Source organism: Brevundimonas sp. SH203, assembly GCF_002157625.1.
GTDB lineage: Bacteria > Pseudomonadota > Alphaproteobacteria > Caulobacterales > Caulobacteraceae > Brevundimonas.
On the sequence record NZ_BDMM01000003.1, the window covers coordinates 1 to 57,671 of the forward strand.

The following is a 57,671-nucleotide window of genomic DNA, read 5'->3' on the forward strand; positions in this document are numbered from 1 at the left end:
CCCCTTCACCAAACCGGCGATTCGATTGAAGCGCGGAAACTAATCAAACCAACCCAGGAAAGCAAGAAGTTTCTCAACCCCCGCTCCCCTCAAAACCCCGGAGAACCAGCCCCCAAGGCCCCGAAAGGCCAGCCCGTTCCCGAGCGAGGCAGCCCTATACGGGGACACATTTTCCGCAGCAAGTAGAATCTCGGGATTTTCGAAAAAACTGGCAATACAACGGTCGCCAAACCGTCACATGCCAGCCCCTGCCCGACCTCAGCCGGCGATATAGGACCGCAGACTGTCAGCCTCCTGGGCCTGTTCCGCGATCTGGCATTTCACGACGTCGCCGATAGAAATGACGCCCACCAGCCGTTCGGCCTCCAGCACCGGAAGGTGACGGATGCGCCGGTCGGTCATCCGGCTCATCAGAGCGGACATCTCTTCCCTGGGTTCGGCGAAGATCACAGTAGTGGTCATATAGTCGGCGACCTGCCGATCCAGAGCCGCCGCCCCGTCCGCCGCCAGGGCCCGCACCACGTCACGTTCGGAAAACACGCCCGCGACACGGTCGCCATCACAGACGACCAGGGCGCCGACCCGTTTCTGCTCCAGCGCCGCGCAGGCTTCGGCCACCGTCCGCTCCGGCGCGATGGCGAAGACGGTGTTTCCCTTGGTCTTGAGGATTTCGGCGACGAACATCGCGGCCCCTTCTCTGTCTATAGAGAAGCGACCACGGGGCCGGGATGGCGACAGGGCCGCATCTGAGCGCGATGATCGCTCAACCCGGCCGGCGAGGCAAACCGGCGTTCAGCCCCTCGCCGGCGCACGCTCGACCCGGCGGCCGAACGCCCGCGCCAGGGGGCCGATGGCCAGAAGCCCGACGACGAAACCGACCGCGTGGGCCTCCGAGGCGATACCCGCCCCATCCGCGCCGGGGGCAAAGCCGATCAGGCCGGTCAGGGCGTTGACGCCCATCCAGGCCAGCGAGGCCGTGACCACTCTTCTATCGGTCAGCGCCAGCACCCCGCCGCCGGGCGGAACGCCCATCAGCCGCGTCGCCGCGCCGATCAGGCCGAACACCGCCCCCGACGCCCCGACCATCGGCGCGGCGGAACCCCAGTGGATCAGCCCATAGCCCAGCGTCGCCAGCACCCCGCACGCCACATAGAAGAGCAGAAACACTATCGGTCCCGCTCGATTCCCCAGCAGACGGGCGACCGGCGCGCCGAAGGCCAGGGCGCCGATCGCATTCATCCAGGCATGGGCCCAGCCGCCATGCAGCAGCATGGCGGTCAGCAGCCCGCTCCATCGCCCCTGCTGCAGATCGGCGGGGACGAAGGCCATGCTCATGCCCAGGTCGGGCAGATCGCGTTGAAAAAAGTAAAGCACAGGGATCGAGGCGGCGATCAGCAACGCGACCAACGGCACGTTGAATATCGGCTCGCGTGGCGGGTTTCCGGGCTGCGGAGCTTCGAATCGACCGGGCGGTGACATTCGTCACAGATGCGCAGCAGCCCCGACGACATCAAGCGCTTCTTAATAACCTTAATGCAAGGGTGGCTGCGGATCGCCGAACAGGGGTCCGCGATTTGTCTGCGCGAGGAACCGACCAGTGGCCGTCAAGAGGCTGTTTCTAACCACCGCCGTCACGGCCCTCGCCGGCCTGGCCAGCGTTCCGGCCGTCGCGCAGTCGACCGGCTCGGGCGGCGCGTCTCGTTTCCAGCAAGGTTATGGCGGCGCCCGCTCGGCGGCGACCTCGCCCACGACGGGCTACACCCGCGACGCCAACGGCAATCGCCTGATCGTCAATGGCATCATTCAATCCGGCGCTTCGTCCTATTCCAGCCAGTCGGGCGGGGTCGCCTCGGCCTATGCCGGCGCGGGATCGTCCAATCACGGCGGCACGACCATCGGCGGGTCCACCGCCATCGGCAACCAACTGAACGTGGTGGTGCAGGGCAACCGCAACACCGTGATCGTCAATTCGAACCAGACCAACACCGGCGCGGTCAACGCCGGCACGGCCCTGAACGGGAACATCAACCTGCCATGAGCCGTCGTCATCTCATCAAGGGCGGCGCCGCCGCCTCGGCTGTCGCCCTGCTGCTGGCCGGCTGCGTCAGTCCGGTCGCGGGGCCTTCGGGCCAATACGCCAAGCCCATCGGCAATGCGCCGGTGACGGCCAATCCGACGCCCTATTCCGCCGCCCTGTATTGCCTGGCCGACTACGCCCGCCGCTACAACCTGCCCTCGCCGCGCATGGCCGTGGGCCGGATCAGCGACTACACCGGCACCGTCTCGGCCGATGGCGGCCGCCAGATCACCGGCGGCGCCTCCCTGATGGCGAACTCGGCCCTGGCCAAGGCCGGCGCGCGGATCGTCGAACGCTACGACACCTCGGTCTCCGAGCTTGAGCTGCGCTACGCCAACAACAAACTGATCGGCGACAATGCGCCGGACGCCCAGAACCCCGAGGACACCCAGTACCGCCGCATCCTGGCCGGCCAGGTGCCCGGCTCCGACTTCTATGTCGTCGGCGGCATCACCGAGGTGAACTACAATATCCGCTCCGGCGGCATCGACATCGGTCAGGGCGAGGTGGATTCCGCCCGCCCCGGCTCGACGATGCTGAACCACCGCGTCTATGTGATGAACATCGCCATGGACCTGCGCCTGGTGCAGACCACCACCCTGGAAGTGGTCGATGTCGTCTCGTATCAGAAACAGATCATCGGCCGCGAGATTTCAGCCGGGGTCTTCGACTTCCTGAACGGCAACGTCTTCGACATCTCGGCCGGAACCGGCGGGATGGAGCCGGTGCAACTGGCCGTGCGCGCCCTGGTCGAACGGGCCACGGTCGAGTTCATGGCCAACCTCTATGGGGCGCCCGGCCCCGAAATCTGCCTCAACCCCGCCAACGATCCGCTTGGCGGCTCCACCGTCGGTCCGACCGGCGGCTATTATCCGGCCTATCCCACTCAGGAGACGAACAATGGCCAAACCCGCGCCGATCCGTCTCGCTGGCATGATGGTCGCGACGGCGACGTTCGCCGTTCTCGCCACTGAGGCGAACGCCCAACAGACCCCCGCCTGCGATCTCGCGCTGGGCGAGGCCTGTTTCAGCCGTCAGACCCAGTCCGCCGACGTCACGGGCCAGATCGATCTGAACCAGACGGTCGATCAGCTGACCGTCATCACCAGCGCCCAGGGCAATGCGCTCGCGGGCGGGGTCACGTCTGCCTCCGCCGGCCTGGTGTCGCGTCAGACCATGACGGGCTCTGCGCGCGCCGAAAGCAATGTCGACCTGAACGGCGCGGCCGACGGTCAGGTCAGCGTGACGACCCAGGCGCGCGGCAATTATCTCGGCGTCACGACGAATGGCGCGACCTTCGCCGTGGAAGCCGACCAGTCGACGACGGGTGATCAGGTCCGCGCGCAAAGCGTCGTGCGCGCCCCCACCGGCCGGATGCTGCAAGGCGGCTTCGTCTCCAGCGCCGCAGCCGCCAACACCGTGGCCATGGGCGGCCCCTCGTCGTCCCTGACCGGCGTCATCGACCAGCGCGCCCAAACCAGCGTCCAGTCCGAGACGGTGGCGGACGTTCAATACATCCCCGCCCCGGCGGCCTTCAGCGCGCAGTCGGCGGCCAATGTGGTCCAGACCAACACCAACGGCGCCTCGCATCAGGATCTGGCGGTGCGCCAGTCCAACGCCCCCTCCACCGTCGAGGCCAGCACCGACGTCTATGTCGACAACGCCTGGAATCTGACCGCCAGCGCCAACGCCGGGGCCAACCAGGCGATCATGACCAACGCCGGCGGCTCCATGCTGGCGAACGTCGATCAGTCCAACGCCGGCCGGGTCCGATCCAACGCTCGCGTCCAGACCAATCTGCAAGGCCAGACCGTGCTGGCGGCCCGCAGCGTCGCCAACGAGACGGTCGCCGGCAACAACGACATCTATCTGAAGCTGGACAATACCCAGCTGAACACCGGCGGGGTCGAGGCGACCGCTACGTATGTCGGCGTCAACGGCTATGATTCCTATGTCGGCGCCGATGCGGTGGGCAATGCGGTGACAGGCTACGCCTGTTCGCGATGCGGCGGCGACGTCAACATCACTAACAACCAGACCAACACCGGCAATGTGACGGCGACCACCAACGCCACTGTCGGCTCCGGCCGAACCGCCGTCGTCGGCACGAACGCCGTGGGCAACACCGCCACCTTCTACATCAGCCGCCCCGGCGGCTGATCGAAGATGACAAGTCTGTAAGGTTCGCCGCGCCGCCTTGCCGAAAAGGGCAAGCTCGCTTTACACATCCGACACCGCGCCATCCGGGGTTGCGGTTTCGGAGTGATCCCATGCGTTCTGCGCGCCATCTGCTGCTCGTCGCCGTCTCTGGACTGGCCCTGACCACCGGGGCCTTCCCCGCTCTGGCGCAAGGCGCGGCGCCCGTCGCCGCCTCGGCCAGCCAAGTCGCGCCGTCGAACCCCTGGGCCCAGGCGGCCAGCGACATTCCGGCCGATCCCGCCGTGCGTTACGGCCTGCTGCCAAACGGGATGCGCTACGCCCTGCTGAAGAATGCGACCCCGCCCGGTCAGGCGTCGTTCCGCCTGCGCATCGACGCCGGCTCGCTGATGGAGCGCGACGACCAGAAGGGTCTGGCCCACTTCATGGAGCATATGGCCTTCAACGGCACCAAGGACGTGCCCGAGAACGAAATGATGCGGATTCTGGAGCGGCTGGGTCTGGCCTTCGGCGCCGACACCAACGCCTTCACCAGTTTCGACCAGACCGCCTATATGCTGGAGCTGCCGAACACCAAGGACGAGACGGTCGATCCCAGCCTGCACATCCTGCGCGAAATGATCTCGGCGGCCCTGATGGCGCCCGAAGCCATCGATTCGGAGCGCGGCGTCATCGTCGGCGAGGAACGCACCCGCGATACGCCGCAGTTCCGCGTGCTGAAGACACAGCTGGGCCTGCTGGCGCCGGGCCAGCGCTTGTCGCAGCGTCTGCCGATCGGCGACCTGGACGTCATCCGCACCGCGCCGCGCCAGCGTTTCGTCGATTTCTACGACGCCTATTATCGCCCCTCGCGCGCGACCTTCATCGCCGTGGGCGACTTCGACGTGGATGCGATGGAGGCCAAGGTGCGCGCCGCCTTCGCCGACTGGGCGCCCAAGGCCCCGGACGGGCCGGAGCCCGATCTGGGAACCGTCGCCGCACGCCAGCCCCAGACCAGCATCATCGTCGAGCCGGGCATCCAGTCCTCCATCCAGATCAACTGGATCAAGGCCCCCGACCTGAGCCCCGACACCGTCGCCGAGCGTGAGGCCGATATTCGTCGCGGCCTGGGGCTGGCCGTGCTGAACCGCCGCCTGGGCGAGATCGCCCGCGCCGACAATCCGCCGTTCATCGGCGCCGGGGCCGGCTATCAGTCGCTGTTCGACAGTCTGGACGCGGGCACCCTGTCGGTCGCCTTCAATCCCGGCGGCTGGAAACGGGCGCTGGAGACGGTCGAGCAGGAAAGCCGTCGTCTGGCCCAGTACGGCGTGACCGAGGCCGAGCTGCAGCGCGAGATCGTCAACACCCGCACCGCGCTTCAGAACGCCGTGGCCTCGGCCGCCACGCGCTCGACCCCGGCGCTGGCGTCCGCCCTGTTGAGCGCCGTGAACGACGAACAGGTCTTCAGCGCGCCCCAGACCAATCTGGACCTGTTCAACAAGGCCGTAGAAGGTCTGACCGTGGCCCAGGTCGATCAGGCCGCCCGCGCCGTGTTCGAGGGCCAGGGTCCGCTGGTCCTGTTCAGCTCTCCGGTCCCGGTCGAGGGCGGCGAAGCCGCCGTCACCGCCGCGCTGGAGGCGTCGCGCAACACCCCCGTCCAGGCCCGCGCCGCCGAGGCGGAGCTGAAGTGGCCCTATGACGCCTTCGGCGCACCGGCCCAGCCGGCCGCGCGCAGCGAGGTCGCCGACCTGGGCGCCACCCTGGTCCGCTTCCCGAACGGCACGTTGCTGAACATCAAGAAGACCGACTTCCGCGCCGATCAGGTGCTGGTCAGCGCCCGAACGGGTCTGGGCGAACTGGGTCTGCCCGCCGACCGGCTGACGCCCGTGTCGATGGCCAGCACCATCCTGACCGCCGGTGGTCTGGGCAAGCTCAGCCTGGACGAGATGAACCGCGTCCTCAGCGGCCGCACCTATAGCGCCGCCGTCAACCAAGCGACCGACGCCTATGTCTTCTCCGGCGCGACCAAGCCCGCCGACCTGCAGCTGGAGCTTCAGGTCCTGGCCGCCTATCTGACCGATCCCGGCCTGCGCGCCGCGCCGTTCGAACAGACGAAAGCCCTGTTTCCGCAAATCCTGGCCCAGCTGGGCGCCACGCCGCGCGGCGTGTTCCAGCGTGACGCCTCGGGCCTGCTGACCGGCGGCGACGCGCGCGAAACCACCCCGACGGCCGAACAGGTCGCCGCCATGCAGATCGACGACGTCCGCAACGGCGTCCGTTCGGCCCTGGCCCAGGGTCCGGTCGAGATCACGGTCGTCGGCGACGTGGATGTCGATGCGGTCATCGCCGCCGTCGGCTCCACCTTCGGCGCCCTGCCCCCGCGCGGTGCGGCGCCCACGCCGCCCGCCGGCTCGACCGAGCGCAAATTCCCCGCGCCGACCGCTACGCCGGTTCAGCTGCACCACACCGGCCCGGCGGAACAGGCCCTGGGCTTCATCGCCTGGCCGACCACCGACCAGGTCCACGACCGCAAGACGGCCCGTCAGCTGTCGATCCTGTCGGACGTGCTGCAACTGCGACTGAACGACGAGATCCGCGAGAAACAGGGTCTGGCCTATTCGCCCAGCGCCGGCTCCACCTCGTCCAACGTCTTCCCCGGCTATGGCTATATCGCCGTGACCGCCGAGACGCCGCCGGCGGCCCTGCCCAAATTGTTCGAGACGGTGGACGCCATCGCCGCCGACCTGCGCGACCATCCCGTCAGCGAGGACGAGCTGAATCGCGCCCGCCGCCCGGCGGTGGAACGCATCCGCCGCAACATGGCCGACAACGGCTATTGGCTGACGCAACTGTCCCAGGCCCAGTCCGATCCGGCCGGTCTGGACCAGACGCGCAACCAGCTCTCGACCCTGGAAGCCGTCACCGCCGCCGATCTTCAGGCCCTGGCGCGCCGGTATCTGAAGCCCGACGCCGCCTGGCGGGCCGAAGTCACCGCGCAGGCCGCCGCAAAATAGGCCAGACAAAAAGGCCCCGGCTCGCATCGCGGGCCGGGGCCAGTCGTTTCAGGATCGTCGACGGAGCGCCGACGCATCCGATCATGTCATCCGTCGCCTGAGCGGCGGCTGAACGGGACCGTCAGCCTGCGGTTCAGAACACCCGGCCGCCGACGCCGCCGTCCAGGGTGATGGCGCCCGTCAGGACGGTCGCGCTCTCGACCTGTTCTTCGCGGTACTCGGTGTATTCCTCTTCGCGATACATCGTCAGGATCTTGATCCCGGCGCCGTAGCGACGCAGCAGCGAACGCTCGTTGCAGTCCCGCTCGGGCTTCTCGGGCCGGCATTCCAGCTTGCCGCCGTTCCCGAACCACAGGGCCTCGTGCTTGCGGCAGGTCAGGGTCGTGCCGTGGTCGAAGTTCACATTGCCTTCGTAGTCGGCCAGCGTCGCCTGCAGCCAGGTGCCGGACAGGCAGCGATAGATTTCGCCCTCGAACCCGTCGGCGATCTCGCGATCCGGCCGCACCTGGGACGCGGGGTGCGGCACCTGGCGGTCGTCGATGCAGACGGCCTGGATGACGACGCGCTTCATCATGCTGCGGAAGGCGCTGTAGGGGGTGCGAACCGTCTGGGCGACCATGCCCTCGACCGCCAGACCCTGGATCGTGGTCGGATAGGGCTGGTCCACGCTGATATAGGCCGCGCCGCCGCCCCTGCCGTAGCCGCCGGAGAAGCCGCCGGCGCGAGCGTTCAGATATGACCGCACGCCGGCGTTGCCGTAACCGTTGGCGTTGGCGCCCGCATTCGCATTGGCGTTCGCGCCCAGGTTCACGTTCACATTGACGTTGTTGTTGATCGTGTTGCTGACGTTGTTGTTGTTATTGACGTTGTTGTTCCAACCGCCATTCCAGCCGCCATTGTCCCCGCCGCCGCAATTGCCGCCGCCGCCGCCACAGGGCGGTTCGGGCGGAGGCGGCGGTTCGCACGAGGTGCAGGGCGGCGGCTCGCAGCCCGATCCGCATTGCGCCAGGGCCGCGCCCGCGCCGGCCGAGACGGCCAGACCGGCGGCCAGACCCAGCATCCATTTCGTGATCCGCAGCCGCATCGGCGGGAACTCCCAAACGATCATTGCGTCGGCCGAACTGGATTTCGGCCGATCCTTGGCGTCACAAAACGGCAAAAGCCTTTCGTTTCCGTTGATGACGGTCGCGCTTCGGGATGGCGCAATGCCGCATCGGTCTGCTAGACCGCCCGCACAATGAACGTCCGCGTCTTCCTTCGCCTGATTTCGATTAGCCGCCCGGCGTAGCGCTTCAGGGCCATCTGGCCCCGTGCACGCCGGGACGACCGCCCATCAGGGTGAAGAGAACAGCGAACGACACATCTAGACGCCGAGACGACCCCATGGCCGACGCCCCCACCGAAACCACCGCTCGCGACTACCGCGACACCGTCTTCCTGCCCGAGACGCCGTTTCCCATGCGCGGCGGCCTGCCGCAGAAGGAACCGCTGATCCTGGAGCAGTGGGGCGACCTGTATGGAACCCTGCGCGCCGAGCGTCAGAAGCAGAACGCCCCCCTCTATGTCCTGCACGACGGCCCGCCCTATGCGAACGGCGACATCCACATCGGCCATGCGCTGAACAAGACGCTGAAGGACTTCGTGGTCCGCAGCCGGTTCCTGTTGGGCTATGACGTCGACTATGTCCCCGGCTGGGACTGCCACGGTCTGCCGATCGAGTGGAAGATCGAGGAACAGTTCCGCGCCAAGGGCCGCCGCAAGGACGAGGTGTCCAAGGACGAGTTCCGCCGCGCCTGCCGCGACTACGCCGGCAAATACATCGACCTTCAGCGCGACCAGTTCAAACGGCTGGGCGTCACCGGCGACTTCGCCAACCGCTACGCCACCATGGACTTCACCTCCGAGGCGGCCATTGTCGCCGAATTCCACAAGTTCAAGAACTCGGGCCAGCTGTATCGCGGCTCCAAGCCCGTCATGTGGTCGCCGGTCGAACGCACGGCGCTAGCCGACGCCGAGATCGAGTATCACGACCACGTCAGCCCGACGATCTGGGTCAAGTTCCCCGTCACGGGCGTCTCGGACGACCATCCCGACGATCTGCTGGCCTTCCGCTCCAACACTCCGTCCATCGTCATCTGGACGACCACGCCCTGGACCATCCCCGCCAACCGCGCCATCTCCTACGGCCCCGAGATCGCCTATGGCCTGTACGAGGTCACGGCGATGGATGAAGGGCTGGAGTTCGCGCCCTGGGCCGCGCCGGGCGACCGGCTGATCATCGCCGACAAGCTGGCCGAAGAGGTGTTCAAGGCCGCCAAGGTCGCCGCCTGGACGCGGGTCTATGACGTCAATCCATCGGGTCTGGTCGCCGCCCACCCGCTGGCCGCGCTGGACAGCGGCTATGGCTTCTCGGTGCCGCTGCTGGCCGGCGATCACGTCACCGACGACGCGGGCACGGGCTTCGTCCACACCGCGCCGGGCCACGGCGCCGACGACTTCGAGGTCTGGAAGGCCCACGGTCATCACGAGGTGCCCGACACCGTCGATCCCGACGGCGCCTATTACGACCACGTCCCCCTGTTCGCGGGGCTGAAGGTGCTGGAGACCGAAGGCAAGAAGACCGGCAAGTTCGGCCCAGCCAATGGCGCGGTGATGGAAAAGCTGATCGAGGCGGGCAATCTGCTCGCGCGCGGACGGCTGGAGCATTCCTATCCTCACTCGTGGCGCTCCAAGGCGCCGATCATCTTCCGCAATACGCCCCAATGGTTCATCCGCATGGACGAACCGCTGAAATCGGGCGACACCCTGCGCGAAACGGCGCTTCAGGCCATCGACGACACCGCCTTCCACCCCGCCGCCGGTCGCAACCGCATCCGCTCCATGGTCGAGGGCCGTCCCGACTGGCTGGTCAGCCGCCAGCGCGCTTGGGGCACGCCGCTGGCCATGTATATGGACAAGCAGACGGGGCATCCGCTGCACGATCCCGAGGTCGATGCGCGCATCGTCGCCGCCATCGCCGAACACGGCGCCGACATCTGGTTCACCGCGCCCGACAGCGACTTCCTGGGCGCCCACGACCCGGCCCGCTACGAAAAGGTCGAGGACATCCTGGACGTCTGGTTCGACAGCGGCTCGACCCACGCCTTCACCCTGGACCCGCGCCTGCCAGAGAACGGCTATGCCGGAAACCGCCCGGCGCACTGGCCCGCCGACCTCTATCTGGAAGGCTCGGACCAGCACCGCGGCTGGTTCCAGTCTTCCCTGTTGGAGGGTTGCGGCACGCGCGGCCGCGCCCCGTTCAAGGCGGTTCTGACCCACGGCTTCACCCTGGACGAGAACGGCGAGAAACAGTCCAAATCCAAGGGCAACACCACCGATCCTCTGGTGGTCATCAAGGAATCCGGCGCCGACATCCTGCGTCTGTGGGTGGCTTTGGTCGACTATTCGGACGACCAGCGCATCGGCAAGCAGATCCTGCAGACCACGGTCGACGCCTATCGCAAGCTGCGAAACACCGTCCGCTATCTGCTGGGCGCCCTGGCCGGTTTCGACGAGGGCGAACGCCTGACCGACTACGACCAGTTCCCGCCGCTGGAGAAGTTCATCCTTCACCGCCTGCACGAATTGGACGCCCAGGTCCGCGCCGCCTACACCGAATATCGGTTCCAGGACGTGGTCCGTCCGGTGCTGGAATTCTGCTCGGGCGACCTGTCGGCCCTGTATTTCGACATCAGGAAGGACGCCCTCTACTGCGACCGGCCCGACAGCCTGCGACGTCGCGCCGCCCGCACGGTGATGGACGCAGTCTTCGCCCGCCTGACCGCCTGGCTGGCGCCCCTGACCCCCTTCACGATGGAAGAGGCCTGGACCACCCGCTTTCCCGAGGCCGGGACCAACTGCGCCCGCGTCATCCCGGAAACGCCCGCCGAGTGGAGCAATCCGGCCGAGGCCGAACGCTGGGCCGCGATCAACACGGTTCTGGAAGAGGTCAACGAAGCGCTGGAAGCCGCGCGTCGTGAAAAGCTGATCGGCGGCGCGCTTGACGCCTGGCCGACCGTCACGGCGCCGGCCACGGCCTTTGCGCCGTTCGAGGGTCTGGATGCGGCCGAAATTTTCCGCACCTCGGGCGTTGAACTGGTCGAGGGCGAAACCATCGCCGTCACGGTCGCCGTCGCCGACCATCCCAAATGCGCCCGCTCATGGCGCCGGGTGCCGGATGTCGGCTCTGACCCCGCCTACCCCGACCTGTCGGCCCGCGACGCCGATGCGGTTCGGTATTGGGATCAGACGCACGGCTGATCCGTCGGCGCGATCTCTCCTCCCCACGGCGTGGGGAGGAGGCAGGATCGGCAATCAGCTGAAACGCCGGCGCTGTTCGGCGCTGCGCAGGGTGGAGCGCAGAAAGTCGGCCGGGGGATCGGTTTCGGCCAGGACCTGTTCCTTGATGGCTCGGGGTTCGCCGAACAGGTGGCCCTGGCCCATGGCGACATCGAGTTCGAGGATGTCGACGACCTGACGCTCGTTCTCGACCTTTTCGGCGATGACCTCGACACCGTAGCGGCGCGTCAGACCGGCGAAATCGGCGGCCTGGATGTCGGGCATGGAGCGCAAGGGCGCGCCGCCGTCCAGGTCCAGCAATTGCTCGATCATCAGGTCGGCCGCAACCTTGATGAACTTGACGTCCGAGCGTTGCAGGTCGGCGAAGTCCAGGTCCAGCGTCTGCACCTTGTCCAGCGAGAAGCGGAAGCCCAGGTCGGCCAGCTTGGCCATGTTGCGCGCCTCGACCGCGCCGCGCGCATCGAAGGTCGCCTGGCCCAGCTCGAAGATCAGCGCCTGGTTCAGGTCGCGGTTCTCGGACAGGAAGTCCAGGAACTGCGGGAAGAAGGTCTCGTCGCCCAGCGAGGTCAGGGCCACGTTGCAGAAGACGCCGACCTTGCGATCCTGACGCGCCAGCCGCCGCACGATCTGGGCGCAGCGGAACAGCAGCAGATTGTCGATGGCCGGCACCAGCCCCTCGCCCTCGGCCAGCGACAGATATTCCGCCGGCATCATCACCCGATCGGTGGCGTCGCGCAGGCGGGTGAAGCTTTCGTAGAAGATGGTCCGGCGCTGCGGCAGGGAGACGACCGGCTGCAGATACAGGTCCACGCGCCCTTCGCTCAGCGCCTCGTGAATGGTGCGCAGCAGGACGTTCGACTGGGCCTGACGACGGCCTTCGAAGGTTTCGACGCCGATGTGGGGCGCGGCCGCCAGCCGTTCGTCGATGCTCTCGCTCATCTGCTGGACCAGGGATTCCAGCATCCGAACCTCGCCGGTCAGGGCGTCGGTGTCGGACAGGACGCCGCTCTCGATGGCGTGGGCCAGTTCGGTCAGGGCGCCCTGGGTCGATTCCATCGCATCGGCCAGCAGGCGGTGCGCCTCGCGGACCTGGGCGATCTCCTTCTTCAGGGCGCGGCGCTCGGCGATGCCCGTGACGATGCCGTGGAAGGCGCCCAGCAGGCCCAGCGCGCCCAGGGTTCCGGCCACGCCCGCGCCGATCCCCAGACCCGCGCGCCACAGGAAGGCGCCCACGGTCATGCCGAGGAACAGATAGGCGAAATACAGAAAGCCCGTTGTTACGTTGCGCATCGGCTGGCGGTCGGCCACTCCCGGATGGAATCGCCTGAGTATCAGGCTATCAATGTCATTCGGCTAGAGCGGGGCGATAAATATCCCCGCAGAAACATACGGGAAACGCAATGGAACTGTTCGATCTGACCGGCAAGGTCGCCATCATCACCGGCTCGTCGCGCGGAATCGGCAAGGCCATCGCCGAACGGCTGGCCGAACACGGCGCCAAGGTCGTCATTTCGTCGCGCAAGGCCGGGCCGTGCGAAGAGGTCGCCGACGAGATCAATGGCAAGTATGGCGAGGGCCGCGCCATCGCCGTTCCCGCCAACATCGCCTCCAAGGAGGAACTGCAGCGGCTGGTGGACGAGACGAACAGCGCCTTCGGCCGGATCGACATCCTGGTCTGCAACGCCGCGACCAATCCCTACGCCGGGCCGATGGCGGGCATCGCCGACGATCAGTTCGAAAAGATCCTGCAGAATAACGTCATCTCGAACCACTGGCTGATCCAGATGGTCGCGCCGCAGATGGTGGAGCGCAAGGACGGGGCGATCCTGGTGATCTCGTCCATCGGCGGGCTTCGCGGCAATGCGCTGATCGGCGCCTATAATATCTCCAAGGCGGCGGACATGCAGCTGGTGCGGAACCTGGCCGTGGAGTGGGGGGCGTCGAACGTGCGGGTCAACTGCATCGCGCCGGGCCTGGTTCAGACCGACTTCGCCAAATATCTCTGGGAGAACCCCGAGCTGCTGAAGACGGTGACGGAGCCCGCGCCGCTGAAAAGGATCGGCCAGCCGGATGAAATCGCGGGCACGGCGGTCTATCTGTGCAGCCCTGCCTCGGCCTATGTGACCGGACAGACCCTCGTGGTGGACGGTGGATTGACGATTGCCTGGTGAAAACGCGCGTTCGAGCAGCCCTAAGGGCGGCGGCGCAAAAGACGTGAGGCAGGATCTGATCTGGCGTCTGGAGGCCCTTGGCTTCCGGGCGCTGTTCGGATTTCTGCGACTGCTGGGCGTGGAGCGGGCGTCGGGGCTGGGCGGCTGGCTGCTGCGCACCCTGGGCCCGCTGACCGGCACGCAGAAGACGGTGATCCGCAATCTTCGCATCGCCTTTCCCGACATGGACGAGGCCGAGCGCGAGGCCCTGGCGCTGGCCCAGTGGAACCAGACGGGCCGCACCTTCGCCGAACTGGCGGTGATGGACCAGCTGACGCCCGAGGGCGGCCGGGTCGAGGTGGTCGGCATGGAACGGCTGCATGCGCTGCGCGACAGCGGCAAGCCGGCGGTGCTGATCTCCGGCCATCTGGCGAACTTCGAGGTGATGGCGGCGGTCATCATGGCGGCGGGCGTGCCGTGCCAGGTCACGTATCGCGCCGCGAACAATCCCTATGTCGACGCCCTGATCCGCAAGAACCGGGAGCGGTACGGCGTGCGCCTGTTCGCGCCCAAGGGCGACGGCACGCGCGAGCTGATGGCGGGGATGAAGCGCGGCGATTCCATCGCCCTGCTGGTCGATCAGAAATATAATCAGGGGCCGGAGGTGCAGTTCTTCGGCCAGCCGGTCAACGCCTCGCCCGGAGCGGCGCGGCTGGCGGCGCGGTTCGACACGGTCATGCTGCCGCTGTCGGTGGTGCGGCTGCCCGGCGCGCGGTTCCGGGTCACGGCGCACGCGCCGATCGGCATCGGCCGCAGCGGGGACAAGGCCGCCGACGTCCTGGCGGGCATCCAGGCCGCCAACCGCTTCGTCGAGGATCGGGTGAGAGAGCATCCGGTGGACTGGTTCTGGGTCCACAAGCGCTGGCCGGACACGGTCTATGCGGCGCTGGACCGCGAGGCGTCCGAGCCGCGGCGGAACGGCCCGGCGTAGTCCGGCGCATCGCGACGCCGCCGGCAGGGGCCGATGTAGCCGTCGCTCTTGATGAAGGCGCGGGGCCGCAGGATGACGGCGTTCAGCCGATCCAGCACGGCCTTGGCGGTGATCGGCTTGGCGATGAATTCGTTCACCCCGGCGTCGCGGGCCTCATAGACGCGGGCCCGCTCGGAATGGCCGGTCATCATGATGATCGGCAGATAGGGATTGGGGCTGTCGGCGCTGGTGCGGACCAGGCGGGTGAACTCGACCCCGTCCAGCGGGAACATGTTGAAATCGACGATGGCCAGGTCGATCGGGTGGCGACGCAGGAGGTCGAAGGCGCTGGCCCCCTCGTCCGCCTCGCGGACGTTGCGGATGTCGGCGGAATGCAGGACGGCGGACGTGATGGCCCGCATGTTCTGATTGTCGTCAACCAGCAGGACGTTCAGCGATTTCAGAGAAGACATCTGGCCCCGACCGATCGAACGGCGACGCTAGGACGGCGGCCTGATCGTCGCAAGCTGAGCCGTGGATCAGGCGAGCGTTTTCGGCGCCTGGGCGCCGATCATCAGCGACGGGTCCAGATTGCGGTCGCGCCATTTCATGCGCCAGCACAGGTGCGGCCCCGTGGCGCGGCCGGTCATGCCGACGCGGCCCAGCGGATCGCCGCGCCGCACGCGCTGGCCCTGCTGTACGTCCAGACGGGATTGGTGCAGATAGCAGGTGATCAAACCCTGGCCGTGGTCGATCAGGGTCAGCCCCCCCTCGAAATGCATGTCGGGGCGGACGAAGGCGATGCGGCCGTCGGCGGGCGCGCGGATCACGCTGCCCTGCGGCGCCGCCAGATCGATGCCGTAGTGCGGCCGGGCGGGCGTGCCGTTCAGGACGCGCTGGGCGCCCCAGGCGCTGGAGACGCGGTAGCTGTCCAGCGGCCAGACGAAGCCGTCGCGAAAATCGTCGGCGTCGATCCGGCTGGCGAAGCCCTCGGTCTTCAAGGCGATCTCGCGCTGGATGCGGGCCAGCAGGGCCGGGTCGCTGGGTTCGACGGTCGAGGGCGGCAGGCCGTTCACGCGGGTCGAGGGAAAGGCGTAGGGGGCGATGTCCAGCGCGCGCCGGGCCGAGCGGGCGCCGTCGGCCGACCGGACCTCGATCTGCGCAGCCGGCCCGGCGTCGCGGTCGAAGCCGATCACGAACAGGCCGGCGGCCGAGGCGGTGGTCAGGGCCTCGCCGTCCACGAAGACCAGGGCGCCCGGCGCGGTGCGCCCAAAGGCGTAGCCGCCCTGACGCCAGGCCCCGTTCAGCGCCAGCGGCAGGGCGTTGCGATCCTGGGCCGTCAGCGGCCCGGCGATCAGCCCGGCCCCCGCCCCGGCCAGCAGCGCCCGGCGCGTGGCGATCATTTCGCCGCCGACGGAACGGCGATCTGGGCGGCGATGAACTCGGCGGGACCGGCGTAGGGCTGCTGGCGCGAAGGGCTCCAGTAACGCAGGACCTCCAGCGGGATCGGCCGATCCGTCACCGCGCACCGCACGAAACGCCCCGGCTTCAATACGGCGAATTCGCCGTCGCCATAATGAAGAACGGCCTGATCTGCTGCGGTCATGTCCATGTCCCGACGATAGCCCCGGCCCGCGTCGGCGAAAAGGGCCTCAGGTCGAGGCCACGGCGTCCGTGATCGGGCCGTCGGCGGCGGCGGGCCGCGTCGCCCCGGCCGGCGGAGGCTTGGGCCGCCCGCCCATCCGGTCGGTGAAGAGGAAGACGAACGGGTTGAGCGAGATCGACAGCAGGGCGGCGGCCAGGATCAGGTCGTGGGTCTCGCGGCTCATGGCGCCCAGGGACACGCCCAGCGCCGCCAGGATGAAGGAGAACTCCCCGATCTGGGCCAGGGAGGCCGCGACCGTCAGGCCGGTCGGGCGATCCAGCTTGAACGCCTTGGTGATGATCAGGGCGGCGACCGACTTGCCCACGATGACGATGCCCAGGACGCCCAGAACCGCCCAGGGCTGGCGCACCAGGATCATCGGATCGAACAGCATCCCGACCGAGACGAAGAACAGCACGGCGAAGGCGTCGCGCAGCGGCAGCGACCGCTCGGCCGCATTGTGCCCCAGCGGCGAGGCGTTCATCACCAGCCCGGCCAGGAAGGCGCCGAGGGCGAAGGAGTGGAACAGGAAATAGGCCAGCCAGGCGATGCCGAGCGCGATGGCCAGAACCCCCAGGGTGAACAGCTCGCGCGACCTGGTGTGGGCGATGCGGATCAGAAGCCAGGGAATGACCTTGCCCCCCACCACCAACATGCCGACCACGAACAGCACGACCTTGACCAGCGTCAGGCCGACATTGGTTCCAAGCGCCGCCAGGTCCGCCTGGGCGCCCGCCGGCGCCAGGATCATCGGCAGCATGACCAGGGCGATGACGATGACCAGATCCTCGACGATCAGCCAGCCCACGGCGATGCGGCCGATCTCGCCCTTGACCTGTTTGCGCTCCTCCAGCGCGCGCAGCAGGACGACGGTGGAGGCGACCGACAGGGCGAACCCCATCAGCAGGGCCTCGACATCGCCCAGCCCCAGCACGAACCGCCCCAGCCCCCAGCCCAGGCCGGTCGCCGCCGCGATCTGGACCAAGGCGCCGGGAATGGCGACCTTGCGGACCTGCATCAGATCCTTGGGCGAGAAATGCAGCCCGACCCCGAACATCAGGAGGATGACGCCGATCTCGGCCAGCTGCGGCGCCAGTTCGGTGTCGGCGACGAAGCCCGCCGTGTAGGGGCCGACCACGATGCCCGCGACCAGATACCCCACCAGGGGCGACAGTCTGAGCCGATGCGCCAACATGCCGAACACGAAGGCCAGGACGAAGCCCCCGACCAGGGTGAGAATCAGGCTGTCGGCATGCGGCATCAGGGCTCCTGTCGCGGGCGGGGTCTCGGTTTTGGATAGGCTTTGCAGTTGGGACGCGAGGGCGCGTTTGACAAGATGACGCAGTGTCGCGTCGGTCGGACAGGGGTGATCGTCCTCGCGCCGGACGGCTGCGAAGTTGGAGGGCTGGGCGGAGCGCCGGGCCTTCGCCCGGAAGTCTGTGATGTGAAGTACCGTTTCGACGAAGGTGTTGACGCTCCGCGCGGGGGGTTGGCCTGCAAGCTCGGGGCGTCGAGCGGTGGCGGTCTTATCGCCTAACCCCATAAGCCTGCGACGGGTCGGTGGTCCCTGCGAGGACCGTCCCGAGTGCGGCCGAGTATCCCCCTCGACCCTCCGACGGCGCAACCGTGTGTCGCCGCCGGCGCGGGCCGTTGCAGACCCGCTCCCGTTCCCTCCGCTCTCGCCGCCGCAAGGTCGCAGGCCAGGCGAGCCCTCCATGCGACGAGACGGGTTTAGAATACGCCCGTTTCGGAGGGGGGATGGGAGATGGGGGACATAATTCGGCAAGCGGTTGGATTTGTTGGGAATGCACCAGCCGCATCGTGATGGCTGGGGCTGCATTCCGCCCCACGGTCGTCATCCTCGGCCTTGTGCCGAGGATCCATACGCTCGGTGTTTCCAGATCGGGGCGTGGCGGCGGCGGCCGGGATTATGGATACTCGGCACAAGGCCGAGGATGACGGAGTTGTAGCGGTGGGGGCGTCCGTCTCCTCCCCATTTCATGGCGAGGAGACTTTCGCGCCTGCGTCCTAGCGGCTACTCACGCCCCCATGACCCTTCCCCATGCCCTGCCCCATTTCGGCGACATCGCCGGCGATTACGACATCCTGCTCTGCGACGTGTGGGGGGTGATCCATAACGGGCGCGAGAGCTGGGCCAATCCGTGCGAGGCGCTGACGCGGTTCAATCGCGAGGGCGGGCACGTCGTGCTGATTTCGAACTCGCCGCGCCCGGCGTCCGACGTGATCGCCCAGCTGGACGGGTTGGGCGTACCGCGCGAAGCGTGGAAAGCCTTCGTCACCTCGGGCGATGCGACGCGGGCGGAACTGGCCAAACGGGCGCCCGGCCCGGCCTGGATCGTCGGCCCGGAACGCGATGCGCCGCTCTACGCCGGCCTGGGGCTGGAGCGGGCCGCGAGCGCAGAGGACGCCGCCTTCATCTCCGTGACCGGCCCGGTGGACGACACCACCGAGACACCCGAAGACTATCGCGCGCGCTTCGCCGTCGGGGCGGCGCGCGACATCGAACTGATCTGCGCCAACCCCGACCGGGTGGTGCAGCGCGGCGACCAGCTGATCTATTGCGGCGGGTCGCTGGCCGATCTGTATGCGTCGCAGGGCGGGCGCGTGGTGATGGCCGGCAAGCCCTTCGCCCCCATCTACGACCTGGCGATGCGGGAAGCCGAGGGCCTGCTGGGCCGCCCCGTCGACCGTTCGCGCGTGCTGTGCATCGGCGACGGGGTCGTGACCGACGTGATGGGCGCCAATGCGCAGGCCCTGGATTGCCTGTTCATCGCGCAGGGCATCCACGGCGACCAGGCCAAGGGCGAGGACGGAACCCTGGACCCCGCCCGCGCCGGCGCCCTGCTGAAGGCCGAAACCACCTATGCGCGCTACGCCGCGCTGGAACTGGCCTGGTAAGGCTCGCCATTTTGTCGCACGGCGGCTAAAGCCACCCTCATGGTCGAATTGGTTCAGCAGCATCCGTCCGGTGGTTACATCCTGGACGAACTTCACGTCGGCATGGCGGCCGAGAAAATCGTCGTGGCGACGGAGGATCGCATCCGCCTGTTCGCCGAGGCGTCGGACGACTTCAATCCGGTGCATCTGGACGAAGCCTTCGCCGCCAAGACCGCCTATCGCGGGCGGATCGCCCACGGCCTGCTGAGCGCGTCGTTCGGATCGGCGGTGGTGGGGACTATCCTGCCGGGCGCGGGCTCCATCTATATTTCCCAGACCCTGGCCTTCCATCAGCCGGTGCGGATCGACGATGTCGTGCGCATCGTGATCACGGTGATCGAGGTCGAGGCCGAAAGCGCGCGGGTCAAGCTGAGCTGCGAAGGTTTCGTGGGCGAGACCATGATCATGGACGGCGTCGCCGTGGTCCGCGTTCCGCGCCGGCGCAAACCGTCCCAGCGCTGATGCAGGTCGTTCGCGACTGGCGCGACCTGCCCGACGCCGAGAAAGGCGCCGCCGTCGCCGTCGGGGCCTTCGACGGGGTGCATCGGGGCCATCAGGCGGTCATCGCCGCGGCGAAGGCGGCGGCCGACCGGCTGGGCGCGCCGCTGGGCGTGGTCAGTTTCGATCCTCATCCCCGCCGCTGGTTCCAGAAGGACGCCGCGCCCTTTCGCCTGATGACCGCCGACCAGATGACCGAGGCCCTGGGGCCGCTGGGCGTGGACATCCTGTATCTTCTACCGTTCGACGCCGAGATGGCGGGCATGAGCGACGCCGAATTCGCCGAGCGGGTGCTGGCCCGGGGGTTGGGCGTGCGACACGCCGCCGTCGGTTTCGACTTCACCTTCGGCAAGGGACGGTCGGGATCGCCCGAGGCCCTGCGCGCCTATGGCGAACGGCTGGGCTTCGGCGTGTCCACGGTCCAGCGTCTGGACGACGCCGACGGGCTGAAACTGTCGTCCAGCGCCGTGCGCGAGGCGCTGAAGGCCGGCGACATGGACCGCGCCGCCGCCATACTGGGACGCCCCTTCGCCATCCGGGGCGAGGTGATCCACGGCGACAAGCGCGGCCGCACCATCGGCGTGCCGACCGCCAATGTGCCGCTGGGCGACTATATGCGCCCGGCCTATGGCGTCTATGCCACGCGCAGCCGGCTGGCCGACGGGCGCGTGGTCGACGGGGTGGCCAGCCTGGGCGTGCGGCCCATGTATGCGCTGGAGACGCCGCTGCTGGAGGTCTGGTTGTTCGACTTCGACGGCGACCTGTACGGCCAGGCGCTGGACACCCAGCTGATCGCCTGGCTTCGCGGCGAGGAGACGTTCGACGGGCTGGACGCCCTGAAAACCCAGATCGACGCCGACGCGGCGGCGGCCCGGGCGGTTCTCAAACGGTCATAGGGGCCGAAGCCCGGCCGCGAACCGCTTCCAGTTCTGAACATAGTGTTCGGCCGACATCCGAAGCACGGCGACGTGTTCGGGGTCGCGTTCGCGCACCACCTTGCCGGGCTGGCCCATGACCAGGCTGTTGTCGGGGATGACCTTGCCCTCGGTGATCAGGGCGTTCGCGCCGATGATGCAGTTGCGCCCGATCCGCGCCCCGTTCAGCACCACCGCCCCGATGCCGATCAAACTGTAGTCCCCGACCTCGCAGCCGTGCAGCATGGCGTTGTGGCCCACCGTCACCCCCCGCCCCAGAGTGAGCGGCGATCCCAGGTCTGTGTGCAGGACGCCGCCGTCCTGAATGTTGCTGTCCGGCCCCACCACGATCGGATCGTTGTCGCCGCGCAGGGTCGCGCCGAACCAGACGCTGGCGTTCGCATGGAGAATCACATTCCCTATCACCGATGCGCTCGGCGCCACCCAGTATTCGCCCTCCGGCGGAAGCTGAGGTTTGCTGTCGCCCAATGCGTAAACTGTCATCAGAACACAACCTAATCTTTGAAAAACGAGGGCTTTAACGGAACGCTAACCACGATAGCATCATTCTGTTGATGCGATTCGCGGGTCGCCATTTCGGCCCTGAATCCGAAGCCGGATCAAGTTCGGTCCGGTCAATCGTCGGGGGCTTGTGCGTGGCGCGTTGGGATCCGGGTTCGGTTGTTCGGCGGCGGGTCTGTCCCGTTGCGGAAGGCCCTGCACTGGACCCGGGCGGCCGTTTCGCGGGCCGCGACCCTTTCCTCCCCAAGCCCATCCAAGGCGGCGCCCGTTCGGGTCCGCCTTTTTTCATGCCCTGGAGGCGTCCATGACCAAGCGTGCGGCTACGAAACGTCAGTCCCGTGAAAACGGCATCCTGGATTCGCGAGACTTCATCGAGGAGTCGAAGGTTCGCCGGCTCCATGCGCCGAACCCCTCCCGCTCGGGCTGGTCGCCCTATCCGTCGAACGACGACCGCGACCAGGGCTATCTGAAGACGCTGAAGCCCAAGTCGGACGGCCAGGCCGAGCTGATGCAGGCCATCGACCACCACAATCTGATCATGGCGCTGGGGCCGGCAGGCACGGGCAAGACCTATCTGGCGGTGGCCAAGGCGGTCGAGGCGCTGGAGGCGGGCAAGGTCGGGCGGATCGTCCTGTCGCGTCCGGCGGTCGAAGCCGGTGAGTCCATCGGCTTCCTGCCCGGCGACATGGAGGACAAGCTGGCCCCCTATCTGCGGCCCCTCTACGACGCCCTGTCGGATCGGCTGTCGATGAAGCGGGTCAAGGCGCTGATGGCCGAGGGGCTGATCGAGATCGCGCCGGTGGGCTATATGCGCGGCCGTACGCTGAACAACGCCTTCATCGTCGTGGACGAGGCGCAGAACTGCACCTACGTCCAGCTGAAGATGCTGCTGACCCGACTGGGCTGGCATTCGACCATGGTGGTGACGGGCGATCCGCAGCAGTCGGACCTGTTGCCCGGCATCTCGGGCCTGTCGGACATCTCGGCGCGGCTGGAGGCGGTGCCCGACATCGCCGTGGTGCGCCTGGCCGAACAGGACATCGTGCGTCACCCGCTGGTCGCCTCGATGATCGGCGTCCTCTGACATCTCCAACCGGCAGTCTGCGCCATGCGGCGCAGGCTGCCGTTGCACCCGGAAACCAAAAGCCATTGTCCCCAAGCGCACCGCCCCGCTAAAGGTCGGCTCGCCGCTAATGAGGGATTTCGATGCGCGTAGCGATGATTGGAACGGGTTATGTGGGCCTGGTGTCCGGCGCCTGTTTCGCCGACTTCGGCCATGTCGTCACCTGCATCGACAAGGACCCGTCCAAGATCGAACGGCTGGAGCGGGGCGAAATCCCGATCTACGAGCCGGGTCTGGACGATCTGGTCGCCGCCAATGTGCGCGAAGGGCGGCTGTTCTTCACCCTGGACGGAGCCGAGGCCATTCGGAAGGCCGATGCGGTCTTCATCGCCGTCGGCACCCCGACGCGGCGCGGCGACGGCCATGCCGACCTGTCCTATGTTCATGCGGCGGCCGAGGAGATCGCGGGCCTGATCGAGGGCTTCACCGTGGTCGTGACCAAATCCACCGTTCCGGTCGGCACCGGCGACGAGGTCGAGGCCATCATCAGGAAGGCCAATCCCGACGCCGATTTCGCCGTCGTCTCCAATCCCGAGTTCCTGCGCGAGGGCGCCGCCATCGGCGACTTCAAACGCCCCGACCGGGTGGTGATCGGCGTCAACGACATGGACGGCGAGGTGGGCCAGCGCGCCCAGAAGGTCATGAGCGAACTGTATCGCCCGCTGAACCTGAACGAGAGCCCGCTGCTGTTCGTAGGCCGCCGAACGTCCGAACTGATCAAATACGCAGCCAACGCCTTCCTGGCCATGAAGATCACCTTCATCAACGAGATGGCGGACCTGTGCGAGGCGGTCGGCGCGGACGTGCAGCAGGTCGCGCGCGGCATCGGCCTGGACAAGCGGATCGGGTCCAAATTCCTGCACGCCGGTCCCGGCTATGGCGGGTCGTGCTTCCCCAAGGACACCATCGCCCTGGTCCGCACGGCCCAGCAGTACGGCGCCCCGACGCGGCTGATCGAGGCGACGGTCGAGGTCAACGACGCGCGCAAGAAGGCCATGGCCGACCGCGTCGCCGCGACCCTGGGGACCAGCGTTCAGGGCAAGACCGTCGCCCTGCTGGGCCTGACGTTCAAGCCGAACACCGACGACATGCGCGACGCCCCGTCGCTGGACATCGCGCCCGCCCTGATCGCCGCCGGCGCGACCGTTCAGGCCTTCGATCCCGAGGGGATGCACGAGGCGGCCAAGCTGCTGCCGGACATCCAGATGAAGGACAACGCCTATGACGCCGTGGTCGGCGCGGACGCCGTCGTCCTCGTCACCGAATGGGACCAGTTCCGCGCGCTGGATCTGGACCGGATCAAGCTTCTGATGAAACAGCCCGTGCTGGTCGACCTGCGCAACATCTATCGCCCCGACGACATGAAGAGCCGGGGCTTCCGCTATATGGGCATCGGGCGCGGCTGATGCGCGGGCCGATCCTCGTCACCGGCGCAGCCGGCTTCATCGGCATGCACGTCGCCGAACGCCTGCTGGACCGGGGCGAACAGGTGATCGGCGTCGACGTCTTCAACGCCTATTACGACCCGCGCTTGAAGGCGGCCCGCGCCGCCCGTCTGGAAGGGCGCGAGGGCTTTCGCATGGTCCGCGCCGACATCGCCGATCATGAGCGGATGCGCGCCCTGGTCGCCGACGAGGGCGTGAAACGGATCGTGCATCTGGCCGCCCAGGCGGGGGTTCGCTATTCGCTGGAAAACCCCTTCGCCTATGAGCGGTCGAACCTGGCCGGCCATCTGTCGATGCTGGAGGCCGCGCGTCACGGCGGCGTGAGCCATCTGGTCTATGCCTCGTCCAGCTCGGTCTATGGCGACCGGCCGCTGGAGGGGTCGGGGTTTCGCGAGGACGATCCGACCGTGCATCCGGTGTCGCTGTACGCCGCGACCAAACGGTCGTGCGAACTGATGAGCCAGAGCTACGCCAGGCTCTACGGTTTTCCGCAGTCGGGTCTGAGATTCTTCACCGTCTATGGGCCGTGGGGTCGGCCGGACATGGCCTATTTCGGCTTCACCCAGAAGATCGTGCGCGGCGAGCCCATCGAGGTCTATGGCGAGGGGCGGATGGCGCGCGACTTCACCTATATCGACGACATCGTGGACGGAATCGTGGGGGTTCTGGATCGGCCGCCGGCCGCCGGGGCGCACGAAATCTACAACATCGGCGACAGCCAGCCGGTCGGCCTGATGGAGATGATCTCGACGCTGGAGACGGCCCTGGGCGTCGAGGCCAGAAAGGTCATGCGCCCGATGCAGCCCGGCGACGTCACCGCCACCTATGCCGACGTGTCCAAGCTGAACGCCCTGTGCGGCTATCGGCCCAATGTTCCGCTGAAGGACGGGCTGGAGAAATTCGTCGCCTGGTGGCGGCAGTATCAGAACGGCTGACGCGCCGGACGATGCGACGCGCTGTCCATCCCGCCGTCGTCGCGTCGATGGGCCTGTTCGCCGCGGATCAGGCCGCCGCCCAGACAGCGATCGCCGATCCCTTCTTTCGTCAGCGCGGTCAGGCCGTTCGCGACCGGCCCCAGCCCGCCTATGACGCCGTCGGATTGCGGCTCGGGGGCTTTACCGTCTGGCCGAGCCTGCGGTCGGCGGCCGTGCTGGACGACAATGTCTTCGCGGCCGAAAGCGACGCCCGCGCCGCCGCGAGCCTGCGTCTGACGCCCGAGGTCATGACCCGGTCCGACTGGGGACGGCATCAGGTCCAGGCCCACGCCCGGCTCGATCTCGGGCGGAACCTGAGCGCGCCACGCGAGGATGCGACCGACTGGCGCCTGGGCGGGGCCGGTCGTCTGGACGTGACGCGGGGCGCCCATCTGGGCCTGAGCCTGGATGTCGAGCATGGGCATGAGCCGCGCACCGCCGCCGGGAGCGATCCCCTGACCGTGCGGCCCGTCGCCTTCGACGGCGTTTCGGCGCGGCTGTCGGGCCAGCGGACGCGCGGGCGGCTGCGTCTGGACGCCAGCGCCGATCTGCAACGCCGCGACTATCGCGACGGGGTCGATACGGCGGGCGCCCCGGTCGAACAGGACGACCGCGACCGCACCACCCTGACCCTGAGCGGCCGCGCGGCCTACGCCCTGTCGCCGGCGACCGCCGTCTTCGTCCAGATCGTCGGGGACGACCGCGACTATCGCCGCGTTCCCGGCCGCCCCGACCGCACCTCGACCGGGCGCGAGGCTCTGGCGGGGGTGGATTTCGAACTGGGCGGCCTGATGCGCGGCGACATCGCCGTCGGTCATCGGCGCCGGAGTTTCGACGATCCGGCGTTCGGCGATCTGGACGGTTTCGGCGGGCGGGGGCGCCTGACCTGGTTCCCGACCGCCCTGACCACCGTGTCCGTCGCCGCCGAACGCACGACGGCCGACACCGGCGTGGTCGGCGCGGCCGGCGCGTCGCGCACCGACCTGTCGCTGAGCGTGGATCACGAACTGCTGCGCAACCTGATCGTGTCGGCGCGGGCGGGCCAGATCGAAGACGCCTATGTCGGGCGCGACCGAACCGACCGGCGCGTCGGCGCCGGTCTGGCCGCAGACTGGCGCCTGAACCGCCGCTACGGGCTGAACGCCGACCTCGACTGGATCGATCACTCGTCGGAAGGAACGGCGCGCGGCCCCCGCTATCGCGCCCTTCGGCTGACCCTGGCGGCCGTCGCCCGTTTCTGAAGCGCCGCGCCGATTGACAACCTGAGCGCGACGCCTCACCACTCAAACTTACGATCACCGTTCGGCGGCGCGATGACCCTGACCGACCTTTCGTCCGCCGGCGCCCGCGCGGCGGACGACGACATCGACATCGACGCCTGGATCGCCGGCTTCCGTCGCCGCGCGGGCCTGTTCGCGGGCGTCGCCGGTCTGGTCGCCCTGATCGTCCTGGCCGTTCTGCTGGGGCGGCCGCCCGCCTATACCGCCGCCGCCGGCCTGCAGATCAACACCCGCAAGGCGCAGGTGGTCGCCGGCCCCGCCGTGCTGTCCGCCCTGGACGCCGAAGCGGCCATCGTGGACACCGAGGTCGAGGTGCTGCGGTCGCCGCAGCTGGCCGCCGCCGTCGTGGACGACCTTGGCCTGACCCGCGATCCGGCCTTCAACGCCGCTCTCCGTCGCGGCTGGCTGACGCGACTGACCGGACGCGCCCCGCCCTCCCCCGATCCGGCGGTCGCGCGGCAACGGGTGATCGAGGCGGTCAGCCGGCGGCTGACCGTGCGCCGCGTCGGCCTGACCTATTCCATGACGGTCGGCTTCACCGCCGACGATCCGGCCAAGGCCGCGCGCATCGCCAACGCCTTCGCCGACCATTATCTGCGCGCCCAGCTGACCGCCAAGTTCGACGCCAACGCCCAGGCCAACGCCTTCCTCGGCGACCGGCTGGAGGATCTGCGTCGCCAGGTCGAGGCCGCCGACGCCGCCGTCTCGGCCTATCGCATCGACCACGGCCTGCTCAGCGCCCAGGGCGCGACCCTGACCGAGCAGGAGATTTCGGTCTATAATCAGCAGCTGGCCGCCGCCCGCGCCCAGCAGGCCGAGCAGGACGCGCGCCTGCGCACCGCCCGCGCCCAGATGGCGGCCGGATCGAACGGCGAGGATGTGGCCGAAGCCCTGACCTCGCCCGTGGTGCAGAACCTGCGCAGCCAGCGCGCCGCCATCAGCACCCGCGTCGCCGACCTGTCGGTGCGCTATGGCCCGCTGCATCCCGACATGGTCCGCGCCCGCAGCGAACTGGCGGACATCGACGGACAGATCCAGGCCGAGATCCGCCGCGTCGTCTCCAATCTGGACGCCCAGGCCCAGGTGGCCCGCCAACGCACCGCCTCGGTCCAGTCCAGTCTGGAGACGGCGCGCGGCGCCCTGGCGGACAACAACGCCGCCTCCGTCCGCCTGCGCGAGTTGGAAGGCGAGGCCGAGGCCGCCCGCGCCATCTATCGCGCCTTCCTGGACCGATACCGCGAGACGGGGGCCCAGACCGGCGTCGAACAGGCCGACGCCCGGATCGTGTCGCGCGCCACGCCGCCGACGGCCCCCAGCGCGCCGAATCTGACGATCAGCGTGGCGCTGGCGGTCGTGCTGGGTCTGGGCGCCGGGATCGCCGCCGTCCTGGCCGCCAACGCCCTGCAGCAGGGCCTGTCCACGCCCCAGGACGTGGAGCGGCGGCTGGGTCTGAACCCGCTGGGCGCCCTGCCCCTGGCCGCCACGGTCGCGGCCGTCGGCGAACACGACCTTCACCCCATCGATCTGGTGGTCCAGCGCCCCGCCTCGGTCTTCGCCGAGGCCGTGCGCGCCCTTCGCGCCGGCCTGTCGCCGACGACCTCCGACGTCGTGCCGCTGGCGGCGTCCGGCGGCCGGATCGTGGCCGTCACCTCGGCCCTGCCCGGCGAGGGCAAGACCACCGCCGCCCTGTGCCTGGGCCGGGTCGCGGCGCGATCGGGGGCGCGCGTCCTGTTGATCGACGGCGATCCGCGCCGACGCGGCGCCACGCGGATGCTGGGGCTCGACCCGAGCGTGGGCTTGGCCGAGGTGCTGCACGGCGCGGCGGCGTGGCGGAACATCGTCGTCATCGATCCCGCCTCGGGCTTGCAGGTGCTGCCTCTGTCCGCCTCCGGCCTGTCGGCCGACGACGCCTTCGCCACCCCGCCGATGGACGCCCTGCTGACCGAGCTGCGTCAGACCTTCGATCTTATCCTGATCGACACGGCGCCGGTGCTGGTCCTGACCGACGCCCGCATTCTCGCGGCCAAGGCCGACGCCGTCCTGCTGCTGGCCCGCTGGCGCCGCACGCCCGCGCGCGCCGTGGCCTCGGCCGCCCGCGCGCTGCGCCCCACCGGCGCGCGTCTGCTGGGCGTCTGCCTGACCCAGGTCGATGTCCGCGCCCAGGCGCGGCAGGGCCAAGGCTACGGCCTCTATCCCCACGACGCCTATCGCAAATACTACGCCGCCTGAGGGCGCGGCGTTGACAGCGGCAAGCGCCCTGACCTTGATGACGCATGACGATGCGCAAATCCCTGCTGACGGTCGCCGGACTGGTCGCGCTGAGCATGACGGGCGGCGCGAGCGCTCAGACGCGCCGCGCCCCAGCCCCTGACGTCCACAGCCTGGACCAGGCCTACGCCATCGTCGATTTCCAGACCGCGCTTTCGGGACGCGAGATCGCCCAGGCCCTGCAGCGCCATATCGCGAACGCCAATGTCACGGTCACGGCCCGGAACCAGACCGTCGCGGCGATCCCGCGCGCGCCCGGCCGTTTCACCCTGATCGATCCGGCGGCGCCGGGCGGCTTCGGCCTGGAAGGTCCGGCGAGCCGAGCGCCGGCCGGCTGGCTGCGGCCGGTTCGGGCGGCGGTCTGCGACGGCGCCAGCTGGCGCGCCGATGTGGCGCCGCGCCGGCCCGGCCGCGTCGAACAGCGCTATACCCTGTGTCTGTTCCCCTATCGCGACGGTCGGCGTCAGGGTCATCAGCTGGACATCTACGCCGTCACCCTGTTGCACGGCGATCCGGGCGCCGTCGCCCCGCGCGCAAGCGGGGAAACGCCCGCCGCCTTCATGCGCGGCGCGGTTCGGGCGGTCGAACGGCTGACCCGCGTTCAGGGCGTCTGGGTCGAGAACCGTCTGGCCAACGCCGACCGCCCCTTCACCCGGGACGACGACGCCTGGGCCGCACAGACAAACTGACCCCCGCCCGTCTGACCAAGACCCGAAACGCAATCGCGCCCCCGGCCGATGGCCGGGGGCGCGACGGTCTGGTCCGGGTTCAGGCCCCGATCAGAACTTGACGCTGAACCGTCCGTAGATGCGGTTGTCGCGGTATTCGTCCTTATAGACGCCGCTGTAGCCCATCTCGACGGCGGTGCGTTCGGTCGCCTGGATGTTGAAGGCCAGACCACCCGTGACCACGCCGTCGCCGGGGTTGGCGCCGTCGACCAGGAAGCGCGGACCATCGGCGAAGGCGGCGTCGAACACAGGACCATCGCCATTCAGGTCGTGGGTGTAGGCCAGCTGCGTCACCGCCGACAGACGCGGCCGACCCGCGCCGCCCGCCAGGACGGTGCGGGTGCGGAAGCCCGCCGTCAGCAGATCGGCCTTCTGCTTCACCTTGCCCGACAGGGCGGCGTCACCGCCGGTTTCGGCGACATCGGCGTCGTACTGGACATGGCTGTAGGCGCCGTAGGGTTCGAAGGTCGTGCCGCCGACCGCGCGGCTCCAGGCCACCTCGCCATAGGCCTGCCAGACATTGCCGTCATAGTTGCCGACCAAGGCGTTGTTGAAGGCGTTCAGCTGGGCCGTGCGATCGGTGCGGACATCGGTGTTGGCCCACGATCCGCCGACCCGGATCTGGAAGTCGCCCATGCCGACGCCGCCATAGACGCCGATCTGTTCGCTGTTGACCCGGCCCGTCGAGCGCAGGCGCGACGAACGCAGTTCCGAGCGGGTCTCGCCCAGGGCGACGCCGATGTGCATGTCGTTCGACAGGGCCTTTTCGGCGCCGACCAGATAGCCCGAGCCTTCGCTGCGGAAGCCGGCGATCCCGTCATGCGCCGAGCCGCGACCGTTGCCATAGACGCCGCTGCCCCAGACCGAGACGCCGTTGCCGACATAGGTCGAGGCGCCGTCCCGGCTGCGACCGCGCTCGGACATGGCGTCGCGGATCGCACGGGTGTCGGACACGGCCAGGCCGCCCAGCGAGGCGTGAACCTCGCCCGTCAGGCCGCTGAGGGCGCCCTGAACCGCCGGGACGCTGGCGTCCAGCAGGGCGTTCTCCAGCGACAGGTCGCGGTTCGTCCCGGTCGCGGTGTTGTTGATCATGACGTCCAGCGCGCCGCCGACCGACTTCTGATTGTCGGTCAGGCCCAGCGAAGCCACGGTCACGTCGTTGCGTCGCACCGTCAACATCACGCCGTTGGTGGAATAGGTCAGCACCGGCGACAGGAAGGCCAGATCGCTCTGCGCGCCGCTGAACTTGCCCGTCACCGCCCCGGTCGAGTTGATGATGTTCATCTGCGTGCGCAGATTCCACTCGCCATTGTCGGCCTTCAGGATCACCTGGCCGCCGTCGATCTGGGTCGCGCCGCCCACGTTCAGGCGGGAATAGGCCGCGCCGTTTACGCTGGAGCGAATCCACAGGAAGGAGCCGGGCTTGAAGTTCAGATTGCCGGCGACCGTCAGGGTTCCGAACGGATTGACGCCGTCGCCGGGCGAGACGACCCCGCCGCTTTCCGCCGTCAGGTTCAACAGGCGGCCCGTGCCGCCGATCATGCCGACGCCGCCGACCGTGGCGCTGGAACGCAGCAGGCTGCCGTTGACAGTCAGCAGACCGCCCTCGACCCGCGTCGGGCCGCTATAGTCGTTGGCGCCCGTCAGGATCAGCTGGCCGCCGCCCTTCTTGACCAGACCGCCGATGTCGTTGCCGAAGTTGGCCAGAACCTCGGCCGAATAGCGGTCGCGCGCATCGCCGATGTTGTTGCTCCAGATGTCGACCGTGCCGACCGCGACGGTGACGTCGCGGGTGTCGCGCAGCGCCGTCGGACCACGCAGCGCCACGTCCATCTGCGGCGCGCCCCAGCCCGAGCGCAGATCGACGCCGGGCGTGTCCAGATCCTTGGAGCTGGACACCAGAATGTCCGAGATCAGGGCCGTGGAATATTCGGGGAAGTTCTCCATCAGCAGGGCCGCGAAGCCCGAGATGTTCGGCGCCGCCATCGAGGTGCCGGTGTAGGCCGCATAACCCGCGCCGGTATATTGGATATACTGGTTCAGGACGCGCTGAAGCTCGTCGTTGGCGTATTGCAGCACGTCGCTGGAAAAGGCCGGGGTCAGGATGGCCATATTGTCGGGATCGGTCAGCAACCGCCCCAGAAGCGAGGTCAAACCATCCGGGTCACCCAGGCGCGCGCCGGCGATCAAAGTGATGGCGGCGGCCTGACGGCCGATTTCTCGACGCGCCGCTTCTTCATCAAAGCTCGCGCCCCCAGCCGCTTGCGCATCTAGATAATCGTTCAACACGACCAGAAACTTGTTAACCGCAGCGGACTGGAGCCCCGACACTGAGGTCGCTGTGAACAGGCCTCTATATTCAGTGCGAGAATAGAGCGACAGGATGCCGCGCCAATCCATCTCATAGTCCGGCACCGACGAAATCACCTGCGAGCCTGGCCCGGCGACGCACCAGGTCGCCGTCTGACCGCAGAAGCTGGTCGAGGGGTCGGCGGCGGTGAAGCTGGAATAGTTGGCGACCGACAGCCAGTTCGAACGCAGGCGCGGATCGTTCAGCGGCGCCGCCGCATCGATGCCCGCGTGGACGCCGTAACCGTTGCCAGCCGAGAAGACGACCAGCACGTCCTTGTCCAGCACGGGCTTGTAATAGTCGCCGTAGTTGCGGTTGAAGGACGCGAGAACCGTGGGCAGCGAGGCGTTGAACGGCAGGGAATTGCCGCTGCCCCAGCTGTTGTTGATGATCCGCACCTGGCCCGTATTGGCCAGATCGACGATGTTCTGATTGGAGGTGGCGACGATCTTGCCGTCGATGATCGCGTCCTTGAACCACAGGAAGTCGCCGGCCGCGAAATTGGTGGTCGCGGCGTAGAGCTTGGCGTTGAAGGCGTTGCCGAACATCGGCTGGCCCGCGATCCGGTCGCCCGCGATGGTGCCCGAGACGTGGGTGCCGTGGCCTTCCCAGCGACGACGCGGATTGATAAGGCCGTCGTTGCCATAGCCGTCGACGACCTGGGTGTGCAGGCCCGTCACCTTGCCGGCCGAACCGAACAGCGGGTGATCGACATAGACGCCCGCGTCATTGACGCCGATCGTCTGGCCCCGCCCCGTCAGCCCCATTGCGTAGGCATGTTCCAGGCCCAGGAAGCCCTTGGAATAGTCGACCGAGAACTGAGCGTCCGACCGCCACGAAGCCAGGGCCGTCTGATAGTTGGTCGTGCGCGCGCCATTGGCCATGTAGAAGCCGCCGGACGGCGGCGTTGGCGCCGACTGGGCGCTGGCGGCCGTGCCGGCCATCATCGCCACGCCGGCCGTTGCGGCCAACAGGCCGAGCTTGAAACTAAAAGCCACGATACTCTCCCCACCGCGTTCATCGAACGCTCAAGCTTGCAACCCCACGGCGCAATTCAAGCTCGCAGTCCGCACGACGCCTTGCCCACAGTCAACCACATTTCGGCCACAGGCGTGTTTTGCCGCATCATCCTTGTGGAGATGGTTTCAAGCGCGAAGCTGATCAGGACGTCAGCCGGCGGGCTGGCCCGCCGCAGGCATCAAGTCGGGCGGGGCAGCCTATTTCGGGGCGGTGGGGCTGGGCGGCGCGACGGCGGGGTTCCGGGTGCGGCGCGCATCGGCCAGCTCGTGGCGGGCCGTTTCGAAATCGGCCTGGAAGGCCGGGTTCGCCTTCAGGGCGGCGAACAGGGCGGCGCCGACGATGCGGCCGGCTTCGACGTCGCTGGCGTAGTGGACGCCGCAGATGGCGCGGCTGTCGCCATAGGCCAGGCCGCGCGCCAAAATCTGGTCGGCGCGGTCGGGGGCCATTTCGGACAGGACCAACGCCCAGGCCCAGCCCATGGCCGAATGGCCGGAGGGGTAGGAGCCGCTGGCGGCCAGCCACTGTTCAGGCGCGATACAGGTGTCGGCCGGCTCGGTCACGAACGGGCGCGGGCGGAAGAAGCCGCGCTTGGCCGGGGTCTGGATCGTCTCAAGGTCGCCGAGCATCCGCCCCAGCAGTCGCGTCAGGGTCGGCATTCGTTCGGGGACGAAGGCGACGCCCAGCGCCTGGTCGAACGCGCGCGGGGCGGCCGGGGTCTCGATCTCGTTATCGGCGCGCGCCTGGTCCCAGCGGGGCGTGCCCTTCAGCGCGCGGGTGGCGCGGTAATAGGCGACGTCGTCCTGTTCCCTCAGCGAGCCGGACGCAGGGGGCGGCGCCAGGAAGACGGCGGCGTTGGGCGCGGTCGCCTTGTCCAGATAGCCGTGCGGATGGTCGCTGAAACCGGCCCAGAAGGTCGGGGCCTGAGCCGGGGCGGAGGCGCAGCCGACCAGGGCAAAGGTCAGGGCGACCGCCGCCGACCGGGAACCGAAGGAGAAAAGACGCATGAAAACTCTGAGACAGTAGGACAATCAGGCGACCTGTGCGCCATGACGACCGTCCTCGACAACCCAGGTCTTCAGGGTGGAGAGCGACGCCTTGGGATCGCGAACGTCGCTGATCGCCTGATAGCGCGTCGTCATCGTTTGGGGCGTCACATCCATCGACATATAGCCCCGCACGCGGCTGTCGAAGAATTTGATGTGCGGATTGGCCGGCATGGCCGCCATCAGACTGTCGTAGGGCGGGCCGCCCGAGGTGATGGAGGTCCCGACGAACTCGGTCGCGACGACGGGAGAGCGTTCGTCGCGACTGTCCAGCAGGACGTCGTTGGTCCAGAAGGAGTGGTAGTCGCCGGCCAGGACCACCGGATTGCGCGGCCTGATCGTGTTCAGCGCCTGGGTCATGCGGTCGCGCGCGGCGGGGAAACCGTCCCAGGTGTCGGTCCAGTAGCGGGTCTCGCCGTTCGGACTCTCGAACCGCAGACCGGCCATGACCAGATCCTGACCCAGGACGTTCCAGCGCGCCTCGGCGCCCGCCAGACCGTCGTAGAGCCAGCGTTCCTGCTCGAAGCCCAGGAAGGTGCGAGAGGGGTCGGCGCGGTCCAGACACTGGGCGTCGGTCACGATCTGGCCCTTGGCGCCGCCCTCGTCCACGCAGGCGCCGCGCGAACGGTACTGGCGTCCGTCCAGCATGAAGAACTCCGCCAGCTTGCCATAGCGGACGCGCTTGTGGATCGGCATCTGCAGGCGGCGGTCCAGTCGGGTGCGGCGGATCGGCATGGCCTCGTAAAAGGCCTGATAGCCGGCGGCGCGGCGCATCAGGAAATCGTCGGGCCGCCCGCCCTTGTCGGCCCAGACGCCGGAATAGTTGTCCAGCACCTCATGGTCGTCCCAGACGACCAGACAGGGCGCCGCCGCGTGAAGACGCTGCAGGTCCGCATCGGTCCGGTGCAGCGCATAGCGGTTGCGATAGCCAGCCAGGGTGGTGGCGTCCTCGAAGCCGTAGGGGCGCACGATATTGGCCGCCCGCGCCCCGGTGCGAGTGTATTCGTAGATATAGTCGCCCAGGAACAGGGTCAGGTCCGGCGCCTCGTCGGCCATGTGACCATAGGCGCTGAAATGGCCGACCTCCCAGTTCGAGCAGGAGGCGACGGCCAGCTTCAGCCGATCCAGGTCCGCATTGAGCGCCGGCGCGGTGCGGGCCAGACCGACGGGGCTGCGCTGACCGGCGGCGCTGAACCGATACCAGTAGGGGCGGCCGGGGTTCAGGCCCTGGATTTCCACATGGATCGAATGGGCGGAGGCGGCCTCGGCCGTCACCTGGCCCGAAGCGACGATGCGGGAGAAGCCCTCGTCGGCAGCGATGTCCCAGCGCACAGGGATGGGGGCGGCCAGCCCCCCCCTGCCCGTCCGCGGCGACCGGATCGACGGCCAGCCGCGTCCACAGCACGAAACCGTCCGGCGACGGATCGCCGCTGGCGACGCCCAGCGGGAACAGATAGGCGCCGCCCGCCTGGGCCCGGCCGAAGCGCAGGACGACGGGGGCGGCGACCAGCCCGCCGATGAGGGCGCGGCGGGAAAAGCCGGCGTTCAGGACGCTCATCGGGCGACGCTCCCGGCGACCGCGCCAGCGCCGGGGCCGAAGCGGGCGCGGAAATCCTCCAGACGGATGACGAAGTCGTCGCTGGCGACGAAGTCTGCATCGCTCATCTGGGGTTGTTCGTTGGGCTTGTAGCGGCGGGCGTATTCGGCCTGGTCGGAGGCATACTGCCGGTAATGGGTCGAATAGGCGCGCACCCGCACGGTCGGCGTCTCGCCGGTCATGTCGAAGGTCATCAGCCGCATCCAGCCGTCGCCGATCCCCGGCGCGCGATCCGGCGCCAGCCCGGCGTCCAGCGCGGTCTGATTGCGGTCCTGATAGTCGGACAGAAGCTGATAGACGGCCCCGCCCTGACGGTTGGGATCGGTGCGGAACGCCTGGCCGTTGTGATGCCCGCTCAGGATCATGAAGATCTGCGGATTGCGGGCGATCAGCTTGTCCCACACCCCTTGCGTGTCGTTGTCGAACGGGTCGAGCGCGTGCAGATCGACCACCGGATGGGCGCGGCGCCGGCCGGTCTTGTCGATGAAGTCGTGGGTGGTGATCACGGTCGGCAGGCCGGGATGGGCGTGGATGACCGTCTCGGCCCATTTCAGGCTGGCGTCCGAGGGGGCCATCTGCAGGCCGATGTGCAGGAAGCGATAGCCGCCCGCCTCGAACAGCTGCGCACTGTCGGAGCCGCCATCGTGAGAGGCCACATACCAGGCCCGGCCCTTGAAGAATTTCGACTCGGCTCCGAAGGCCTCGTTCCAGGCGGTCAGGCCGCCGATGTGGATCATGCCCAGGCGGCGCAGATCGCCCGCCGGCGCGGTTAGGTCCTGGGGCCATTGTTCGTCCCACCACTGACCGTCGTAGTCGTGATTGCCCGACACGACCGAGAAGGGCAGGACGCCGTCGATACGGTCATAGGCGGCGACGGCGGCCGGAATCTCGACCGTCCGCACGCCCTCGACCATCGTGTCCAGATTGGCTCCGCCCGGCGCCGGACGGGGGCGGAAACCGCGCGCGGCGTGGTCGGGGTCGATGGTCATGACCGGATGCTGCCACACGTCGCCGACGGCGGTGGCGAAGACGATGTCGCCACCGCGCGAGACGGCATGGTCGGCGATGAATTGCAGCTGTTCGCTCATCAGGTCGCGGGCGTCGAAGGGAAAACCCGTCGCGCGCTGATGGGTGTAGTCCGCATAGTTCTGGGTGTCGGGAATGACGGCGATGGTGAACCGCCCTGGCGTCGGTTGGGCCAGGGCGACGCCGGACGTCAAGGCGACGCCGCCCGCCAGAAGGGCGCAGGTCAGGCGTGTCCAGAGGGTCTGCATGATGCGGCCTTTCGGCGGGGACCGGAGGGAGGAAAGGACGGGCTTCGGCCTGGCGACCGAAGCCCGCGCTGGATCAGTAACGATAGCTCAGACGCACGCCGAAGGTGCGCGGCGGATTGGGCGAACCCGTCGCCGCCGAGATGAAGCGGTTGCGCGATTCCTCGGAGTAGGCGTTCGTCAGATTGTTCACATAGACGCCGAACGCATAGTTCCCGTTCATCGGCCGCACCGTCACCCCGGCGTTGACCAGCCAGTAGGAGTCGATGATCGAGTTGGCCGAGGTCGAGAACTTCTCGTCGCGGAAGGCGTAGTTGGTCTGGGCCTCCACGCCCCAGTCGCCCATCTGCCAGTCATAGGCGATCGACCCCTTGTAGTCCCATTTGGGGAAGGGCAGCCGCTCGCCGGCGCGGTCGCTGTAGATGATGGTGTTGTACTGGCCCGTCACCGGGTCCTTGGCCGCCTCGGTCGCGGTGGAGTTGACGAAATAGAACTCGTCGTATTCGCCGTATTTGTAGGCCAGGGCCTGGGTGATGGTCAGGTTGGGCAGAGGCCGCCAGACAGCCTCGATCTCCGCGCCCTGGATGTGCGACCTGGGCACGTTGATCATCCGGCCGACGCGGCCCGTCTGGGTGTAGAGGACGCCCTGAAGCTGCTGGTCGCGATAGTCGTAGTAGAAGGCGGCGGCGTTGAACTGCAGCTTGCGGTCGAAGAAGCTGGACTTCACGCCGGTCTCATAGGCGATCAGCTCCTCGAACTTGAACGGCTCCAGCTGGTCCGGCAGGCCGCTGTTGTAGGTGGTGAAACCGCCCGACTTCACGCCGCGCGAGACGTTGGCGTAGGCCAGGATGTCGTCGCTGATCGTATATTCGACGCCCAGCTTGCCGGTCCATTGGCGCATCGACTGCGACTTGGAGGCGGTGGCCCGGACGGACGGGTTGGGGGCCAGGATCTCGGTCTTGAAGTCGTTCAGCGCGCGCGTCTCGTCCTCGTAGCGCAGGCCGCCGATCAGGGTCAGACGGTCGGTCAGCCTGTAGTCCAGATTGCCGAATACGCCGGTCGTCTCGACCTTCTGACCGTAGGTCGTGCTCATGTAGAAGCCGAGATTCCTGGCCTGGGAGAAGTCGGAGTAGAAGCCGCCGTCCACGCTTTCGTTGGCGTGATAGACGCCGGCCAGCCACTGGACCCGACCGCCGGTCGGCGAGGCCAGACGGACCTCCTGCGACGAGGTCTTGATGGCGTTGAAGAAGAAGGTGCCGGCCTCGTTCGAGGCGGTGGCGTCCCAGTCGTTGAACTCGTTGCGATCGAAGGTCTCGTGGCTGGCGATGGCCGTCAGGGTCGCCCAGGTCAGGTTCTGGTTCAGGCGCAGGCTGACGCCCTTGCCCTCGTTGTCGCGGAACGGCTTGGCGTCCGGCGCGGCGCCGATCAGCTGGGCGAAATAGGGGCTGATGCCCCAGCCGGTGATGCGGTGCGATACGTCGATCGGATAGACCCGGCCGCCGCTGGAGGTGAAGGGGCTGGTGATCAGGCGCAGGCCCCGGCCGTCCGACTGGTCGCGGCTGTAGTGCAGGTTCAGGTCGATGTCGGTCTGGGCGGTCGGGGTCCAGTCGACGCGCAGGCGGACGGCCCGGGTGTCCTTGTCGCCCAGGCTTTCGCCGGTGTCGCGGTTATACTGCCAGGCGCCGCCCGATTCCGCCGCCACCGACAGACGCGCCTTCAGGTTTTCGGCGACCGGGCCGGACAGATAGCCTTCCAGCTTGGCCGCGTCATAGCTGCCGTAGCTGAGGTTCAGGCCGGCGGCGACATGGTCGGTCGGGGCGTTGGTGATGACGCTGACCGCGCCGCCGGTGGTGTTGCGGCCGTACAGCGTGCCCTGGGGCCCACGCAGCACCTCGATGCGGGCGATGTCGAACAGCAACCCCTGCGTCATCACCCCATACGGATAGGCCACTTCATCGACATAGATGCCGACGGTCGAGGTGTTGTTGGCGGCGTAGTCGGTCAGGCCGACGCCGCGAATGCGGAACTGCGGCTGGCCGCCGCCCAGCTGGCTGTCGACCTCTAGGCTGGGGACCGTGTTCTCCAGATCGTTGACGGTCTGGATGTTGCGGTCGTCCAGCGTCTCGCCGGAGATGACGGTCAGGGCCAGGCCGACCTTCTGCGAGGATTCGGCGCGACGCTGGGCCGTGACGATGACGTCATCGACCGAGGCGGTCGCGGCCTGCGGCTGGGTTTCGGCGACGGCGGGCAGGGCCGCCAGGGTGAGCGCGGCGACCGAGGCGCCGAGAAGAAGACGTTGCATTTGATCATCCATCGGGCGACGCGCGGGGCCCCCGCCCTCGCGTGTCGATGTGTTTCGGGATGTCGCCGAACAGCCGCCGCCTCCACGCTTTGATCGAGACGTCCGCGGCGAGGGGGAGACAGGCCGGAAACGTCTTCGTCGCATTGGAAAAACAACTGTTCGACAACAATGCCGCAATAGGCCGCGCGGACAATGCTTTTGTGACGCTTGTAGGAAGTCTTCTTGTCAGATCAGCACCCGACGGCACGACAACTTGGTAACGCGCGTTCTGTTACATCTGACGCGCAACCAGCAGGCAGGCCGCAGCCTTCAGCGCCTGTTCGTCGAGGGCGCGGCCGCGCGCGCAGGCCAGAAGAGCCTCGGCCTTGATCCACAGGGCGAACCGGGTGGCGGCGAGGCGGTTGAGGTCGAAATCGGCCGGCCAGACGCCCGTTCGCTTGTAATAGGTGCCCCCGCCTTCCGGCCCGCGCAGCAGCATGGCCAGGTCGCGCAAGGACGGATCGCGCCGGGCCTCGATGCAGATGCTGGCGATCAGACGGGCGTAGCGGACATAGAAGCCCTCGGCCTCGCGCGCGATGGCCACGGTCGGCGCCATGATCGCGGCCCAGTGATCCAGATCGGCGACGGCCGGATCGCCCAGCGGCGCATGGCCCGCCAGATGCCCCGGCATGTCGCGGAACACGCTGTGCCAGACGGCGTCCAGCACGAAATGGCGCATGTCCGGCCAGTGATAGGCGATGGTCGAGGTCGAGGTCGCCGCCACGGCGCTGACCGAGCGATTGGTGATGGCGGTGATGCCGCCGGCCAGAATCTGATCGGCGGCGATGTCCAGCAGCTTGCGCCGCATGGCCTCGGGCTCGGCGCCCTTCGTCGGCGCCTGGGGCAGGACCATGGCGTCGCGATACCAGAAGGTCGCCGTGGGCGGGCCGTCGGCGAGGCCCAGCACGCGGTCGATCATGGCGCCCAGCCCCTCGGCGGCGACCACGCCGTAATCCGCCCGGCCGCGCAGGGCGCCCGCATAGTATTGCTCGAAGGTCAGCCAGGCGACCAGAGGCTCCACGAACGGGTCCAGACGCCCGTCGCGCGACAAATGGCGACGCCAGACCGCGCAGCGCATGGCGTGCCACCGCTCCACCAGAGCCTGCCGCTCCGCCGTCGGCTCTGCATCCAACACGAGGCTTTCCCAGATGCGGGCGAACCCCGCATCGTCCGCCGCCCGATGCCGCAGATAGGTCTGGGTCAGAGCCAGAAGGCCGTCGCGCGTCAGCGGCAGACCGGCCACCGAGCCGAAAAAGGCGCCGTGAAACACTTCATCGCGCCGCAGGGCCTCTTCGCCCACCGCCTGGATCAGCCCCGACTTGGCCCCGAACAGATTGACGATGACCGTCGTGCTTTTGCCGACCGACTGGGCCAGATCGCGCAGGGTCAGGCTGTGCAGCCCGTCCGAAGCGGCCTGGGCGATCGCCTGTTCGACGATCTGCTGCGCGGCGGCGTTGCGACTGATCCGGGAAACAGACATGCCCCTCCATGCCGGAGGCCGCCGGGGTCTGTCGAGATCGCGATCGATGCGGCCGCAGATTCCCGCGAAGGCTCGACCAGAGCCTTCACTGGCTGATTTGGGCCGGGAACGGATCAGCGTCGTTTAAAGGGTTCGTCACAACGGACACGACGGGTTCACGACGAACACAACGGAGCCGTGCTTCGCTTCGGAAGGTCTTGAGGGCCTGAGGCGGCGAAGCCGCAGATTGATCGATGGCCTGGACAAGGCAGATGGGAGCCGACGCACGTTCCGCTCTCGTCGTGATCTCCGTGACTTCGCCGTGTCCGTTGTGATGAACGCCTTTCAGGCCTGCATCAACCCAAGCGCCCATCGTTATGGCGGCGCGCCGGATCGACGCGCCGCCGGGGGAGGACCGAACCTCAGAACCTGTAGCTCAGACCCAGTTTGTAGGACGAGCCGTAGCGGTAGTAGCCCTGGGGCAGTAGCGGGTTGCCGTTGATGGAGTAGGTGTTGGCCTCGTCCAGCAGGTTCTGGCCGTCGAGCGCGATGCTGATGCGGTCGTTGACCTTGTAGGCGACGTGAGCCGTGACCCAGGTGATGGGGTCGGCGCGTTCGTTGTAGCCCTGGCCCAGCACATTGGTCGCGGTCGTGAAGCCGTCGGTGTGATCGCCCGACACGCTGAGCGACAGCGGCCCGTGGTCGTAGAAGACGCCCAGCGAATAGACCGACGGGGCGATGCCTTCCAACGGCCGTTCCTCGCCGCCGACATAGCTCTTGGACCAGTTGCGGGTGTATTGCGCGCGCACGCCCCAGCCGTTCGACAGGAAGTGCTGCAGGCCCACCTCGACGCCGTGAACCTCGGCCGTGTCGCCGTTGATGGGCCGGCTGACGTTGAACAAATAGCCCGGCACGCCGATGTCCTGCCCCGGCTCCCAGCTGGTCGTGATCTGGTCCTTGATGTCCTTCTTGAAGACCGCGACGTTGAAGATGGAGTTCGGCCGGAAATAGTATTCCAGCGAGGCGTCGTACTGGGTCGCCGAATAGGGTTTCAGGGCCGCATTGCCGCTATAGATCTGGGTGAACTCGCCCCAGGACACGCTCTCGGTGGTGTTGGTGGGGGCCAGCATCTGGACCGACGGCCGGGCCATGGTCTTGGCCGCGCCGAGGCGCAGGCGCAGGGCGTCGGTGAGGCGATAGTTGAAGTTCAGCGACGGCAGGACATAGGTGTAGTCGTTGTCCTGATTGATCGTCGTCGGGGCGGCGTAAACGGCGGTGTAGTTGAAGGCGCCGTTGGGCACGATGTCGAGGATCTTGGCGTCCCAGGCCTGAGCGCCGGTCTTGGTCTGGACGACCCGGACGCCCAGATTGCCGCTCCACCGTTCGCCGCGCAAATCGGCCTGCAGATAGCCGGCCCAGGTCTCCTCGCTGACGCGATAGCTTTGCAGTGGGTTCCACACCGGCGCCGCGTCGGCGTAGCGATAGACGCCGCCGCCCGGACGCGGCCTGCCGTCATAGGCCGCCAGCGCCGCCTGATAGGTGGCGATGTCGAAGCCCAGGAAGCTGCGTGGGAAGTCGGAACCCACCTTGTTCATGAAGTTGGGCAGGCTGAAGCTGTCGGAGATCACGCCCCCGCCCAGCGCGCCCACATTGATGGCGTTGGTGTTGGAATAGTAGTCCGCCCCGCCCGTCAGCGCATTGTTGATCAGGTCGCGCGACTTCTTGCGATCGGTGTAGGTCACGCCGAACTTGACCGTTTCCAGCCAGCGCCATCCCGAGGTCCAGGCGCCGTTGAAGGCCGCGCCGGTGATCTCGTCGTCGATATTGTCGCCGGCGAGCGAGAAATAGTGGGTGTTGAAGTCGGCGTCCCGGAACTGGCCGGCCGCCAGCCCCGCCGCCAGATCCCGGCCGTCGGTCAGATTGACGTCGATGTTGGGCACATAGTCGCCGCTGAGCTCGACGCGCGCCGTATTGGGCTGGTTCATCCGCAGCACGACATAGCTGTCCTGACCGCCGGAGTGGCGGCTGGAGGTCGAGCGATAGACGTCGGCGTTCAGCGTCAGGCTGTCGGTGACGTTCCATTCGGCGTTCAGGCCGTAAAGCTGGGTCTCGACGACGCGATAGGAGGTCTGGTTCAGCAGCTCGGGATTGAGGCGCAGTTCCGGGTCGGGGTCGGTCATGTCGAAGCGGGTGACGATGCCGTCCTGGACCACCATGTTCGACCAGCGGCCGGGCGCATACAGGGTGTAGAAGGATTGCTGATAGCCGACCTGGGGCGAATCCAGCTTGGTGATCAGACCGTCCGCGACCAGGCGGAAATTGTCCGACGGCCGCCATTCCAGCTTGGCGGTGTAGGCGTTGCGCTTCTTGCGTTCCAGGATCGAGCCGACGCGGAACTGGCCCGGGCCGATCAGGCCGTACTCCTCGGGGTCCAGCACGCCGTTGTCATTGGGGTCGATCGCCCCGCCCCAGGCGTTGCCGTAGAGCCAGCTGGGATCGTTGGGATCGGCGTTGCGCGTCCAGCCGCCGTCGTTGCCGGCGACGTCGGTGCGGTCGTCGCGGCGCTCGGCCACCACGCCCAGCAACAGGCCCAGGGTGTCGTTCAGGAAGGTGTTGCTATAGACGCCCGACAGTTTCGATCCGTCCAGTTCGGACATCTGATTACGGTCGCCCTCGACGCGGAGGATGCCGTGCTGGCCGCGCTGGTCGAACGGGCTGGCGGAGCGCAGATTGATCAGGCCGCCGATGGCGCCTTCGGTGTTGGCGGCCTCGGCCCCTTTGATGACGTCGGCGCCGCTGATCACGTCGGACGGCAGCACGTCATAGGCGAAGTCGCGGCCGGCGCCGTCGGTCGCCAGGATGCGGCCGTTGAAGGTCGACAGCGTATATTCCGGCCCCAGCCCCCGCACGCTGACGCTCTGGCCCTCGCCCCCGGCGGTGCGCGAAATGGCGACGCCGGTGATGTGGCTGAGGGAGTCGGCGACGTTGTCGTCGGGGAACATGCCCAGTTCCAGGGCGCTGATCGAATCCTGGACCGTGGCGGCGTCGCGTTTCAGGTTGACGGCGCGCGCGATGCTGGCGCGCACCCCGACGACCACGACCTCTTCGACGGTCTGGGTCTGATCGTCGGCGGCGGCCGGGGGCGTCGTCGGGGCCGGAGACTGGCTCTGGGCGTGGGCGGCGGCGCCCCAACCCAGGGCGCCGAGCGCGGCCCCCGCCATGATGGCCGAACGAAGCGATGAGCGACGTGACATTGCGATCCCCTATGCTCGCATGATCGACGTAGGCGGCGCGTTTTAGTGCGTTTCGGTTGGCCGCCTGAAACTGAATGGAAAGGAACTACGGTTTCGCGAAACTGTCAAATAGATATATAACGAAACTTATCAGATTTGTTTTTCACTCGTCATCAACGGCCTAACGGCGTCGCGGACACAGCCTTCGGCCGTAGCCAAGAGGTCGCGCCCTACGTCAAAGGCAGGGCGAATCCGGCAAGCCGCGCGGCGTAGATGGCGGCGCCGACGGCCGGGCTGAAGCGGGGCTCTACGATCCGGTAGTCGGGCGAAAAGGCCGCCAGGGTTTCACGGAACGGCGCCAGGATCAGTTCGCCGGACTGAAACACCCCGCCGGAATAGGACAGCATGACCGCCTCGCCCGGCGCATAGCAAAGGCGTCGGCGTATGGCGTCCGTGATCTCGGCCAGTCGCCGGCCCGCCTGAAGGAAGATGTCTCGCGCGCCTGCGTCGCCCTGCATCGCCGCCTTGGCGACCAGGCGCGAAACGGCGGCGATGCGATCCCTTTGCGCGCCCTCTCGCGCATAGATACGGGCGCACAGGTCCAGATCGTCTTCCAGTTCGAAGGCTTCGACCAGCAGGGCATGCAGCGGCCCGGTTTCGGCCCGTCCGTCGGACATCCGCGAGAACAGGTTGAGGCCCTGAACCGCGATCCAATAGGCCGAGCCTTCGTCCGAAAAGACCTCGCCCCAGCCGCCGCCGCGCGCCTTCAGCCCTCCCCGCTCGCCGTAGCCGATGGAGCCGGTGCCGGCGACGATGTTGATCCCGTCCTCGCCCGCCAGCGACCCCGCCCATCCGCAGATCATGTCGTTGCCGCAGGCGTAGCGCCTGTGCCCCAGCACCGCCTCGGGAATGACGTCCAGAACCGGCTGAACCTGCGAATCCTCGCCATGGGCGGGCAGGCCGAAGAAGGCGTAGCGGACATCCCCGGCCGACACGCCGGCCTGACGCAGGACGGCGTGGACGCCGTTGTTCAACAGCTCGTGCAGACGCTCCACGCCGATCTGGACATGGTAGCTGGAGCCGCCCTCGTGCCGGGCCAGTTCGCGGCCCGTGGGATCGACCAGGACGAAGGCGGTCTTCGACCCGCCCCCGTCGACCCCGAGAAAGCAGCCGTTCGCGCCCGCGGGTTCTTCGGAAACCGCCATCAGGTCAGCTCGTGAATCCGCACGCCCTGGACGACGCGATTGACCGTTCCGGCGGCGTTCGGCTTGTCCGGCTTCAGGCCCAGCCGCAGGGATTCGAAGAAGGCCAGGATCTGGGGCGCCGCGATATAGGCGAACAGCAGTTCGACGTCGTCCGCATCCGCCAGGCCCGGCACCTTGATCTGATCCGTCTCGGCCAGACCGACCCCGTCCTGGGCCGTCACGGCGATGACGCGGGCCGCGTCATTGTCGCGGCGCAGTTCGTCCAGCAGATCGACGTCGTAGCTGCGCGTATAGGCGTCGTTGGAGAAGAAGACGACGATCAGGGTCTGGTCGTTGACGATGGTCTTGGGACCGTGCCGGAAGCCGAGCGGCGAATCGAACATCGTCACCAGGGCGCCGTTGGTCAGCTCCAGCAGCTTAAGCCCTGACTCGCGGGCCAGGCCCTTGAAGATGTGGCTGCCCAGATAGACGACGCGCTGATAGCCCTCGCCCGCCACCGCCTGCATGACCGGGGTGTATTGGGCGATCACCGCCTGGGTCGCGCGCGCGATGCCGTCGATGCGCTGATCCAGGGCGGCGACGCCGCTGAACACCGCAAGGGCGGCGTAGGTCATGCACGAGAAGCTGGACGTCATCGCGAAGCTGCGGTCGTGCGTGGCCTCGGGCAGCTGGATGTTCATGCCCCGAGGGCCTTGACCATATCGGGCCAGGGCGCCGTCGGCGTTGCAGGTGATGACCAGATGGTTCAGCGTCGAAACCAATCGATCCGCCAGTTCGATCGCCGCCACGCTCTCGGGGCTGTTGCCCGACCGGCCGAACGAGACCAGCAAGGTGGGGGTGTCGGCCTCGAAATAGAGATGGGGCGCGCAGACCAGATCGGTCGTGGCGATGGCCTCGACCCGGCGGCCCAGACGCCGCGCCAGCGCGGGCGCCAGGCATTCGCCGGCGAAGGCCGAGGTGCCCGCCCCCGTCAGGATGATGCGGACCCCGGCCTGATCCAGGATCGGCTGAAGGAAGGCCTCGATCTCGGCGCGGCGCTGCATCAACAGCGCCTGGGTCTCGCGCAGCATGGCCGGCTGCTGGGCGATCTCGCGGGCGGTCCACAGGCCGCCCAGCCGCTCCAGTTCCGCCTCGTCCAGGCCGAGTTGCAGGGTGTCAGTCATGGATGGGCTCCAGATCGGGCTCGCAGGCGGCGCGATAGGTTTCCAGGGTCGCGCCGACATGGGCGACGACGAGGCTGGCGGGGGTCACGGGCAGGCCGGCGTCGCGCAGGGCGCCGTGCGCCTGCGACAGATACTGGCTGACCAGAGCCATCGGCGGCGGACTGTCCATCAGATTGGCGAACATGACCTCTTGGGCGGCGGCGATCTCGGGATCGGGCCAGTAGTAGCGGATGCGATCCGACAGGCTGTACTGCAGGTCGAACCGCAGCGCGTCTCCGGTCGCATGATAGTATTTGGCCCAGTTGCGCGGCTCCGCCTCCATGCGCTGGATGGCGACGCCCCGGAAGCCGGACGCGCGGGCCGGGTCGATCCATTCCCGCTCGATCGCGTCCAGCGCCCACAGGGCCTCGCGCAGGGCGAAGGTGACGCCGGGACCGACCTTCAGGATGGCGAAATGATCCTGGACCAGCGCCTTCAGGGCCGTCGGCGTCTGATAGTCGGTGGAATGGGCCTCGAACACCACATGGGGCTGGTCGTCCAGGGCGGCGCTGAGGGCCACGGCCTTGGCGCGGTCGTAGTCGATGACCTTGTGGTGATCGAACTCCACGCCCGGCTGGACGACGACGGCGATCACGCGGGGCCAGGCGTCGGCCAGACCCTGTTCCTCGAAGACGCGGCGATGCGCTTCAAGCGTCGCGACGGCGGCCTGGGGCGTCGTCACCTCAAGCTCGGGCAGATCCTCGGCGGCGCCGCCTGGCACCGGCACCTCGGTCCCGACCACATAGACGCAGGGCTCGCCGCCGATGCGGGCCTGGGCGGCCTCGGCGACGCGGATCAGACGCGCGGCCCGACGGGCGATCACGTCCTCCGGCAGGGGCGTGGGATCGTCGGCGCAGGACATGGAGCAGTCCGCGTGGATCTTGCGGAAGCCCGCCGCCACATACTGGTCGATCAGAACCTCGGCCCTGGCCATCGCCTCTTCGGCCGGCAGGTGGATCCAGGGGTTCGGCCCCAGGTGATCGCCGCCCAGCAGAACCCGCTCCTGCGGCAATCCGGCGTCGCGCGCGATGGCGAGAACGAAGTCGCGGAAGGCCGCCGGGGTCATGCCGGTATAGCCGCCGTCCTGATTGACCTGATTGCAGGTGGCCTCGATCAGCAGCGTCTCCAGACCCTTCGTCCGGGCATGGACGCAGGCGGCCCTAAGCACCAGCGGATGGGCGGAACAGACGGAGTAGATGCCGCATGCGCTGCCTGACTTGTGCCGCGCGACGAGGTCGAGCATCGCCTTCATGGAAACCCCTTTCGATTACGGTTCGACAATAGCGATTTATCGCTAGACCGCAACCAAAACAACGAAACCGAAACCCTCCGTGTTCAGGAGGCCGTCGCCAGCAGGGCGGCGGCGATGAAGGCCAGGGCCAGACCGACCATCTTCAACTGACCGGGCACGACACCGGCGATCAGCAGCGAAAGAACGGCCGTGACCAACGGCGCGCCGGCGTTGGTCAGGGGGGCGACGACGATCGCCTTGCCGTGCCGGAATGCATAGACGAGGAACAGGGCGCCGACCGCATTGAGCATCTGGATGGCGGCGGCCAGTCCCGGCCCGTCCCAGCCCCAGTTAATGGGCCGCGAAAAGTCCGTCATCGCCAGGGCGACCGGCGCCAGCAGCAGGCCGCTGACCATCATGTAGAAGAAGATGCTTTCCGCGCTCATCCTGTCGTTGGCCAGCTTCATGAAGAAGGCCTGCACGCCCCAGCACAGCATGATGACCAGGGCCAGCGGAAACCAGGTCGAGCCGTGGGCGAAGGAAAAGCCCTGGGGCGAGAAGTCGAACATCGGCAGCGCCGCCAGCGCCAGGACGACGCCCAGCGCCCCCAGACGCGAGGTGCGCTCCTTCAGCAGCACCAGCGACAACAGGATCGTCACCAGCGGCGACAGGGAGATGATCGGGAAGATCAGATAGGCCGGCCCGGTCGTGACCGCATAGAAGAGGATCATCTGACCGCCCGCCCCGGTCAGGCCGATCATCAGCCCGTACAGGATCGAGCGAGGATCGCGGTCCAGCGCCCACTTTTCACGCTGCATCACGACGACGGCGGGCACGATCATGGTCACGGCCCAGACGCAATAGACCAGGGTTTCAGGAAAACCGCGCTGGGCGGAGATGCCGGCATAGGCGCCCCACACGCCCCAAAGCCCGACCGTCAGGAAGGCGAACAGCAGCCAACGCCTGGAAGACGCCGGAGCGCGGGAAGCGGCGGACGTCACGGATTGGTCGGTCATTCGCCCTCTCCCCGCACGGGTATGGCTTCGATCAGAAGCGAGCGATCGAAACGCGCCGCTAGGCGCGGGGCGTCCGCCGTCGCCGTGCCCAGATCGACGCCGTTGACGTAGTCGGTCAGCCGATAGACGCCGCGTCCCAGGCCGCGCAGTTCGATCGTCCCGTCCCAGTGCGGGGCGTAGAAGGCGTAATAGAGCCGCCCGTCCTTCTCGATGGCGTGGGCCTCGGGCTTGTCGAAACCGATGTCGTACACTTCGCCCAGATAGCGGCCCCGGGGCAGCATCCGGGCGTTGTAGATGTCGGCCCATTTGCGCCAGACGGCCTCGCGCTGCGGCGTCAGCAGGAAGTTGGCGTCCTTGCCTCGCCCCTCGTGCGGCCAGGTGAATTTGGTCGAGATGACCGCGCCGATGCCGACGGACGAGGCGAAGTCGTCGCCGCCGTCGCTGAGTTCCACATGGTCGCCCGCATAGGCCGCATCGCGCCCCATCAGCGCCTTCAGCGACTTGCCCTTCAACCGCACCTGCCAGGACGACAGCGGGTCGGAGGCCGGGACCTGGTTCGTATAGGGCAGATTGTGGAAGGCGTAGGAGGTGCCGCAGGGGCAGAACTCGACCACCGCCTTCGGATTGGCCTCCAGGGCGGTGTCATAGACCAGCTTCCAGAAATCCTGGAGCTTTTCGACCGACTCCTCGGGCCGGGCGTGATTGTGCGCCGGGTTGTGGCACGGGGCCACGCCGTTCATGTGCTGGCCGTCCAGCTTCAGCCCTTCGTAGCCCCATTCGCCGATGATCTTGCGAACCAGCGCCTGGGTGTAGTCGCGCGTCGGCTGATAGGCCGGGCACAGGGTGAAGGCGTTCCACCAGCTGACGTCCTGGACCGCGCCGTTCTGGTCCAGCAGCAGCATGTCGGTGTGATCGTGCAGCAGGTCCGATCCCGGATCGACCGCCAGCGGCGCCAGCCACAGCTTGGGCTTCAGCCCCGCCGCGCGGATATGGCCGGCGAAGGCGATCATGCCCGCCTCGCTGCGGAACTTGCGCGGGTCCAGCGCCCAGTCGCCTTCGTTGGTCTGCCAGCCGTCGTCCAGCACGGCCCATTCGAAACCCAGCGACTTGACCTTGCCGTAGGTGCCTTCGATCTCCGCGACGGTGAAATCGCGGTCGTAGCCCCAGGCGCACCAGATGGCCTCATAAGCGCCGTCCGGCGCCTTGGGCGCCGCCAAACCCCGATCCGCCATGACCCGACGATAGGCGTCCAGGGTCGCATAATAGTCGCGCCGGTGAACCGCGACGAAGGCGTTGACGCTGGCCAGGCTTTCGCCGGGCTTCAGGCTCTCGGCGTGGTCGACGACCAGGGCCACCGACGCCCCCGACGCGGTGGCGACGATGGGCAGGGACACCAGTTTGGGCGTCAGCTCCACATGGCCGACGGCTACGCCGGCGTCAGGCCGCCAGACATCGGCGACGGGCGTGCCCGAGCCGTAGTCCGAAGCGTTCATGCCCATGAAATTGGCCTGGTCGAAGCCCTCGCGCACCGGCTGAACCCAGTCGCGGCGATCCGCATGGGTCGAGCCGGACCAGGACCAGAAGCCCGATCCCGACGCCCGCAACGTATGGCCGCCCACGCGATAGCTCTTGATCGACAGGGCCTCGCCGCGCGTCAGCCGCCAGGTCGTCGTCAGCAGGGGAAAGCCGGGATAGCGGTCGTAGAAGGTCAGATCGACGGACTTCTCCAGCCCCTCGACGGACACGCCCCGGATCGTGTGGCGCACCCCCTTGCCATGCGCATCGTTGACGCCGGCGCGCTTCTGTTCGGTCAGGAAGAAGCTGTCGATCACCCGGCCGTTCGCCAAGGTGACGGTTTCGGACGGTTCGAAATCGCCAAGGCGCGTCCGGGCGCCCTCGGCTCCCGCGATGACCAGCCGGCTGTTCAGGGCCGTGTCGAACTCGATGGTCAGGACGCCGTCGCCCGCCTGAGCCGCCACGGGTCCGTCGGAGGCGCGCCCCACGCCGAAAGTCCCCGCCGCCAGAACCGTCCCGCCCAGCAGCGACAGCAGTCCGCGCCGGTGGAAATGGGGTCGTGTGATCATCGTCGCACCCTCCGCTTGCGGAATGATCTTGCATAGAGCATTTTCGAAAGGCAAATAAAAAGATACATAACGAAACTCTCCGCCATGGAGGGTTCGGCTGGCAGGAGAGATGCGACGATGTCGATGGAAACCCGCTCTTTGGCGACGGCGGCCTTGGTCGCCGTGACCGGCAGCCTGGCCTTGTCCGCCTGCGCCACGCCGCGATCCGACACCTACACGGCCGCCGACTTCGCCGGATTCCGCAAGATCGACGCCCATGTTCACGTCAACGTCCAGGACGACGCCTTCATGGACCAGGCGACGGCCGACAATTTCGAACTCCTGTCGATCAACGTCGACTATCCGGCCTTCCCGTCCCTCGCCGATCAGGCCCAGGTCGCGCATCATTACGCCGCCGCCGACCCCCGGCGCTTTCACTATGCGACCACCTTTTCGATGAAGGGATTCGGCGCCCCGGACTGGGCCGCGCGCACTAACGCCCTGATCGACGCCGAGGTGCGTCGCGGCGCCGTGGCGGTGAAGGTGTGGAAGAATGTCGGCATGGTCGAACGCGACGCCGACGGCCAGTTGATCTTCATCGACAATCCGGGCTTCGATCCCGTCTTCGATCATCTGGCGGCGACGGGAACGCCGCTGATCGCGCACCAGGGCGAGCCGTATAATTGCTGGTTGCCGCTGGATCAGATGACGACGCGCAACGACCGGCTCTATTTCACCGCCCACCCCGAATATCACATGTATCTTCACCCGGAGATGCCGACCTATCAGGCCTTGATGGCCCGGCGGGATGCGATGGTCGCGCGCCATCCCGACCTGTCCGTCGTCGGCGCCCACATGGCCAGCCTGGAGTGGAACGTCGACGAGGCGGCGAAATTCCTGGACGCCCACCCCAATGCGGTCATCGAGACGGCGGCCCGCATGGCCCAGATCCAGTATCAGTCGGTGCGCGACTACGCCAAGGTCCGGGCCTTCTTCATCAAGTATCAGGACCGCATCCTGTACGGCACGGACCTGACCCTGAACCCCGGCGAGGACGCCCAGGCGTTCCGGCAATCGGCTCACGCGGTCTGGCGCTCGGACTGGACCTATCTGGCGACCGACGAAAGCCAGCGGATCGAGGACATCGACGCCGACGCCAAGGGTCTGGCCCTGCCCCGCCCGGTCATCGACAAGATCTATTACGCCAATGCGCGGCGCGAATTCTTCTCGCGCCGTCGGCCGCAGTAGGGGCCGTCTTCAGGCCTTGTGGAGGGTGAAGCCCAGACGCGCGGCCGCCTCGTCGATATAGGCGGGCGCCGCCGCGTCGGTGATCAGGGCGTTCAGTTCGCCGATCTCGATGATGCGGTGCAGACAGATCTTGCCGAACTTGGAGGCGTCGGTCACGGCGATGACCTCGCGCGCCGCCTCGACCATGCGGCGGTTCAACTGGGCCTCGGGCTCGTGGTGGGTCGTCACGCCGCGTTCGATGTCCAGCCCGTCGACGCCCAGGAACACCTTGTCCAGCAACAGATCGTCCAGCGCCGCGACCGTCTGGGCCCCATAGAAGGCCATGTTGCGCCGACGCAGTTCGCCGCCCAGCATGACGGTCTTTATCTTTCGCTTCTGCGCCAGGACGCTCAGAATGTCGAAGTCGTTGGTGACGACTGTCAAATCCTCGTCGTCCGGCAGGAAGCGCGCGATCTGCAGGGTCGTCGTGCCGGAATCCAGCATGATGGATTCGCCCGGCCCGACCATGCCCGCCGCCAGACGCCCGATCCGTTCCTTGGCCTCGGTATGGCTGGCGCGCTTGGTCTCGATGGCCGGCTCGACCGGCGCATTGACGACTTCGGTGCTGATGGCGCCGCCATAGGCGCGCGTCGCCACGCCGCGCCCCTCCAGATAATGCAGGTCCTTGCGGATGGTCTGCATCGACACACCGAACATCTCGGACAGAGCCGCCACCTGCACGCTGCCGCGCGACCGGATCATGGTCGTGATCTCACGCCGACGTTCAGACGTGTCGCGCGACGCCGCGCGAGCCCCATCCGCCATTCACCGCCCCCTCATCCGACCATTCGTTCGACAGTAGCGATGACATAGCCTGTTTTGGTTTCACCACAAAACGAAAGCCGCCGCATGGGGCTTGAGCCGCCGACACCGGGCGGCCGGTCTGCTTCCTTGAAAACAAGACGCCCTTCGTTATGGTGGGATAAAGTCCCAAAAAGTGGACAAGGCAGGAGGCGTCGCGGTTTGTTTCGGATGATACGACTAGGCGGACTGACCGTCTTAACGGGCGCAGGCTTCGCCCTGGCGCCGGCCCTCGCCCACGCCGAGGCGCCGCGTCTTGAGTCCTTGGACCGATCGGTGATCGCCACGGCGGCGCCCGACAACGGCGTGCTGGTGCAGTGGCGGCTGCTGGCGACCGACCCGGCGAACGCCCGCTTCGATGTGTTCAGGAACGGCGTCAGGGCGGCCCGAATCGGCGCCGGCCAGGCGACGAACTGGCGCGATGCGAGCGGCGACCTTCAGGCCCGCTACGCCGTGCGTCGCGTCGGCGAGCAGACCCGGTCCGAGGCGCTGAACCTGACCGACGGCTATCTGACCATCCCGCTTGACCGGCCCGAGGGCGGCGTGACGCCCGATGGGGTCGCCTATGAATACGAGGCCAATGACGGCACGGTCGGCGATCTGGACGGCGACGGCCGTTATGAGATCGTCCTGAAATGGCAGCCGACGAACGCCAAGGACAACGCCTTCGCCGGCTTCACCGGCCCGACGCTGATCGACGCCTATACGCTGGACGGGCGGCGGCTGTGGCGGATCGATCTGGGGCGCAACATCCGTTCGGGCGCCCACTACACCCAGATGGTGGTGCAGGACTTCGACGGCGACGGACGGGCCGAGGTGGTGCTGAAGACGGCGGACGGAACCATCGACGGCGCGGACCAGATGATCGGCGACGCCGAAGGCGACTGGCGCGAGGACGGCGGCGAAATCCCCAGCCGCGACCGCACCGGCGCCGAGCAGAAGCCGGACGGAACCCTGACGGTGGGCCTGAAGGGCCGCATACTGTCCGGGCCGGAGTTCATCACCGTCTTCGACGGCCGCACCGGCGCGGCCCTGGCCACCGCCCCCTATGTCCCCTCGCGCGGCCGATCCGGCGATGAGGCGACCTCTGAAGAAATGGCGGCTCTCTGGGGCGACGGCTATGGCAATCGGTCGGAGCGGTATCTGGCGGGCGCGGCTTATCTGGACGGACGCCTGCCCAGCATCGTCATGGCGCGCGGCTATTACGGACGCACCGTGGTCGCGGCCTGGGACTGGCGCGACGGTCGGCTGAGCCAGCGCTGGGTGTTCGACAAGGCGCCCGACGGTTACGCCGGTCAGGGCAATCATCAGTTCAGCGTGGCGGACGTGGACGGCGACGGCCGCCAGGAGATCGTCTATGGCGCCATGGCGCTGGACGACGACGGCACGCCGCTGTGGACCACGCGGCTGGGCCACGGCGACGCCATGCATGTCGGCGATCTGGACCCGACCCGGCCAGGGCTGGAGAAGTTCGGCGTCCATGAGAACGTCGCCGGCAACGGCGGCGTCGGCTCGGCCATGGTGGACGCTCGCACCGGAGAAATCCTGTGGCGCACGCCGGGCCAGCACGACGTGGGGCGCGGCGTGGCCCTCGACATCGATCCCCGCTATCCGGGCGCGGAGGTCTGGGCGTCGAACAGCAACGACCTGTATTCGGCCGACGGGCGGGTCATCGGCCACACCCGGCCGCAGCAGATGAATTTCGGCGTCTGGTGGGACGGCGACGTCCTGCGCGAACTGCTGGACGGGACGCGCATCTTCAAATGGGACTGGGAGAACCAGAGGTCCGTCCCCCTGCTGAGCGCCGAGGGCGCGGCGTCGAACAACGGCACCAAGGCCAATCCGGTTCTGGTCGCCGACATCCTGGGCGACTGGCGCGAGGAGGTGGTGTGGCGCACGGCGGACAGTTCGGCGCTGCGAATCTATGTGACCCTGCACCCGACCGCCATCCGCCACGTCACCCTGATGCACGACGCGCAATATCGGTCGCAGGTGTCGGGTCAGAACTCGGCCTATAACCAGCCTTCGCACCCCAGCTTCGCCTTCGATGCGGCGACGCCGGCGGAGCGCGGACGATGAGGGCGAACCGACGCGGGGTTCTGCTGGGCGCGGTCGGTCTGGCCGGATGCGCCGCCCTGCCCCGATCCGGCGCACGGCGTCTTTACGCCGACGACTTCCGCCACGGGATGGATCGGTGGCTGGTCGAACTGGAGCAGGGACAGGGAACCGTGCGGGCCGCCGACGGGGCGATGATCTTCGACGTGCCCAAGGGGGCCACCGCCTGGTTTCGGCCCGAACTGACCTCGCCCGTCGAAATCCGCTTCACGGCCGAAGCCGTGTCGGGCGGCGGTGTCCATGACCGGGTCAGCGATCTGAACTGCTTCTGGATGGCCGACGATCCGCGCAGTCCCGGCGACCTGCTTGCACGGCCCCGGTCGGGGGCCTTCGCCGACTATGACACGCTGCGGACCTATTATGTCGGGCTGGGGGGAAATTCGAACACCTCCTCGCGCTTCCGCCGCTATGTCGGGAACGGAGAAAGGCCGCTGCTGCCCCAGCACGATCTGTCGGCGCCGAACGACCTGATCGCGGCCAACCGGCCCTATCGCATCCGCCTGATCGCGGACGGATCGCGCATCGAATACTGGCGCGACGACCGGCGCATGTTCGCCCTGGACGACCCTGCCCCCTATCGTCGCGGCTGGTTCGGCCTGCGCACCACCTGGAATCACATGACCGTCCGGGACTTCTCGGTCTGGACCGTCGCCTAGTTAGAGGAAGCCGATGAAGAAGCACGCCCTGATCCTGGCGCTGGCCCTGGCGGCCGTGGCGCCCTGCGCCCAGGCCGAGACCCATTGGGCGCGAAGCTGGAACGCCTCGCCCGTGGCCGCCGCGCCCGACCGCCGTCCACCGACGCTGAAGGACGTCACCGTGCGTCAGGTAGTGCGGGTCAGCGCGGGCGGCGACCAACTCCGCCTGCGGCTGTCCAACGAATACGGCCCCGCCGCCGCCCGGATCGGACGGGTGCGGATCGTGCAGCTGGCCGACGACGGAAAGCCCGTGCCGGGCACGGCGCGCGACCTGACCTTCGACGGATCGGCGGGCGCCGTTCTGGCGCCGGAAGCGCCCCTGCTCAGCGATCCGGTCGATCTGGCCCTGCCCGCGCTTAGCCGCCTGTCGATCAGCCTCTATCTGCCGGACGAGGTGGCCGATCCGACCATCCACCTGCTGGGCCTGTCGTCCGGCTGGATCGCGCCCGGCGACCAGACGGCGGCGGCCGAACTGACGGACCCGGTGCTGGTCACTCAGCGCGTCCTGATCTCGGGCATAGACGTGCAGCGGGCCGAGCCGGGGCGGGTCATCGTCACCCTGGGCGATTCCATCACCGACGGCGCCAACGGCACGCGCGACGCCGACCGGCGCTGGCCCGACCTGCTGGCGGCCCGCCTGCAAGCGGTCGGTCTGACCTCAGTCGCCGTGGCCAACGCCGGGATTTCCGGCAACCGCATCCTGAAGCCCAAGCCCGGTCTGGGCGTCGCCGCCCTGGCCCGGTTCGACCGCGACGTGCTGGCCGTGCCCGGCGCGACCGACGTGATCGTGCTGGAGGGGGTCAACGACTTCGGCATGGCCTGGCGCGACCACGATCCGCAGCCGCCGACCCCGGCCGACCTGATCGCCGGCTATCGCCAGATCATCGCCCGCGCCCATGCGGGCGGGCTGAAGGTCAGGCTGGCGACCATCCTGCCCTATAAGGACGCCAACTACTGGTCCGAACAGGGCGAGGCGACGCGCCAGGCCCTGAACGCCTGGATTCGCACCAGCGGAGAGGCGGACGGCGTCATCGACTTCGACGCCGTGATGCGCGATCCGGCCGAGCCGCTGAAACTGGCCGCCGCCTATGACAGCGGCGACCATCTGCACCCCAACGATGCGGGTTTCCGCGCCATGGCCGACGCCATCGACCTGACGCCCTATCGGTGAGACGCGAACGGCGGCCTGACGCGGATCAGGCCGCCAGCATCTCGCGCGTCATGCCCGCGACGGACTTGGCCCCGGTCAGGGTCATGGCGACGCGCATTTCCTTTTCGATCAGGTCCAGCAGGGTCTCGACGCCCGCCTGACCGTCCGCCGCCAGCGCATAGACGAAGGCCCGGCCCAGCAGCACGGCGTCCGCGCCTAGCGAAATCGCCCGCACCACGTCCAGACCGTTGCGAACGCCGGAATCGGCCAGGATTTTCAGATCGCCCTTCACCGCATCGGCTATGGCGGGCAGAGCGCGGGCAGACGACAGAACCCCATCCAGTTGCCGCCCGCCGTGGTTCGACACCACGATCCCGTCGGCGCCGAAGCTGACGGCGTCGCGGGCGTCCTGCGGATCAAGCACGCCCTTGATGATCATCGGCCCGTCCCAGAAGTCGCGAATCCACTGCAGGTCTTTCCACGAGATCGACGGATCGAAGTTGTTGGCCAGCCAGCCGATGTAGTCCGCCAGGCCCGTCGGCTTGCCCAGATAGGCCGAGACATTGCCCAGATCGTGCGGCGTGCCGCGCAGACCCACGTCGAAGGCCCACATCGGATGGGTCATGGCCTGGATCATGCGGCGCAGGGGCGCATTCGGCCCGCTCATGCCCGAATGGGCGTCGCGGTAGCGGGCGCCGGGGGTGGGCATGTCGACGGTGAACACCAGAGTCTTCACCCCCGCCGCCTTCGCCCGCTCCAGCGCATTCTTCATGAAGCCCCGGTCGCGCAGCACATAGAGCTGGAACCACATGGGCCGGTCGATGGCGGGCGCCACCTCCTCGATGGGACAGACCGAGACGGTGGACAGGGTGAAGGGCACGCCGCGCGACGCCGCCGCCCGGGCCGCCTGCACCTCTCCCCTGCGCGCATACATGCCCGTCAAACCGACCGGCGCCAGCACGACCGGCAGGCGCAGGGTCTCGTCGAACAGCCGGGTTTCCAGGCTGAGGCTGGTCATGTCCTGCAGCACGCGCTGGCGCAGGGCGATGGCCTGCCAGTCCTCGACGTTGCGCCTCAGCGTCTGCTCGGCATAGGCGCCGCCGTCGATGTAGTGGAACAGGAAGGGCGGCAGTTTGCGCCGCGCGGCCTCGCGATAGTCGCTGGGGGACGAGATGATCATGGCCGCGCCTTACTGGAAGTTGGCGAAGGCCCCGCCGTCGACCAGCAGGGCCGCGCCGGTCATATAGCCGGCCATGTCCGAGGCCAGGAAGGCCACGACCGAGGCGATGTCCTCGGGCCGTCCCAGCCGACCCAGCGGAATGCGGCCTTCCATATATTCGCGCTTCGCCGGATCGGCGAGGTCGTCCTTGTTGATGTCGGTGGCGATGGTGCCGGGCAGGACCGAGTTGCAGCGGATGCCGTGTTTGCCCAGGGCCACCGCGCAGGACTGCATCAGACTGTGAACCCCCGCCTTGGTCGGGGTGTAGTGGGTCTGCATCTCGCCGCCGACCAGCGCCGAGATCGAGCTGATCGCCACGATGGCGCCGCCGTC

At 67.9% G+C, this 57,671-nt stretch carries 44 protein-coding genes (1 of these 44 running past the window's edge); 20 read left to right on the forward strand and 24 right to left on the reverse strand.

The annotated features are described in order from the left end of the window. Window positions 1-258: 258 nt before the first annotated feature. Complete coding sequence (locus tag SH203_RS07205) at window positions 259-684, reverse strand: CBS domain-containing protein (RefSeq protein WP_087120212.1); 426 nt, start codon at window positions 682-684, stop codon at window positions 259-261. Window positions 685-792: 108 nt separating this feature from the next. Beyond that, window positions 793-1,413 carry a rhomboid family intramembrane serine protease gene (locus tag SH203_RS07210; protein ID WP_234989417.1) on the reverse strand — a complete coding sequence of 207 codons (621 nt, stop codon included), beginning with the start codon at window positions 1,411-1,413 and terminating at the stop codon, window positions 793-795. 184 nt (window positions 1,414-1,597) lie between these two features. On the opposite strand from SH203_RS07210, the gene hfaA reads away from it, so the two are divergent. From hfaA to SH203_RS07230, 4 genes are all read left to right on the forward strand, one after another. Next, window positions 1,598-2,038 (forward strand): holdfast anchoring protein HfaA, encoded by a 441-nt coding sequence (gene hfaA / locus SH203_RS07215; protein WP_087120213.1) that lies wholly within the window; start codon window positions 1,598-1,600, stop codon window positions 2,036-2,038. After that, window positions 2,035-3,051 carry a holdfast anchoring protein HfaB gene (gene hfaB / locus SH203_RS07220; protein WP_087120214.1) on the forward strand — a complete coding sequence of 339 codons (1,017 nt, stop codon included), beginning with the start codon at window positions 2,035-2,037 and terminating at the stop codon, window positions 3,049-3,051. The genes hfaA and hfaB overlap by 4 nt, the downstream gene beginning before the upstream one ends. After that, a complete protein-coding gene (gene hfaD, locus SH203_RS07225) occupies window positions 2,978-4,237 on the forward strand; it encodes a holdfast anchor protein HfaD (protein WP_234989418.1) in 1,260 nt (419 codons plus the stop codon). Before hfaB ends, hfaD begins: the two co-directional genes overlap by 74 nt. Before the next feature lie 110 nt (window positions 4,238-4,347). After that, window positions 4,348-7,227 (forward strand): pitrilysin family protein, encoded by a 2,880-nt coding sequence (locus SH203_RS07230; RefSeq protein ID WP_087120216.1) that lies wholly within the window; start codon window positions 4,348-4,350, stop codon window positions 7,225-7,227. Between the two features lie 133 nt (window positions 7,228-7,360). Here SH203_RS07230 and SH203_RS07235 read toward each other — a convergent pair whose 3' ends face one another. Next, window positions 7,361-8,311 (reverse strand): hypothetical protein, encoded by a 951-nt coding sequence (locus tag SH203_RS07235; protein WP_234989419.1) that lies wholly within the window; start codon window positions 8,309-8,311, stop codon window positions 7,361-7,363. 299 nt (window positions 8,312-8,610) lie between these two features. On the opposite strand from SH203_RS07235, the gene ileS reads away from it, so the two are divergent. Continuing rightward, complete coding sequence (gene ileS, locus SH203_RS07240) at window positions 8,611-11,526, forward strand: isoleucine--tRNA ligase (protein ID WP_087120217.1); 2,916 nt, start codon at window positions 8,611-8,613, stop codon at window positions 11,524-11,526. Between the two features lie 54 nt (window positions 11,527-11,580). Here the strand turns inward: ileS and SH203_RS07245 are convergent, their stop codons facing one another. Beyond that, window positions 11,581-12,855, reverse strand: coding sequence for an EAL domain-containing protein (locus SH203_RS07245; RefSeq protein WP_087120645.1), 1,275 nt, complete (start codon window positions 12,853-12,855; stop codon window positions 11,581-11,583). A 110-nt stretch (window positions 12,856-12,965) separates the two neighbouring features. On the opposite strand from SH203_RS07245, the gene SH203_RS07250 reads away from it, so the two are divergent. Continuing rightward, window positions 12,966-13,736, forward strand: a complete 771-nt coding sequence (locus tag SH203_RS07250) for an SDR family NAD(P)-dependent oxidoreductase (protein ID WP_087120218.1) — start codon at window positions 12,966-12,968, stop codon at window positions 13,734-13,736. Window positions 13,737-13,779: 43 nt separating this feature from the next. Beyond that, window positions 13,780-14,706, forward strand: coding sequence for a lysophospholipid acyltransferase family protein (locus SH203_RS07255; RefSeq protein ID WP_087120219.1), 927 nt, complete (start codon window positions 13,780-13,782; stop codon window positions 14,704-14,706). On the opposite strand, the gene SH203_RS07260 is transcribed toward SH203_RS07255, so the two are convergent. The 4 genes from SH203_RS07260 to SH203_RS07275 form a co-directional block, all read right to left on the reverse strand. Then, window positions 14,652-15,158, reverse strand: a complete 507-nt coding sequence (locus SH203_RS07260; protein ID WP_087120220.1) for a response regulator — start codon at window positions 15,156-15,158, stop codon at window positions 14,652-14,654. The genes SH203_RS07255 and SH203_RS07260 overlap by 55 nt on opposite strands. A 66-nt stretch (window positions 15,159-15,224) precedes the next feature. Beyond that, on the reverse strand, window positions 15,225-16,088 hold the full coding sequence (locus SH203_RS07265; RefSeq protein WP_087120221.1) for a M23 family metallopeptidase: 864 nt from the start codon (window positions 16,086-16,088) through the stop codon (window positions 15,225-15,227). After that, on the reverse strand, window positions 16,085-16,297 hold the full coding sequence (locus SH203_RS07270) for a DUF2093 domain-containing protein (protein WP_087120222.1): 213 nt from the start codon (window positions 16,295-16,297) through the stop codon (window positions 16,085-16,087). The genes SH203_RS07265 and SH203_RS07270 overlap by 4 nt, the downstream gene beginning before the upstream one ends. 40 nt (window positions 16,298-16,337) lie before the next feature. Then, on the reverse strand, window positions 16,338-17,591 hold the full coding sequence (locus tag SH203_RS07275) for a cation:proton antiporter (RefSeq protein WP_087120223.1): 1,254 nt from the start codon (window positions 17,589-17,591) through the stop codon (window positions 16,338-16,340). A gap of 788 nt (window positions 17,592-18,379) precedes the next feature. Here SH203_RS07275 and SH203_RS07280 point away from each other — a divergent pair. Genes SH203_RS07280 through SH203_RS07290 form a run of 3 tightly spaced genes read left to right on the forward strand, consistent with a single transcriptional unit; the run spans window position 18,380 to window position 20,682 of the window. Further along, a complete protein-coding gene (locus SH203_RS07280; protein ID WP_087120224.1) occupies window positions 18,380-19,249 on the forward strand; it encodes a TIGR01459 family HAD-type hydrolase in 870 nt (289 codons plus the stop codon). 39 nt (window positions 19,250-19,288) lie between these two features. After that, window positions 19,289-19,750 (forward strand): MaoC family dehydratase, encoded by a 462-nt coding sequence (locus tag SH203_RS07285; RefSeq protein WP_087120225.1) that lies wholly within the window; start codon window positions 19,289-19,291, stop codon window positions 19,748-19,750. Further along, window positions 19,750-20,682, forward strand: coding sequence for a bifunctional riboflavin kinase/FAD synthetase (locus SH203_RS07290; RefSeq protein WP_087120226.1), 933 nt, complete (start codon window positions 19,750-19,752; stop codon window positions 20,680-20,682). Before SH203_RS07285 ends, SH203_RS07290 begins: the two co-directional genes overlap by 1 nt. On the opposite strand, the gene SH203_RS07295 is transcribed toward SH203_RS07290, so the two are convergent. Further along, the gene (locus SH203_RS07295; RefSeq protein WP_087120227.1) at window positions 20,677-21,204 is read right to left on the reverse strand and encodes a gamma carbonic anhydrase family protein; all 528 of its coding nucleotides are present in this window, start codon (window positions 21,202-21,204) and stop codon (window positions 20,677-20,679) included. The two genes, SH203_RS07290 and SH203_RS07295, sit on opposite strands and share 6 nt — an antisense overlap. A gap of 310 nt (window positions 21,205-21,514) precedes the next feature. Here SH203_RS07295 and SH203_RS07300 point away from each other — a divergent pair, with 310 nt between their 5' ends. From SH203_RS07300 to SH203_RS07325, 6 genes are all read left to right on the forward strand, one after another. Continuing rightward, on the forward strand, window positions 21,515-22,306 hold the full coding sequence (locus SH203_RS07300) for a PhoH family protein (RefSeq protein WP_087120647.1): 792 nt from the start codon (window positions 21,515-21,517) through the stop codon (window positions 22,304-22,306). A 122-nt stretch (window positions 22,307-22,428) separates the two neighbouring features. Beyond that, window positions 22,429-23,751, forward strand: coding sequence for a UDP-glucose/GDP-mannose dehydrogenase family protein (locus SH203_RS07305; protein WP_087120228.1), 1,323 nt, complete (start codon window positions 22,429-22,431; stop codon window positions 23,749-23,751). Next, window positions 23,751-24,725 carry an NAD-dependent epimerase/dehydratase family protein gene (locus SH203_RS07310; RefSeq protein ID WP_375600719.1) on the forward strand — a complete coding sequence of 325 codons (975 nt, stop codon included), beginning with the start codon at window positions 23,751-23,753 and terminating at the stop codon, window positions 24,723-24,725. Before SH203_RS07305 ends, SH203_RS07310 begins: the two co-directional genes overlap by 1 nt. Window positions 24,726-24,736: 11 nt before the next feature. After that, window positions 24,737-26,005 carry an outer membrane beta-barrel protein gene (locus SH203_RS07315; RefSeq protein WP_087120229.1) on the forward strand — a complete coding sequence of 423 codons (1,269 nt, stop codon included), beginning with the start codon at window positions 24,737-24,739 and terminating at the stop codon, window positions 26,003-26,005. Between the two features lie 72 nt (window positions 26,006-26,077). Continuing rightward, window positions 26,078-28,273, forward strand: coding sequence for an AAA family ATPase (locus SH203_RS07320; protein WP_087120230.1), 2,196 nt, complete (start codon window positions 26,078-26,080; stop codon window positions 28,271-28,273). Window positions 28,274-28,323: 50 nt separating this feature from the next. Further along, window positions 28,324-29,001 (forward strand): hypothetical protein, encoded by a 678-nt coding sequence (locus SH203_RS07325; protein ID WP_143275697.1) that lies wholly within the window; start codon window positions 28,324-28,326, stop codon window positions 28,999-29,001. A 90-nt stretch (window positions 29,002-29,091) separates the two neighbouring features. Here SH203_RS07325 and SH203_RS07330 read toward each other — a convergent pair whose 3' ends face one another. The 12 genes from SH203_RS07330 to SH203_RS07385 all read right to left on the reverse strand — a co-directional run bounded on the left by SH203_RS07330 (window position 29,092) and on the right by SH203_RS07385 (window position 50,092). Continuing rightward, the gene (locus tag SH203_RS07330; RefSeq protein ID WP_087120232.1) at window positions 29,092-32,388 is read right to left on the reverse strand and encodes a S8 family serine peptidase; all 3,297 of its coding nucleotides are present in this window, start codon (window positions 32,386-32,388) and stop codon (window positions 29,092-29,094) included. 219 nt (window positions 32,389-32,607) lie between these two features. Then, a complete protein-coding gene (locus SH203_RS07335) occupies window positions 32,608-33,414 on the reverse strand; it encodes a phosphatase PAP2 family protein (protein WP_087120233.1) in 807 nt (268 codons plus the stop codon). Window positions 33,415-33,438: 24 nt separating this feature from the next. Then, complete coding sequence (locus tag SH203_RS07340; RefSeq protein ID WP_200808848.1) at window positions 33,439-34,785, reverse strand: alkaline phosphatase; 1,347 nt, start codon at window positions 34,783-34,785, stop codon at window positions 33,439-33,441. Between the two features lie 222 nt (window positions 34,786-35,007). Beyond that, a complete protein-coding gene (locus SH203_RS07345) occupies window positions 35,008-36,324 on the reverse strand; it encodes a serine/threonine protein phosphatase (RefSeq protein WP_087120234.1) in 1,317 nt (438 codons plus the stop codon). Between the two features lie 73 nt (window positions 36,325-36,397). Continuing rightward, on the reverse strand, window positions 36,398-38,623 hold the full coding sequence (locus tag SH203_RS07350; protein WP_200808849.1) for a TonB-dependent receptor: 2,226 nt from the start codon (window positions 38,621-38,623) through the stop codon (window positions 36,398-36,400). A gap of 271 nt (window positions 38,624-38,894) precedes the next feature. Further along, window positions 38,895-40,142 (reverse strand): TetR/AcrR family transcriptional regulator, encoded by a 1,248-nt coding sequence (locus SH203_RS07355; RefSeq protein WP_200808850.1) that lies wholly within the window; start codon window positions 40,140-40,142, stop codon window positions 38,895-38,897. Between the two features lie 401 nt (window positions 40,143-40,543). Beyond that, window positions 40,544-43,375 (reverse strand): TonB-dependent receptor, encoded by a 2,832-nt coding sequence (locus SH203_RS07360; protein ID WP_087120236.1) that lies wholly within the window; start codon window positions 43,373-43,375, stop codon window positions 40,544-40,546. A 209-nt stretch (window positions 43,376-43,584) separates the two neighbouring features. Further along, window positions 43,585-44,559 carry an N-acetylglucosamine kinase gene (locus tag SH203_RS07365; protein ID WP_087120237.1) on the reverse strand — a complete coding sequence of 325 codons (975 nt, stop codon included), beginning with the start codon at window positions 44,557-44,559 and terminating at the stop codon, window positions 43,585-43,587. Beyond that, window positions 44,559-45,722, reverse strand: a complete 1,164-nt coding sequence (locus tag SH203_RS07370) for an SIS domain-containing protein (RefSeq protein ID WP_087120238.1) — start codon at window positions 45,720-45,722, stop codon at window positions 44,559-44,561. The genes SH203_RS07365 and SH203_RS07370 overlap by 1 nt, the downstream gene beginning before the upstream one ends. Further along, window positions 45,715-47,013 carry a D-tagatose-bisphosphate aldolase, class II, non-catalytic subunit gene (locus SH203_RS07375; protein ID WP_087120239.1) on the reverse strand — a complete coding sequence of 433 codons (1,299 nt, stop codon included), beginning with the start codon at window positions 47,011-47,013 and terminating at the stop codon, window positions 45,715-45,717. The genes SH203_RS07370 and SH203_RS07375 overlap by 8 nt, the downstream gene beginning before the upstream one ends. Window positions 47,014-47,096: 83 nt before the next feature. Beyond that, window positions 47,097-48,008, reverse strand: a complete 912-nt coding sequence (locus SH203_RS07380) for a DMT family transporter (protein ID WP_087120240.1) — start codon at window positions 48,006-48,008, stop codon at window positions 47,097-47,099. Further along, a complete protein-coding gene (locus SH203_RS07385) occupies window positions 48,005-50,092 on the reverse strand; it encodes a glycoside hydrolase family 36 protein (protein WP_087120241.1) in 2,088 nt (695 codons plus the stop codon). The genes SH203_RS07380 and SH203_RS07385 overlap by 4 nt, the downstream gene beginning before the upstream one ends. A gap of 117 nt (window positions 50,093-50,209) precedes the next feature. Between SH203_RS07385 and SH203_RS07390 the strand changes: the two genes are divergently transcribed. Beyond that, window positions 50,210-51,319, forward strand: coding sequence for an amidohydrolase family protein (locus SH203_RS07390; RefSeq protein ID WP_087120242.1), 1,110 nt, complete (start codon window positions 50,210-50,212; stop codon window positions 51,317-51,319). Between the two features lie 9 nt (window positions 51,320-51,328). Here SH203_RS07390 and agaR read toward each other — a convergent pair whose 3' ends face one another. Next, the gene (gene agaR, locus SH203_RS07395; RefSeq protein ID WP_087120243.1) at window positions 51,329-52,123 is read right to left on the reverse strand and encodes a transcriptional repressor AgaR; all 795 of its coding nucleotides are present in this window, start codon (window positions 52,121-52,123) and stop codon (window positions 51,329-51,331) included. A gap of 207 nt (window positions 52,124-52,330) precedes the next feature. Between agaR and SH203_RS07400 the strand changes: the two genes are divergently transcribed. The 3 genes from SH203_RS07400 to SH203_RS07410 are packed head-to-tail and all read left to right on the forward strand — an operon-like array spanning window position 52,331 to window position 56,140. Further along, entirely contained in the window at window positions 52,331-54,238 is a 1,908-nt protein-coding gene (locus tag SH203_RS07400; protein ID WP_159457546.1) for a rhamnogalacturonan lyase, read from the forward strand. Continuing rightward, on the forward strand, window positions 54,235-54,930 hold the full coding sequence (locus SH203_RS07405) for a DUF6250 domain-containing protein (RefSeq protein WP_087120244.1): 696 nt from the start codon (window positions 54,235-54,237) through the stop codon (window positions 54,928-54,930). Before SH203_RS07400 ends, SH203_RS07405 begins: the two co-directional genes overlap by 4 nt. 13 nt (window positions 54,931-54,943) lie before the next feature. Beyond that, on the forward strand, window positions 54,944-56,140 hold the full coding sequence (locus SH203_RS07410) for an SGNH/GDSL hydrolase family protein (protein WP_087120245.1): 1,197 nt from the start codon (window positions 54,944-54,946) through the stop codon (window positions 56,138-56,140). A gap of 25 nt (window positions 56,141-56,165) precedes the next feature. Here SH203_RS07410 and lldD read toward each other — a convergent pair whose 3' ends face one another. Continuing rightward, complete coding sequence (gene lldD, locus SH203_RS07415) at window positions 56,166-57,299, reverse strand: FMN-dependent L-lactate dehydrogenase LldD (RefSeq protein WP_087120246.1); 1,134 nt, start codon at window positions 57,297-57,299, stop codon at window positions 56,166-56,168. 9 nt (window positions 57,300-57,308) lie between these two features. Continuing rightward, window positions 57,309-57,671, reverse strand: partial view of an SDR family NAD(P)-dependent oxidoreductase gene (locus SH203_RS07420; protein WP_087120247.1) — the final stretch only. 399 nt of this gene lie beyond the right edge of the window; 363 of the gene's 762 nt are visible here — the last part of the coding sequence; the start codon falls outside the window, past its right edge — the gene reads right to left on this strand; the stop codon is at window positions 57,309-57,311.

Excerpts from the sequence above, each read along its gene's own strand:
- SH203_RS07205 (WP_087120212.1), bottom strand. The coding sequence starts at position 684 with ATGTTCGTCGCCGAAATCCTCAAGACCAAGGGAAACACCGTCTTCGCC.
- hfaB (WP_087120214.1), top strand. The coding sequence starts at position 2,035 with ATGAGCCGTCGTCATCTCATCAAGGGCGGCGCCGCCGCCTCGGCTGTC.
- hfaD (WP_234989418.1), top strand. The coding sequence starts at position 2,978 with ATGGCCAAACCCGCGCCGATCCGTCTCGCTGGCATGATGGTCGCGACG.
- SH203_RS07230 (WP_087120216.1), top strand. The coding sequence starts at position 4,348 with ATGCGTTCTGCGCGCCATCTGCTGCTCGTCGCCGTCTCTGGACTGGCC.
- SH203_RS07235 (WP_234989419.1), bottom strand. The coding sequence starts at position 8,311 with ATGCGGCTGCGGATCACGAAATGGATGCTGGGTCTGGCCGCCGGTCTG.
- ileS (WP_087120217.1), top strand. The coding sequence starts at position 8,611 with ATGGCCGACGCCCCCACCGAAACCACCGCTCGCGACTACCGCGACACC.
- SH203_RS07245 (WP_087120645.1), bottom strand. The coding sequence starts at position 12,855 with ATGCGCAACGTAACAACGGGCTTTCTGTATTTCGCCTATCTGTTCCTC.
- SH203_RS07250 (WP_087120218.1), top strand. The coding sequence starts at position 12,966 with ATGGAACTGTTCGATCTGACCGGCAAGGTCGCCATCATCACCGGCTCG.
- SH203_RS07260 (WP_087120220.1), bottom strand. The coding sequence starts at position 15,158 with ATGTCTTCTCTGAAATCGCTGAACGTCCTGCTGGTTGACGACAATCAG.
- SH203_RS07265 (WP_087120221.1), bottom strand. The coding sequence starts at position 16,088 with ATGATCGCCACGCGCCGGGCGCTGCTGGCCGGGGCGGGGGCCGGGCTG.
- SH203_RS07270 (WP_087120222.1), bottom strand. The coding sequence starts at position 16,297 with ATGGACATGACCGCAGCAGATCAGGCCGTTCTTCATTATGGCGACGGC.
- SH203_RS07275 (WP_087120223.1), bottom strand. The coding sequence starts at position 17,591 with ATGCCGCATGCCGACAGCCTGATTCTCACCCTGGTCGGGGGCTTCGTC.
- SH203_RS07280 (WP_087120224.1), top strand. The coding sequence starts at position 18,380 with ATGACCCTTCCCCATGCCCTGCCCCATTTCGGCGACATCGCCGGCGAT.
- SH203_RS07285 (WP_087120225.1), top strand. The coding sequence starts at position 19,289 with ATGGTCGAATTGGTTCAGCAGCATCCGTCCGGTGGTTACATCCTGGAC.
- SH203_RS07290 (WP_087120226.1), top strand. The coding sequence starts at position 19,750 with ATGCAGGTCGTTCGCGACTGGCGCGACCTGCCCGACGCCGAGAAAGGC.
- SH203_RS07295 (WP_087120227.1), bottom strand. The coding sequence starts at position 21,204 with ATGACAGTTTACGCATTGGGCGACAGCAAACCTCAGCTTCCGCCGGAG.
- SH203_RS07305 (WP_087120228.1), top strand. The coding sequence starts at position 22,429 with ATGCGCGTAGCGATGATTGGAACGGGTTATGTGGGCCTGGTGTCCGGC.
- SH203_RS07310 (WP_375600719.1), top strand. The coding sequence starts at position 23,751 with ATGCGCGGGCCGATCCTCGTCACCGGCGCAGCCGGCTTCATCGGCATG.
- SH203_RS07315 (WP_087120229.1), top strand. The coding sequence starts at position 24,737 with ATGCGACGCGCTGTCCATCCCGCCGTCGTCGCGTCGATGGGCCTGTTC.
- SH203_RS07320 (WP_087120230.1), top strand. The coding sequence starts at position 26,078 with ATGACCCTGACCGACCTTTCGTCCGCCGGCGCCCGCGCGGCGGACGAC.
- SH203_RS07325 (WP_143275697.1), top strand. The coding sequence starts at position 28,324 with ATGCGCAAATCCCTGCTGACGGTCGCCGGACTGGTCGCGCTGAGCATG.
- SH203_RS07335 (WP_087120233.1), bottom strand. The coding sequence starts at position 33,414 with ATGCGTCTTTTCTCCTTCGGTTCCCGGTCGGCGGCGGTCGCCCTGACC.
- SH203_RS07345 (WP_087120234.1), bottom strand. The coding sequence starts at position 36,324 with ATGCAGACCCTCTGGACACGCCTGACCTGCGCCCTTCTGGCGGGCGGC.
- SH203_RS07350 (WP_200808849.1), bottom strand. The coding sequence starts at position 38,623 with ATGCAACGTCTTCTTCTCGGCGCCTCGGTCGCCGCGCTCACCCTGGCG.
- SH203_RS07355 (WP_200808850.1), bottom strand. The coding sequence starts at position 40,142 with ATGTCTGTTTCCCGGATCAGTCGCAACGCCGCCGCGCAGCAGATCGTC.
- SH203_RS07360 (WP_087120236.1), bottom strand. The coding sequence starts at position 43,375 with ATGTCACGTCGCTCATCGCTTCGTTCGGCCATCATGGCGGGGGCCGCG.
- SH203_RS07365 (WP_087120237.1), bottom strand. The coding sequence starts at position 44,559 with ATGGCGGTTTCCGAAGAACCCGCGGGCGCGAACGGCTGCTTTCTCGGG.
- SH203_RS07370 (WP_087120238.1), bottom strand. The coding sequence starts at position 45,722 with ATGACTGACACCCTGCAACTCGGCCTGGACGAGGCGGAACTGGAGCGG.
- SH203_RS07375 (WP_087120239.1), bottom strand. The coding sequence starts at position 47,013 with ATGAAGGCGATGCTCGACCTCGTCGCGCGGCACAAGTCAGGCAGCGCA.
- SH203_RS07380 (WP_087120240.1), bottom strand. The coding sequence starts at position 48,008 with ATGACCGACCAATCCGTGACGTCCGCCGCTTCCCGCGCTCCGGCGTCT.
- SH203_RS07385 (WP_087120241.1), bottom strand. The coding sequence starts at position 50,092 with ATGATCACACGACCCCATTTCCACCGGCGCGGACTGCTGTCGCTGCTG.
- SH203_RS07390 (WP_087120242.1), top strand. The coding sequence starts at position 50,210 with ATGTCGATGGAAACCCGCTCTTTGGCGACGGCGGCCTTGGTCGCCGTG.
- agaR (WP_087120243.1), bottom strand. The coding sequence starts at position 52,123 with ATGGCGGATGGGGCTCGCGCGGCGTCGCGCGACACGTCTGAACGTCGG.
- SH203_RS07400 (WP_159457546.1), top strand. The coding sequence starts at position 52,331 with ATGATACGACTAGGCGGACTGACCGTCTTAACGGGCGCAGGCTTCGCC.
- SH203_RS07405 (WP_087120244.1), top strand. The coding sequence starts at position 54,235 with ATGAGGGCGAACCGACGCGGGGTTCTGCTGGGCGCGGTCGGTCTGGCC.
- SH203_RS07410 (WP_087120245.1), top strand. The coding sequence starts at position 54,944 with ATGAAGAAGCACGCCCTGATCCTGGCGCTGGCCCTGGCGGCCGTGGCG.
- lldD (WP_087120246.1), bottom strand. The coding sequence starts at position 57,299 with ATGATCATCTCGTCCCCCAGCGACTATCGCGAGGCCGCGCGGCGCAAA.